At 34.2% G+C, this 41,392-nt stretch carries 45 protein-coding genes, 1 tRNA gene and 1 pseudogene (1 of these 47 running past the window's edge); 29 read left to right on the top strand and 18 right to left on the bottom strand.

Annotated features, from left to right (window positions below; all coding sequences use genetic code 11):
- Positions 1-83: 83 nt before the first annotated feature.
- The 4 genes from E7Z77_RS01425 to E7Z77_RS01410 all read left to right on the top strand — a co-directional run bounded on the left by E7Z77_RS01425 (position 84) and on the right by E7Z77_RS01410 (position 2,767).
- A complete protein-coding gene (locus tag E7Z77_RS01425; protein ID WP_292749365.1) occupies positions 84-503 on the top strand; it encodes an RNA-binding protein in 420 nt (139 codons plus the stop codon).
- Complete coding sequence (locus tag E7Z77_RS01420) at positions 504-1,139, top strand: DNA alkylation repair protein (protein WP_292749363.1); 636 nt, start codon at positions 504-506, stop codon at positions 1,137-1,139. It abuts the gene before it with no gap.
- Positions 1,140-1,222: 83 nt separating this feature from the next.
- A complete protein-coding gene (locus E7Z77_RS01415) occupies positions 1,223-1,612 on the top strand; it encodes a hypothetical protein (RefSeq protein ID WP_292749362.1) in 390 nt (129 codons plus the stop codon).
- A gap of 213 nt (positions 1,613-1,825) precedes the next feature.
- On the top strand, positions 1,826-2,767 hold the full coding sequence (locus E7Z77_RS01410; protein ID WP_292749361.1) for a bile acid:sodium symporter family protein: 942 nt from the start codon (positions 1,826-1,828) through the stop codon (positions 2,765-2,767).
- A gap of 54 nt (positions 2,768-2,821) precedes the next feature.
- Here the strand turns inward: E7Z77_RS01410 and E7Z77_RS01405 are convergent, their stop codons facing one another.
- The gene (locus E7Z77_RS01405) at positions 2,822-3,178 is read right to left on the bottom strand and encodes a zinc-ribbon domain-containing protein (protein WP_292749360.1); all 357 of its coding nucleotides are present in this window, start codon (positions 3,176-3,178) and stop codon (positions 2,822-2,824) included.
- 355 nt (positions 3,179-3,533) lie between these two features.
- A pseudogene (locus E7Z77_RS01400) lies at positions 3,534-3,725 on the bottom strand (histone family protein); the annotation flags it as partial.
- Positions 3,726-4,259: 534 nt separating this feature from the next.
- On the opposite strand from E7Z77_RS01400, the gene E7Z77_RS01395 reads away from it, so the two are divergent.
- Entirely contained in the window at positions 4,260-4,649 is a 390-nt protein-coding gene (locus E7Z77_RS01395) for a hypothetical protein (protein WP_292749358.1), read from the top strand.
- Between the two features lie 60 nt (positions 4,650-4,709).
- Here the strand turns inward: E7Z77_RS01395 and E7Z77_RS01390 are convergent, their stop codons facing one another.
- On the bottom strand, positions 4,710-4,982 hold the full coding sequence (locus E7Z77_RS01390) for a hypothetical protein (RefSeq protein WP_292749356.1): 273 nt from the start codon (positions 4,980-4,982) through the stop codon (positions 4,710-4,712).
- A gap of 2 nt (positions 4,983-4,984) precedes the next feature.
- On the bottom strand, positions 4,985-5,269 hold the full coding sequence (locus tag E7Z77_RS01385; protein WP_292749355.1) for a hypothetical protein: 285 nt from the start codon (positions 5,267-5,269) through the stop codon (positions 4,985-4,987).
- 243 nt (positions 5,270-5,512) lie between these two features.
- Here E7Z77_RS01385 and E7Z77_RS01380 point away from each other — a divergent pair.
- Positions 5,513-5,584 (top strand) — tRNA-Gln (locus tag E7Z77_RS01380).
- 211 nt (positions 5,585-5,795) lie between these two features.
- Positions 5,796-6,887, top strand: coding sequence for an acyltransferase family protein (locus E7Z77_RS01375; RefSeq protein ID WP_366510227.1), 1,092 nt, complete (start codon positions 5,796-5,798; stop codon positions 6,885-6,887).
- Between the two features lie 93 nt (positions 6,888-6,980).
- On the opposite strand, the gene E7Z77_RS01370 is transcribed toward E7Z77_RS01375, so the two are convergent.
- From E7Z77_RS01370 to E7Z77_RS01360, 3 genes are read right to left on the bottom strand one after another with little or no spacing between them, the layout of a single operon-like run.
- Positions 6,981-7,160: a 4Fe-4S binding protein gene (locus E7Z77_RS01370; RefSeq protein WP_292749354.1), complete on the bottom strand. Its 180-nt coding sequence runs from the start codon at positions 7,158-7,160 to the stop codon at positions 6,981-6,983.
- A 40-nt stretch (positions 7,161-7,200) separates the two neighbouring features.
- The gene (locus E7Z77_RS01365; protein WP_292749352.1) at positions 7,201-7,488 is read right to left on the bottom strand and encodes a DNA-binding protein; all 288 of its coding nucleotides are present in this window, start codon (positions 7,486-7,488) and stop codon (positions 7,201-7,203) included.
- Between the two features lie 16 nt (positions 7,489-7,504).
- Positions 7,505-8,032 carry a DUF134 domain-containing protein gene (locus tag E7Z77_RS01360; RefSeq protein ID WP_292749350.1) on the bottom strand — a complete coding sequence of 176 codons (528 nt, stop codon included), beginning with the start codon at positions 8,030-8,032 and terminating at the stop codon, positions 7,505-7,507.
- An 838-nt stretch (positions 8,033-8,870) separates the two neighbouring features.
- On the opposite strand from E7Z77_RS01360, the gene E7Z77_RS01355 reads away from it, so the two are divergent.
- The 5 genes from E7Z77_RS01355 (at position 8,871) to E7Z77_RS01335 (ending at position 12,902) form a co-directional block, all read left to right on the top strand.
- Positions 8,871-10,322: an AAA family ATPase gene (locus E7Z77_RS01355; protein ID WP_292749348.1), complete on the top strand. Its 1,452-nt coding sequence runs from the start codon at positions 8,871-8,873 to the stop codon at positions 10,320-10,322.
- Positions 10,323-10,735: 413 nt separating this feature from the next.
- Positions 10,736-11,062 (top strand): nucleotidyltransferase domain-containing protein, encoded by a 327-nt coding sequence (locus E7Z77_RS01350; protein WP_292749346.1) that lies wholly within the window; start codon positions 10,736-10,738, stop codon positions 11,060-11,062.
- Positions 11,052-11,399, top strand: coding sequence for a HepT-like ribonuclease domain-containing protein (locus E7Z77_RS01345; RefSeq protein ID WP_292749344.1), 348 nt, complete (start codon positions 11,052-11,054; stop codon positions 11,397-11,399). Before E7Z77_RS01350 ends, E7Z77_RS01345 begins: the two co-directional genes overlap by 11 nt.
- Positions 11,400-11,819: 420 nt before the next feature.
- Positions 11,820-12,380: a hypothetical protein gene (locus E7Z77_RS01340; RefSeq protein ID WP_292749342.1), complete on the top strand. Its 561-nt coding sequence runs from the start codon at positions 11,820-11,822 to the stop codon at positions 12,378-12,380.
- Between the two features lie 174 nt (positions 12,381-12,554).
- The gene (locus E7Z77_RS01335) at positions 12,555-12,902 is read left to right on the top strand and encodes a carboxymuconolactone decarboxylase family protein (protein WP_292749340.1); all 348 of its coding nucleotides are present in this window, start codon (positions 12,555-12,557) and stop codon (positions 12,900-12,902) included.
- 17 nt (positions 12,903-12,919) lie between these two features.
- On the opposite strand, the gene E7Z77_RS01330 is transcribed toward E7Z77_RS01335, so the two are convergent.
- On the bottom strand, positions 12,920-13,849 hold the full coding sequence (locus tag E7Z77_RS01330; RefSeq protein WP_292749338.1) for a type II CAAX endopeptidase family protein: 930 nt from the start codon (positions 13,847-13,849) through the stop codon (positions 12,920-12,922).
- Between the two features lie 329 nt (positions 13,850-14,178).
- Between E7Z77_RS01330 and E7Z77_RS01325 the strand changes: the two genes are divergently transcribed.
- The 4 genes from E7Z77_RS01325 to E7Z77_RS01310 all read left to right on the top strand — a co-directional run bounded on the left by E7Z77_RS01325 (position 14,179) and on the right by E7Z77_RS01310 (position 18,213).
- Entirely contained in the window at positions 14,179-14,445 is a 267-nt protein-coding gene (locus E7Z77_RS01325) for a DUF6110 family protein (protein WP_292749336.1), read from the top strand.
- Positions 14,446-14,465: 20 nt separating this feature from the next.
- On the top strand, positions 14,466-16,613 hold the full coding sequence (locus E7Z77_RS01320; RefSeq protein ID WP_292749334.1) for a heavy metal translocating P-type ATPase: 2,148 nt from the start codon (positions 14,466-14,468) through the stop codon (positions 16,611-16,613).
- A gap of 88 nt (positions 16,614-16,701) precedes the next feature.
- Positions 16,702-17,451 (top strand): ABC transporter permease, encoded by a 750-nt coding sequence (locus E7Z77_RS01315; protein ID WP_292749332.1) that lies wholly within the window; start codon positions 16,702-16,704, stop codon positions 17,449-17,451.
- Between the two features lie 9 nt (positions 17,452-17,460).
- Positions 17,461-18,213 carry an ABC transporter ATP-binding protein gene (locus E7Z77_RS01310; protein WP_292749330.1) on the top strand — a complete coding sequence of 251 codons (753 nt, stop codon included), beginning with the start codon at positions 17,461-17,463 and terminating at the stop codon, positions 18,211-18,213.
- Between the two features lie 3 nt (positions 18,214-18,216).
- Here E7Z77_RS01310 and thiD read toward each other — a convergent pair whose 3' ends face one another.
- The 3 genes from thiD to proS are packed head-to-tail and all read right to left on the bottom strand — an operon-like array spanning position 18,217 to position 21,039.
- Positions 18,217-18,951: a bifunctional hydroxymethylpyrimidine kinase/phosphomethylpyrimidine kinase gene (gene thiD / locus E7Z77_RS01305; RefSeq protein ID WP_292749328.1), complete on the bottom strand. Its 735-nt coding sequence runs from the start codon at positions 18,949-18,951 to the stop codon at positions 18,217-18,219.
- Positions 18,952-19,626 (bottom strand): 2-phospho-L-lactate guanylyltransferase, encoded by a 675-nt coding sequence (cofC, locus tag E7Z77_RS01300; protein ID WP_292749326.1) that lies wholly within the window; start codon positions 19,624-19,626, stop codon positions 18,952-18,954.
- Positions 19,627-19,635: 9 nt separating this feature from the next.
- Positions 19,636-21,039 carry a proline--tRNA ligase gene (proS, locus tag E7Z77_RS01295; protein WP_292749324.1) on the bottom strand — a complete coding sequence of 468 codons (1,404 nt, stop codon included), beginning with the start codon at positions 21,037-21,039 and terminating at the stop codon, positions 19,636-19,638.
- A gap of 293 nt (positions 21,040-21,332) precedes the next feature.
- On the opposite strand from proS, the gene E7Z77_RS01290 reads away from it, so the two are divergent.
- From E7Z77_RS01290 to E7Z77_RS01260, 7 genes are all read left to right on the top strand, one after another.
- Positions 21,333-21,710, top strand: a complete 378-nt coding sequence (locus tag E7Z77_RS01290) for a hypothetical protein (RefSeq protein ID WP_292749322.1) — start codon at positions 21,333-21,335, stop codon at positions 21,708-21,710.
- Positions 21,710-22,474, top strand: coding sequence for a hypothetical protein (locus tag E7Z77_RS01285; protein ID WP_292749320.1), 765 nt, complete (start codon positions 21,710-21,712; stop codon positions 22,472-22,474). Before E7Z77_RS01290 ends, E7Z77_RS01285 begins: the two co-directional genes overlap by 1 nt.
- 225 nt (positions 22,475-22,699) lie before the next feature.
- Positions 22,700-23,215, top strand: a complete 516-nt coding sequence (locus E7Z77_RS01280; protein WP_292749318.1) for a hypothetical protein — start codon at positions 22,700-22,702, stop codon at positions 23,213-23,215.
- 218 nt (positions 23,216-23,433) lie between these two features.
- Positions 23,434-24,477: an NAD(P)-dependent glycerol-1-phosphate dehydrogenase gene (locus tag E7Z77_RS01275; RefSeq protein WP_292749316.1), complete on the top strand. Its 1,044-nt coding sequence runs from the start codon at positions 23,434-23,436 to the stop codon at positions 24,475-24,477.
- Entirely contained in the window at positions 24,477-24,914 is a 438-nt protein-coding gene (locus E7Z77_RS01270; protein ID WP_292749314.1) for a UPF0179 family protein, read from the top strand. The genes E7Z77_RS01275 and E7Z77_RS01270 overlap by 1 nt, the downstream gene beginning before the upstream one ends.
- Positions 24,914-25,600 (top strand): ribose-5-phosphate isomerase RpiA, encoded by a 687-nt coding sequence (gene rpiA, locus E7Z77_RS01265; RefSeq protein ID WP_292749312.1) that lies wholly within the window; start codon positions 24,914-24,916, stop codon positions 25,598-25,600. The genes E7Z77_RS01270 and rpiA overlap by 1 nt, the downstream gene beginning before the upstream one ends.
- A gap of 8 nt (positions 25,601-25,608) precedes the next feature.
- Positions 25,609-25,833, top strand: a complete 225-nt coding sequence (locus E7Z77_RS01260) for a hypothetical protein (protein ID WP_292749309.1) — start codon at positions 25,609-25,611, stop codon at positions 25,831-25,833.
- 43 nt (positions 25,834-25,876) lie between these two features.
- On the opposite strand, the gene E7Z77_RS01255 is transcribed toward E7Z77_RS01260, so the two are convergent.
- Complete coding sequence (locus E7Z77_RS01255; RefSeq protein ID WP_292749307.1) at positions 25,877-28,591, bottom strand: right-handed parallel beta-helix repeat-containing protein; 2,715 nt, start codon at positions 28,589-28,591, stop codon at positions 25,877-25,879.
- A gap of 376 nt (positions 28,592-28,967) precedes the next feature.
- On the opposite strand from E7Z77_RS01255, the gene E7Z77_RS01250 reads away from it, so the two are divergent.
- Genes E7Z77_RS01250 through E7Z77_RS01240 form a run of 3 tightly spaced genes read left to right on the top strand, consistent with a single transcriptional unit; the run spans position 28,968 to position 31,289 of the window.
- Positions 28,968-30,683, top strand: coding sequence for a right-handed parallel beta-helix repeat-containing protein (locus tag E7Z77_RS01250; protein WP_292749305.1), 1,716 nt, complete (start codon positions 28,968-28,970; stop codon positions 30,681-30,683).
- A gap of 60 nt (positions 30,684-30,743) precedes the next feature.
- Positions 30,744-31,148, top strand: a complete 405-nt coding sequence (locus E7Z77_RS01245; protein WP_292749303.1) for a secondary thiamine-phosphate synthase enzyme YjbQ — start codon at positions 30,744-30,746, stop codon at positions 31,146-31,148.
- The gene (locus tag E7Z77_RS01240) at positions 31,149-31,289 is read left to right on the top strand and encodes a hypothetical protein (RefSeq protein ID WP_292749301.1); all 141 of its coding nucleotides are present in this window, start codon (positions 31,149-31,151) and stop codon (positions 31,287-31,289) included. It begins immediately after the preceding gene.
- Positions 31,290-31,305: 16 nt separating this feature from the next.
- Here the strand turns inward: E7Z77_RS01240 and pheT are convergent, their stop codons facing one another.
- A complete protein-coding gene (gene pheT / locus E7Z77_RS01235) occupies positions 31,306-32,964 on the bottom strand; it encodes a phenylalanine--tRNA ligase subunit beta (RefSeq protein WP_292749299.1) in 1,659 nt (552 codons plus the stop codon).
- A 21-nt stretch (positions 32,965-32,985) separates the two neighbouring features.
- Positions 32,986-33,342 carry a hypothetical protein gene (locus tag E7Z77_RS01230; protein ID WP_292749297.1) on the bottom strand — a complete coding sequence of 119 codons (357 nt, stop codon included), beginning with the start codon at positions 33,340-33,342 and terminating at the stop codon, positions 32,986-32,988.
- A 143-nt stretch (positions 33,343-33,485) separates the two neighbouring features.
- Here E7Z77_RS01230 and E7Z77_RS01225 point away from each other — a divergent pair, with 143 nt between their 5' ends.
- Entirely contained in the window at positions 33,486-36,200 is a 2,715-nt protein-coding gene (locus tag E7Z77_RS01225; protein ID WP_292749295.1) for a valine--tRNA ligase, read from the top strand.
- A 59-nt stretch (positions 36,201-36,259) separates the two neighbouring features.
- Here the strand turns inward: E7Z77_RS01225 and E7Z77_RS01220 are convergent, their stop codons facing one another.
- The gene (locus tag E7Z77_RS01220) at positions 36,260-37,444 is read right to left on the bottom strand and encodes a hypothetical protein (RefSeq protein WP_292749293.1); all 1,185 of its coding nucleotides are present in this window, start codon (positions 37,442-37,444) and stop codon (positions 36,260-36,262) included.
- Between the two features lie 42 nt (positions 37,445-37,486).
- On the bottom strand, positions 37,487-38,050 hold the full coding sequence (locus E7Z77_RS01215) for a sugar O-acetyltransferase (RefSeq protein ID WP_292749291.1): 564 nt from the start codon (positions 38,048-38,050) through the stop codon (positions 37,487-37,489).
- Between the two features lie 323 nt (positions 38,051-38,373).
- Here E7Z77_RS01215 and E7Z77_RS01210 point away from each other — a divergent pair, with 323 nt between their 5' ends.
- Together E7Z77_RS01210 and E7Z77_RS01205 are read left to right on the top strand one after the other, a co-directional pair.
- Positions 38,374-38,778: a hypothetical protein gene (locus E7Z77_RS01210; RefSeq protein WP_292749289.1), complete on the top strand. Its 405-nt coding sequence runs from the start codon at positions 38,374-38,376 to the stop codon at positions 38,776-38,778.
- 159 nt (positions 38,779-38,937) lie between these two features.
- On the top strand, positions 38,938-39,801 hold the full coding sequence (locus E7Z77_RS01205) for an alpha/beta hydrolase (RefSeq protein WP_292749287.1): 864 nt from the start codon (positions 38,938-38,940) through the stop codon (positions 39,799-39,801).
- Between the two features lie 37 nt (positions 39,802-39,838).
- Here E7Z77_RS01205 and E7Z77_RS01200 read toward each other — a convergent pair whose 3' ends face one another.
- Both E7Z77_RS01200 and E7Z77_RS01195 read right to left on the bottom strand, forming a co-directional pair.
- On the bottom strand, positions 39,839-40,720 hold the full coding sequence (locus E7Z77_RS01200) for an acyltransferase (RefSeq protein WP_292749285.1): 882 nt from the start codon (positions 40,718-40,720) through the stop codon (positions 39,839-39,841).
- Positions 40,721-41,005: 285 nt separating this feature from the next.
- A protein-coding gene (locus E7Z77_RS01195) for a C1 family peptidase (RefSeq protein WP_292749283.1) crosses the window boundary here: on the bottom strand, positions 41,006-41,392 show its final stretch. 3,588 nt of this gene lie beyond the right edge of the window; only the last 387 of its 3,975 coding nucleotides appear in the window; its start codon lies off the right edge, out of view; the stop codon is at positions 41,006-41,008.

Below are 41,392 nucleotides of genomic sequence, written 5' to 3'. Positions count from 1 at the left end.
CGTGGAATCAAATCTAAAGGAAAAGGCTCAGAACAAGCTAGAAGAAGAAAAATCTAATTTTTCTTCATTCCTTTTTGATAAAAATGATTCATAATATTAAATTCAGGGCTTTCGTTTATGAAAATGAAAGCGTCGATGAGATTTCTCAAGCTATTTTAAATTTACTTCCCGAAGCCGAAATCGAAGCCGAAGAGGCGGAAGGACTACTGGAAGACAGGATAATTATTTTATCAGGTGTCGTTTCCAAAAAAAGATATACAAAGACTTTTTTTAACAAACTTTTAGAATCTGTTGATTTGGATAAATTAAACAGTGATTTAGAGCGTAAAATCGATGAAAAGGGGAACTGGTTTTTAAGATTCGATAAGGAAGATGCTCTTGATGAAAAAATGACCATTCTTGATAAGGGCGATGCGATTCATTTCAAAATTAAGATTGCAGCGTTCCCTGCTAAAAAGCAAATTGCTGTTGATAAAGTCCGTGAAGCTATTTTAAGTGATTGAATGGATTTTGATGACATTATTCATGAATTGGAAGAAAATTCAAATGAGGATTTTGCCGAAAACATGAAAAGATTCGGCATCCGCTACGTTAAAAGTTATGGATTGAGACTTCCTCAGATTAGGAAAATCGCAAAGGCCTGCGGTAAAAACCATGAACTTGCATTGCAGCTTTGGAATCATGGATATCATGAGACCTACCTTTTGGCAACCCTTGTCGAAGATCCGGAAAAGGTAACGTCAAGCCAATTGGACGAGTGGGTCAATTCATTCTATTCATGGGACCTGGTGGACCAGGCATGCATCAACCTTCTGAGATTCATTCCGCAAGCCAGGGACAATATATTCATCTGGTGCAATTCAGATGAGGAATTCATAAAAAGGACTGCATTCAGCCTAATAGCCGTTCTGGCAGTTCATGAAAAGGATGCTGATTTTGACAAGTATTTTGAAATTCTCAAGGAAGGTTCCAGGGATAACCGCAACTTTGTCAAGAAATCCGTCAACTGGGCAATAAGACAAATAGGCAAGTCAAGCTTGGAAAACAACAGGAAAGCTATTGGGCTTGCAAATGAAATTCTTGAAATGGATGACAAATCAAGCAAATGGGTTGCCCGCAATGCTTTAAAGGAATTGTAAAGCGACAGGGTTCAATGCAAATTCGCTTCATCATAAGTTAAGTTTATTTTAGAAAAGGTTCAATATATTGTCAAGGGATCAATATGGAAAAACAAAGTTACTATCTAATTATTTTGCTGATTGCTCTTGTCATATGCGTGGGAGTCTTTTGGTTCCAGTTCAACAACAATGTGGCTACATTCATACTTATCAATGAAACTGAAGTTGCCGAAAACGAAACCTTTTCGGGAGTTTTGATGGATGCATACAGCTATGGTGTGGCAAATAAGACAATCACATATCACAAGCCGGGTAATGATATGGGCACTCTTGTTGATGTCGTCACTGATGAAAATGGTGAATTCACGATAGAGCATGCAGAATATGTGCCTGACGCAAAGAACGGAAATTATTATGGAAACTTTACCTTTGCCGGTGATGGAAAATATCAGGGTTGCACCTATGAGGGCAATGTAGCCGTAATTGCAGGATAATCCGTTTCTTAAGCAGGAATTTGATTAAAGATAATATTTCTGATTTAATGTTTTTAAAGCATGCAGGTTAGCTTCATGCATGAAAAGTTCATATGCTGTTCTATTTATTCTATAAGAAACCTATTAAACGATTAAACCGGGATGTGGAACCATGCATGATTTTTTTAGTTCAATGCATAATTTTTTTAATATGTTAAATCTAATACTTTTATCATGAAGAGGATTTTTAAATTTATCGAAAAATATTTTTTCATAATAATTTTTCTGGCAGTTGTTATTTCACTGGTTTATCCAAATGCATTTCAATGGGTTTTAAGTGACTATAACGGCATAAACATATTGAATCTGCTTTTAAGCATTGTTCTTTTCACAATGGGAACCACTTTGAAGGCGGATGACTTTATCAGAGTATTTAAAAATCCAAAGGAAATTTCTGTGGGACTTATAGCGCAATATGCGGTAATGCCTCTTTTGGCATTGGCGCTTGCAAAATTCTTTTCTTTAAATACTGCGTTGACTGTTGGACTTATATTGGTTGGAACTGTGCCTGGAGGAACAGCTTCCGATGTCATTACATTCCTTTCCAAGGGAGATGTGGCATTGTCCGTTTCATTAACTGCATTTTCCACTGTGATTTCACCGATATTAACTCCATTAATCACATTACTGTTAATTGGCAATCAGATTCAGTTTAATCCGGTTGACATGTTCATTTCAATAATTGAAATCGTGATTATTCCAATCGTTTTAGGTTTAATATTAAATTACAAATTCCCTGATTTCTGTGAAAGACTAAAGGATTATCTGCCTGCAATATCATCGATTGTAATTTGTTTAATTGTTGCAGGTGTAATTGGTGTCAACAAACAAGCAATATTGACATCTTCAGCAATAATAATTGTTGTCATTATTCTACAGTATTTCCTTGCCATGCTGCTTGGATTTGCAGTGGGCCATCTTGCTGGAATGGATAGAAAGCAAATTGTCACAGTAGCCATTGAGCTGGCTTTTCAAAATTCAGGTTTGTCCACAGGCCTTGCAAAGACTCATTTTCCGAGTCTGTCTCAAGCAACCGTTCCAGGTGCACTTTATTCCGTTTGGCAGAATTTTGCCGGTTCAATCCTTGCATACGTATTTAGGAGATATCTGTCCTGAAAATCTTCTGTTTGTAGGCGTTGGGAGATTATTGCACAATTGATGCCATATTTATCATTCATAATCTTCACAAAAACTTCCGTAAACTACAGGATGGCCTAAATTGCAGTAATACTCAACCATCCCGCCACTGCTAAAATCACCCTCTATTGCGCCTTCACTATCTAAAAATTCTTCGTAGCAATGTATGCAATTCAAATTGCAATAGTTTCCGCGAGTCATTTTATTCTCTTCCATTTCTGTACTGATCATTTCTTTTTCTATATTATCAGCCAGGGATTTTGATGGATGTTTATTCTGTTTTATGTCAGATTTGTCTATTTTAGTTCCGCAATTACCGCAATAATTATCTGATTCATCTATTTTAGCTCCACAGTTAGTACAAAAATTGGCCATATCATACATTCCCATAATAGTCTTATTAAGCAGATTTCTGTCAAAAAACTTATTTATATTTGGTGTATTTTTTTTCTGATTTCCACCAGAAAATTAATTTAAAGATAAAAAATAGCTATTGATCTTAAAAAATAAAAAATTTGCAAGAAAAACTTGCAAATAATTAAAACTATATGATTTAAATCAAATCAATAATTTTAATCCGGAATTAATATTCATCTTTGTCAGTTCATTCTTTTTTTTCCATTTTCTGGAATGATTTAATGATGTCTTCAATGCCTTGTCCTTCTGATGCGGCTTCAAATACATTTTTGATTAAATCCATAATGTTAATTTTTTTATCTTCAGGAGCTTCAGAAGTGGAACTGTCAATAGCTAAAGCAATATCTTCTGCTTTTACAGTTTTTCTTTTTGCATATTTTGCATAGGTAACTGCTTTTTTAGATATGTCTTCTGCGTAATCTTCTAAGAATTCAGTTAATGCGTCTACTGCATCAGCACTTACTCTCTCAGCACCAGCTTCTTGGATAATCCTTTTTACAGGAGCCTTAGGAATTGCCATATTTTTCACCTCCATTTACATTATTTGTTTAATTATATAACTAATGTAAGATTAAAGCTTTTCCATAGTTCTGCCTATAAAATTAATTAATTTTCATTAAATTAACAAATTTTAGTCTAAATGTTAAAGTGAATCCTATCAATATTGTGTCTTTTTCAAATTGGTCCTGTTAAACTAATTTCAATCAAAACTCGTTGGTGATTGAATATTTTTCTAATTTCTCATAGGTTGGTCATACATGAAGATCTCCTATTTGCCATAGTGTTATATTGAATGATGGATTGTTTTAATGTATATTTTTATTAGTTATCATCATTTTTATCAATTGGTTTTTTACATATTATTAAATATAATAATAATTAATTTTAGATTAATTTATTTTGTAGTTTATATCATTAAGTAGTTAAATAAATTATCATTATTTTAATTTAAACGATACATTTATATATGAGTTAAACACAATATATTATTAGACGCACATGTTGCTGCGATTTTTAAGAATGTGTGTTGGCCATCACCAATTGAGGTTAAATTATGTCTGAAGAAAAAAGGATTAATGAAAAAGAAAAATTGCCATTCGCTAAAAATGAAATATACCGTCTGATGAGAGAAAATCTTGACAGCGATAAAATGATTAAAGAGCAAGTAAAAGTCGAGATGAACAAATTTCTATACGGTATTTTAAAAAATGTATGTAAGCAGTTAAATGAATATCCTTACACTACCGTGGATTATGGAATGTTTAAGGAATGCATTTATCCATATCAAAATATAAAAAAAATTAACCAGGAAAAAGAAAGAATTCTAATGCATTTGGATGCCATTAAAGCTGACTGTGATGCATTAGCAATCGATGTTGAAAAAAGTTTAAGATTGAAAGATGCAGTTGAAAATGACTCAATAGCTGATTTTTCAATCCAATGAAGAAAAGGACGAATAGTCTTTTTCTCATTTTAACTTAATATGTAAAATTTTAAAGGATAATTAAATCATTCCAACACCTTCAAGCATTGCTTCAATACCTAAAATGATAATGGCAACGCCGCCGATGATTTCAATGTAGTCTGCATATTTAATGGCCATTTGAGTTCCATATGTTCCAATTAAAAGCCATATTATGACGGCAATTATGCTTAAGATGCTAAGAATGATGGGATTTACATGAGCTGTAGCGCCTTGTGATGCCAAAATCAGGTTTTCAATGTTTCCAAAAATAAGCAAAGTTGAAAATTGTGCATATTCCTTTAATTCAACCATGATTATTCACCACCTTTTGATTTGATATTTTTCACCGCTCCATAAACCGCCTGAATACCTAATAGGAATATTGCAAGTCCTCCGATAAAGTTTATGATGTTTGAATATTGCATTGCAGCATCAGTCAAAACTGTACCCAGCACCAGCCAGATTATAACAACGATTATGCTCAAACCACCTAATACTTTAGGATCCACTCCCTTAACAACGCCCTGTGATGCCAAAATCAGGTTTTCAATGTTTCCAAAAATTATTAGCCCCATAAAGGGCAAATATTCCTCTAACATACTTTTGTCACCTATTATTATTATTTCATTATTATTGTCAAATTGATTAGTTGACAAACATAATAGAAGATATGTTAACTGTACCTATGTATATTTTCCGAAAATGTTTATTAAAGGAGTATTCATTGAAAAAATTCGAAACACCGTATTTGATGTTCGGATAGGGGTTCTGCATTGAATTGCATTGTTTTTAGTATTAACAATATGTTTTATATATGATGATTTCTAAAAAAATAATTGTATAGTCCCGTAGGGTAGCGGCAATCCTTTTGGGCCCTGGACCCAAAGACAGCGGTTCGACTCCGCTCGGGACTATTTGATTATCTAATTTTTTTTAATCTTTTCATTTTTTTCAGTCCCAATCTGACATGAAGCAAATGCTCAATCTTCTATGGATTAACAATAAATTTAATGATTATGAAAATAATATTATTATTAAGGATTGTTATTCTGTACATATTTTTTTTAAAATCTATGAGGGATGAACTATGAGTGTTAATATAAGTGTTACTAAAGGGATTATGGAATAGACCTGCTTAGGGTTGTATCCATGTTGATGGTGCCTATGGTTCATATATTGGGTCAGGGAGGCGTAATTGGTGCTACTGTACCGCTTTCACTACAATATGAATCAGCATGGTTATTAGAGTCAATACTGTTGGTTGCTGTTAATTGTTTTGTTTTGATAACAGGTTATGTCTATTATGGTAAAGAGACCAGATATTATCGTTTATTAACGCTATGGGCGGAGGTTTTATTTTATTCCATAATTATTATAATCGCGCTGAAATTTATATTTCCTAATGAAATTGGTTTGGAACAATATTGGAAAGCAATTATTCCTACATTTTTTACTAAAGCTCAATTTAGTAGATATTGGTTCTTCACAGCATATGTTGGAATGTTTTTGCTTTCACCGTTTATAAACTTAGGATTGAAACATTTTACTAAAAAACAGGATTTGTCAGTATTTTTAAGTTTATTCATTATATTTTCACTGTTGCCTGTAATTTTAAATCAGGATATGGCATTTACTCTTAATCAGGGATACAGTGTTTTATGGTTTTTAGTGTTATATTACACTGGCGGCCTTATACATAAATATGAAATATTTAAAATGTTTAAAAATTACAAATGGCTTTTGATTTATGTTGCATGTTTTTTAATATCCTGGATATTGAGGTATGTGCTTGATGTATCCGGTTTAATAGAACCTGGATTTAACATATATTCATTTAATTGTTATTTATCTCCATTATATTTCATTGGAGGTATTGCATTATTCTGTTTCTTTAAAAAAATGAATATTACTAAATCAGCCGTCATATCTGTTATAGAATTCTTTACTCCGGTCTGTTTTGCAGTCTATCTTATACACAATAACATGTCACTTGCACATTTCTTCTTTGATAAAAAATTTGAATTTATAGCTCACATGGATCCAATTTCATTGTTTATAAGTGTCATTCTTATTGGAGCAGGAATATTTGTTGTTTGTGGTTTAGTTGATTGGATAAGAGAGTTATTATTCAGAAAATTAAAAGTTAAAAAGAGATTTGCACAATTTGAAGAGAATATATACTTGAAATTTGATAAGTATTTAAATTCAAATAGTTAAATGATGCAAATCATCATTTTTTTTATTTTTTTTCGGATTTATCATTATCATATGATTAAAAAAATATGATGATAAAAGGAATGATTTGAATTTTCATTTGATTGTGATGCATTCGTTGGGACATATGTCTACACAGGTTTCACAGTAGCTGCATTCCTCAGGTTCATTGATGGTTAGTTTACCGTCTTTAAGAATCAGAACTTCCATAGGGCAGATGTCTGAGCAGTCTCCGCAATCATCACATTTGTCGGTGTTTATTATAATATCAGCCATTTTTTTTAACCTCCAAAATAATAAAATGAGAGTATGTTTTTTAGCATACTCTGTGTCCACAGCATTTTTCAGGGTCATGTGGGATATTAGGGTCATGGTGATCAGGATACGGTTTTCCACATGTCAGCGGACCTCTTCCACGGGCGGATCCGCAGCATCCTCCCATCCTTTTGTTGTGATTCAATATTGAATCGATATCCAAGCCTTCCACTTCCCCGATATAGTCTATTGTTTTGCTGTGGCATTTCGGACACATTTCATGTTCGCCGTTTAATGTTATCCAATTGAATCCGCATTCTTTGCAGATATATTCCAGATTGTCAGCCATTATAATCATCTCTTATTTAAATATTGCATAATCCTCTTCCCTGTAGTGGTGAACCGCATTCAGGGCAGATTTTTGTTCTGCATGGGACGCCTCTAATTTTTGGTTCACTGTAACCGCAATTAGGGCAGCTGCATGTGTCATTTGACATTTGATTTCTTCTATTGTTTGTGTTTAATTTGCGAATGTTTGTTGATTTGCAATCAGGACATTCTTCGTATTCCTTTTCTGGATTTGACCATTGAAAACCACAGTCTTCGCATAAGTATTTGTTCGGATCAATCATTGTATCACCTTTTACAACAACTATTGGTCGGCCTTCAATTAAAGATGTGGCCAGTTTATGTCTTGCGGAATTTAGGATTCTGTGGAAAGTTGACTGTGAAATTCCCATGAATTCAGCAGCCTCAGTTTGCTTTATATCATGATAGTCTTTAAATCGGATGGCTTCAAACTCATCTACTGATAATTCAACAGGGTCCTGATTCCTGTTCAACTCATGTTTGTGACATGTAACTACTCTTCTTCTTCTTTTAGGCCTTACCATATTATTCTCCCCAAATTTATCTTCAGGTATTATGAATATATATTCATAACTACTATATAAATGTTGTTGCCATATGATTGCAGAATCATGGGGTATGGTGATGCATCTATCTCCTCCTATGATTATTGGTGTTGGTTGTGATTTAAATCAAAAGTAAGTTCAAAGGTACAGTTTAATGAAACCTTTCTAGTATTAAAAGCATTGATATTATAAATCAATTGTTTTTTCAGTTGTACATACACATTTCTTAAGCTGGAAAAGAAAAATGGGTAGTAATTATATATAACTTGAAATTTAAATCATTAATTAATTAGAATTATTTTGGAAAGAGTTGTATGAAAACTCATGTGATAGTTGTATAACTTTTGTTCTCTCTACACTACTTTTTTTAGAATTCATGATAATTGAATATTTTCATCTATGCTGGATAAAATGTATCGGCTGGAACGCCAAATCATGTACCATAACTTGAGCCAAAGATATTAATGCAACTATTGTTCTGTTATTGGAAAAGTTGCAGTGTAAGATACTAAAATTATTACAAACAATCGATGAAAAGCAATTATTGTCACGCCAATGTCGATATGAAATTACTTTAAAAGTTGTCTGATATTCGAATATTCTTCTAGTTTAATAATATTGATTTTATTTCAAACAAAAACTATATAAATTGATTAATTTAATATATATCTGAAGAATTAGTATTTAATTAAGAATTAAGTTAAAATACATTTATTCAAATATTTGAATAATTTTTTATAAATAACTATTTAAATATTTGAATAATTATTTATATATGTTAATTCAAATATTTGAATATAATAATGAGGATGTTGCTATGATTGAAAAGGAAGAATTAATCGCAAATTTCATTAAAGATGAATTGACTGATGTTCCCAATATCTTAAATAAAGAGTTATCTAACAATAATATGAAATTCAACTCCCGAGAAGAATTGGATGAGATAAAAGGATACTTGGATACTTTTTTAAAAGAAGATACTTCAAATAAGATTATAGTTTTGCCAGGTCTTAGGGGTGTTGGCAAAACAACATTGATTCTACAGGTATATGAATATCTCTTAAAAGAAAAGAATATTCCTCCCAATAATGTGTTATACATTTCCTTTGATGATTTAAATGATTTGGTTGAATGCAATATAAGACAGATGGTTGAAGTATACCTGAAAAACATATTTCATGCAAACTTGAGAAATTTAGATGAAAAGGTTTTCATATTCGTTGATGAATCACAAATCGATAAAAAATGGGCTTCCTCTGGAAAAGTAATATACGATAAATCATATAATATTTTCATGATATTTACAGGTTCTTCGGCTCTTCATTTGGAACGCAGTGATGATCTTGCAAGAAGAATGCGTAAAAAATCCATAACTCCTCTAAACTACACACAGCATTTAAAATTAAAATATGGTATTGACGTAAGTTGTTTGTCTGCTGATTTAAGAGATTTGATATTCGTTGGAGATATTAATAATGTTTTATCATCAGAATTTAAAGCAAATAACTTATTGACCAATTGCTTGGATTACTCTTCTACAGATTGGGAGGAATATTTTAAATTCGGTGGTTTTCCAATATTGTTTGACAAAAAGTCTCATAGGGAAATATGTGAGGATTTGGTTGAAATTACACAAAGGGTCATTACAAAAGACATGCCGCAAATAAAAGAGCTTTCATCTGAAAACCAATCCAATGCAAAGCGTATTTTAAGATATTTTGCTCTCCAACAGCCTGGAGAATTAACACAAGCGAATTTGGCAAATTACTTGAAAACATCAACTGCAAATGTAAATAAGATATTGGATTTGCTTGAAAAGACCCATCTGATTTTCCATTGTGAGCCGTATGGTGGTTCAGCCAAAAGGGTTAAAAAATCATGGAAATATTATTTTGCAACACCCAGCATCAGACATGCCCTGTCAACCAAAGTGGGAAACCCATTGCTTGGAAGTGATGATTATGAAGGGTTCCTTCTTGAAAACCTAGTTGCATCAAATTTGTTTAACTTATCCAATAATCAATTCACAAATTTCACTATCTATTATGATGCCGACAAAAAAAGAAATGTTGATTTTCTGATTCAAAAAGATTGCGAAAACATCATTCCAATCGAGGTAGGTCGTGGAAAGAAAAAGAAACTACAGATTAAACATGCCATCAACAAATATAATTGTCAATATGGTATAGTGGTTGCAAATAACTACTCTTCTGTAAAAAAGGAGGATGACGTAATTTATATACCTCCAAAAACATTTTCATTTTTATGAAATAGCTATTAATTATATATAACTTAAAAATTAAATCATTAATTAGTTAAAATTATTTTGGAGAGGAGTTATATGAAAACTCATGTGATAGTTGTATAACTTTTGTTCTCTCTACACTACTTTTTGAAATTTAAAATAATTAAATATTTCATTCACTTGTTAATTGTGCGTTTGAATTAAAAAGAGTATTATGTTTCCAAAGAGTTTTTGGATTATAGTATATATTTGGATTTCTAATGTTTTTCATAATCTTTTGTGGAAGTAATTATATATTATTAAAAGATAAATATACATAACAAGTTTAGCTGGGATATTTTTAGAGTTTCTTTAATTTAAATCAAATATTTGTTTCAAATATGTTCAATGAATTATAGTTTACTCATGTTTATTATTATAGAACTTTAAATGATTTCATGTTTATAAAAGTTATAATCGGTGGTTTTATTATGATTTACACTCTCGATGAAATAAAGGAAAAAACTATACCTATTGCAGAAAAATATGGTGTTTCTAGAATGAGTCTGTTTGGATCTTATGCACGGGGTGAAGCAACTGATGAATCAGATGTTGATTTATTAATAAACAAAGGTGAAATCAAAGGTTTAATAGATTTCGTTGATTTTATTCATGATTTGGAACAATCTTTAAAATGTAATGTTGATGTTGTAACAACAAGTTCACATAACAAAAAATTTTTAGAAAAAATATGCAAAGATGAGGTTTTAATTTATGGGAAATAGGGATTTAGAATATCTTGATAACATTATTGATTATTGTGATAAAGTTGAAAAAATTCTTAATGAATTTGATTCCAATTATGATGAATTCATTGTAAATGATATCTTTCAATTATCTTGCAGTATGTGCATTATCCAGATTGGGGAAAATGTTGATAGGTTATCTGATGATTTTAAAGAAAATTATAATCATATTCCTTGGCGTAGTATTAAGGATATGCGTAATATCATGACTCATAAATATGAATCCGCAGAATTTGATGTTATGTGGTATGCATTGACAGTTGAAGTTCCTGAATTAAAAGAAGAGTTAGTTAAGTTGAAAAATATCAATTTGTAACAATCCATTTACTTTTTTCAGGTTTTTTTGGATTTGTATTATATGTTTCCGATTATAATCGAATTATGGATTACTTTTGTTTATTAATCTTTTATAATTTCGTTTCCTTTTTTTAGTAATAATTATATGTGCTGAAATAAATATTATTCATTTTATCGAAATTCAAATTAATAAATGTGATGTGCTTGCTTGAAGAATTAATTAAAAATATTAGTAATGTTTGGTCCACTTTAGATAAAAATGAATTGAAATCTTATATGATTTCAGGATCTATTTTTTTAGAACTAATTGGACTTGTTATATCATTAGTGTTATTCTTAATCGTAGATTTGCCTGCCTCATTTGTATTTAATATTATCATCGGTTTTACAATACTTACATTATTATCAGCAATAATAGTTTATAATCGTGATTATCTTGATGGAAAATATGGATTATTTTATGAAGAATATAAAGGCCTATCTTATCAGGGGGGGGGTAGTTTTATTTTTCATTCCTGCAAGTATTGCATTTGCTTTTATTATTTATCCAATTGCTTCACGTCAAGGAGGGATATATTCTGCCATTGGATTTTGTTTAGCAGCATTATACCCTGCATTTTTCATGTTTTTAAGAATTAATGTTTATAAAAATGAGAACAGTCGCAAATTAGTAACTAAAGATAAAAATGGGAATATGATTATAGAATATGTTATAGGATATCATCCTGCTATTTATTATATTTTTGGAAGTCTTATAAGTTGCCATCTAATTGGATTTTCATTAATGAAAGTTATATCAAGCATTGCAGAAAGTAACTTAGACATATGTTACTTAATCTACTTCATTTGCTCATTACTAATCGTTTCATTTATATTGTCTCCAGACATAGCAAATAAAATTCTACCATTCGAATTAAAAGAAAAGAATGGTTTAACAAAATTTTTAATAATTGGAATAATACTCATGGCAATAATGGGTTCATTATTTGTAAGTTGGTAAACTAAAATTTTAGATTAATTATTGGTTGTGTATATGATATTTCAATCAAATTGTTTCCAACAATGACTTGTGTTATTGCATTGCTTAAGTATTGTAGATGGGGGTATAGCTATTAATTATATATAACTTAAAAATTAAATCATTATTTAATTAAAATTATTTGAGGAGAGTTATATGAAAGGCGATGTATATTACGGAAAAGGTATCCGAGAATTGGAAGATGAATATCCTGATTTATATGATTTGGTTTCTAACATCAACGAAACTGTGTGGGATGGCAAAGTCTTGGATTATAAAACTCAAAAATTAATTGCAATTGGAATTACCGCTTCCCGTGCAGACCCTAGGGCTACAAAAAAACAAATCCGAAGTGCAATTGAAGTATTGGGGATTACTAAAGAGGAAATTGTGGATGTTTTAAGGGTTGTTCTATTGACTTCAGGCATGCCCGCATTTTCCAAATCACTTCAAATACTGAACAGTGTTACTGCAGCTATTGAAGAAGGAAGAGGAGACGACTAATCTTCTTTCACTTTTTTTTAACCCATAAATGTAACCGAGATTATTATGAGTAGGGTGAATCCGATATAGCAGACCATTCCATAGTTAAGGAATACTGTTTTCATTGGATTTTCCAGTTCCACTTCTGTTTTTACATTATTTAATTCTGCTTTTTTATAGTTGAGCAGTCCAAGCAATCCGAAAAACAATGATATGAGGATAATTGACATATAAATGGCCAGGATGCTTAGGTTGAATGGGGTAAATGAGCCCTGCATGAGGGCGTCTGCGCTTTCAGCCACAATCAAACTCAATACGGATCCAATCAGATTCAGGAAGATATGTATCATGATTGTATAGATAACCTTTCCGGTTTTCATATAGACGTAGGCGAAAAATCCGCCAAGCAGAAATGCGTAGAAGAACTGATTCAGATTTCCATGCATCAGCCCGAACAATGTCGCGGAAAGTATTATTGATATTCTGGCTCCATATTTAACGGTTCTGTCAATTAAAAGCTTTCTGAAAATCAGTTCCTCAAAAATAGGTCCCATAATGCTTATTATTAGGAGATTCAGCATTATGTCAGAGGAATTTATTAAATTCTGTATTGGATTTGAAATATCGCTTTGAGTTGCAGTTCCTATGATGGAGGTAATTGCAAGCCCCATGATGTTTCCGATTATCATCAGGGTAAAGCTTATGCAGAAGTACAGCAAGAATTTTTTGATGCTTAAGGACTCCTTTTCTATACTTTTGCTGTCCAGTTTCCTCATTAAAAATAAAAGGATTGGAAACGGCAGTATATAATTGCAGATTGCTGTCAGTATAACATGCACATTGAAATTGTTGCCCCGTCCTATATTTCCAATCAGGTTAAGTATGACCAGTGCAAATATTAAGCTGCATATGAGATATATCAGGTAGTTAAATCCTATTTTTGAAAAGAATTTTTTATTCAGGTTCAATATTTCACCGCTTTTTTTGTATGTCTTTATTTTTAGAGTTAATATATTTAAGTGTTTGTGAATAATTTTTCACTATAACTTCATGTTAATGAATTATCGTCTTGGCAGGAGTTTTTTCTGTTTGTGTTTTGAACTGTAGAATTTCATCGTTTTGTTTGCATTTACGCCATCTTCTGGTTCAGATTTCATTTTTTTCATTCAGGTGTAAATTAGTTTTGGCATGCCTAAAATTTATATATTGCTTTTCATAAATAGTATAATTGTAATTGAAATTTTTTAGGTTTTCCTAAAATTTTTTAATTGATAGGATATTTAAGGATTGTATTAAAATGAGACGTGAAGAATTTTTTGATAAATGTATTGAACACAAACACGCGTTACTTTTTGCAGCAGGAATAGCTACTGCAATTGTAGGTAAAAAAGTATTGGAATCAAAAACTGCAAAAGATGCAGCAACAAAAGGCATGGCAAGTGTTATGTCTATTAGAAGAGATGCAGAAGAATGCTTTGAAGACATGAAACAAAATGCTGAAGATATTGTTGTGGATGCTAATGCAGAAACCAAAAAGGAAATATACGTAGAGTCTAAAGAATAGTTATTTTTTAAGGTTAAAAAATGAAATATCAAGTGATGTATGACAGGGGGTCTCGCTTAAGGCTTCGTTCCGGTCAGTGTGCTTTCACTAAAAGGGAAGGCTACGGCATCGCTTCATTACTTTTAAATCAAGGCTTCATACATGAGGTATATACCTCACATAGGAATGGAAGCATTCTAATATACTATGATGAGGGCATTGAAAATAAACAGAAAATATTGGATATTGTCGATGGAATTACAATCGATGATCTCTTTGAAGCCGAACCAACACAGGTTCAGGATTCAAATGAGATAACCGGTAATTTCTATTTAAAATTAGCTAAAATGCTTTTGCACAGGGGAGTTTATAAAATATTCCTGCCAATCCCTCTTAGAAATGCTTTAACCATTTATCATTCTGCAAAATATATCTGGGATGCTATTGACAGTTTGACCAGATTCGACATTGATGTTGCTTTGCTGGATGGTGCTGCAGTTGCAGGAGCGTTGCTGCATCACCAATACAAACCGGCCAGTTCAATGATGTTCTTATTGTCAATCTCCGATGCATTGGAAGACTACACAGTACAAAAAGCCAAAAGCACTTTAAAAGATAGTTTGGCTTTAAATATTGATACTGTATGGGTAGTAGGAGATGACGGTGAAGAAAAACAGTGTCCTGCTGTCGATATTGATAAAGGGGATAAGATTAAAATCCATATGGGTGATGTCATTCCTGTTGATGGTAAAGTAATCGATGGTGAAGCTATGGTTAATGAAGCTTCAATGACTGGAGAGCCATTAGCCGTTCATAAAAGACCTGGAAAAACAGTGCATGCTGGAACTGTAATTGAAGAGGGCAACCTGATTGTTGAAGTTTATTCGATGAATAAGGAAACAAGATTGAACAAAATCATTGACCTGATTGAAAATTCAGAAGAGCTTAAGGCCGATACCCAAAGCAAGGCCGAAAAGCTAGCCGATTCAATTGTTCCATACAGTTTCATCGCCACAGCCCTAACTTATCTGATTACAAGAAATCCGACAAAGGCATTGTCTGTGCTGATGGTTGACTTTTCATGTGCAATCAAATTAACTACACCGCTGTCCATTATCTCAGCAATGAGGGAAGCGTCCGATAATAGGATGATGGTCAAGGGCGGTAAATTCTTGGAAAATTATGCAAATGCCGATACTATAGTATTTGATAAGACAGGAACATTAACCAATGCTACTCCAAAGGTTGTTGATGTAATTCCAATGTCTAGAAGATACAAAAGGGATGATATTTTAAGAATGGCCGCATGCATTGAAGAGCACTTTGCACACAGCATTGCTACAGCTATAGTAAAACAAGCTAAAGAAGAAGGTCTTAAACATGAAGAGGACCACAGTGAAGTTGAATATATTGTAGCTCATGGTATTGTAACGGAATATGAAGGCAAACGCGCAGTAATAGGCTCAAAACACTTCCTTTTCGATGATGAAAACGTTAAGGTCACAAAGACACAGGAGAAAAAGATTGCAAAAAATGCAGCCGAACACTCTGTAGTCTATTTGGCTATCGACGGAAAACTCGAAGGCATAATCTGCATTGACGATCCGGTACGTGAGGAAGCTAAATACGTTATTGAAGAGCTTAAGCAGTTGGGCATTGAAAATATTATAATGCTTACTGGAGACAGCGAAAGTGGAGCTCGTGCTGGTGCTAATGCATTGGGCATTACCGAATACCGTTCTCAGGTTCTTCCGGAAGATAAATCAAGAATAATTGAAGAACTTAAAGCGGAAGGAAAAACAGTCATTATGGTAGGGGACGGTATCAATGATTCACCTGCTTTGGCAGCTGCAGATGTATCCGTTTCAATGAAAAATTCATCCGATATTGCCCGTGAAGTTGCAGACATATCACTGCTTTCCGATGATTTGCATGACCTTGTAACACTTAGAAGATTAAGTGTCGGAATGCTTGATAAAATCAATAAGAATTACCAAAATATTGTCGCGGTAAATGGAACTCTTCTTGCTTTAGGAGTATTCGGTGCTATTTCCCCATCCACTTCTTCGATGGTGCATAATCTTTCTACAATGCTCTTTGGAGCTTTGAGTACCCGTTCTGTCTTAGGTAATGACGATTTCAAGAAAGAAATAGAAGTTGAAGCTATTGAAGTAGCTGATGCTTCTTAATTTTATTTTTTTTTCAATTTTTTTTTAAAAGTTTTTATAGTATAATTGGCATAATTAATAGTGTATAAAAATTTAAGCTAGTGATTAAATGTTTGAAAATTATAAGAATAAATTCATTCCGTTGATTTTACCGATTGTTTTAATATTGATTTGGTATGGTATAACTGATGGTTTAGAATTGTTTTCTTCATATATACTGCCAAGCCCTATTGATGTGGTTAATTCTGCATTGAATGTAATAAATAACGGCAGACTATTGACAAATACTATTGACACATTATATAAAGTATTTTTAGGTTTGATTTTAGCATCTGTTGTCGCTATTCCTGCAGGAATAATACTTGGATGGTATAAGACTTTAGAAGATTTATGTACCTTTGTTATCAGTGTTTTAAGGCCGATTCCACCGGTTGCATGGATTCCATTTTCAATTCTATGGTTTGGAATAGGAACATTCCCCGCAGTATTCATCATTTTCATGGGTTGTGTATTCCCTATTCTGGTCTATACAATCGACGGTGTTAAAAGGACAGACAAGGTTCTTGTCGAATCAGCTCAAACACTTGGAGCCAATGATTGGAATGTATTGAAACGTGTGGTAGTGCCGTCAACTGTTCCGTATATTGTTTCCGGATTGAAAGTGGGTATTGGAATTGCTCTAATGTGTACCATTTCAGCAGAAATGATTGGATCAAGCAGTGGTTTAGGATATATGATTTTAACTGCAACAAACCTTTTCGATACAGGTACAACTGTTGTTGGTATGATTGTAATTGGATTAATCGGACTTGTATTTGACTTTGTATTCAGCAAAGCTCAAGATAGGATATTCTGGTAGGTGTTTCACATGTCTATTGAAGTTAAAAATATTTACAAAACTTTTAAAAGCAAAAAAACTGACAAGTTGTCCGTTTTAGAAAATATTAATTTAACTATTAATGATGGTGAACTGGTCTGTCTTTTAGGTCCGTCCGGCTGCGGCAAAACAACTCTTTTAAGATTGATTGCAGGCCTTGAACAACCGACTTCAGGCGAAATTGTTGCAAATGGCGAAGTTGTCAAGAAGCCGTCCGGAGACAGGGCAGTTATTTTCCAACAGTATTCCCTATTCCCATGGCTGACAGTACTTCAGAATGTGACTTTCGGTTTGGAAATGACAAAAGGTACTTCAAAGGAAGAAAATATTGCTGCCGCTGAAAGATACCTTACAAGTGTAGGATTAATTGACTTTAAGGATAGCTATCCTCATGAACTTTCAGGTGGTATGAAACAGAGGGTTGCAATTATCAGATCATTGCTTAATCATTCACCTATTCTGCTCATGGATGAACCGTTTTCTGCAGTGGATATGCAAAATAGGCACAGTCTTCAGGAACAGCTGATTGGGGTTTGGAAAAGATTTAAAAATACAATAGTTTTTGTAACTCACGATGTTGATGAAGCAGTCTATTTGGCAGATAAAATTGTCATCCTAGATAAAAAACCAGGCAGAATTGCCAAAATTATTGAAGTGGATATTGAAAGGCCAAGAAAAAGAGAATCACCTGAATTTATGGCTCTTCAAGAATCTATTGTTGAACAGTTGAATATGGAAGAATAATAGTTAAATTTTTGCTATTAATGTTCCATAATTTCCATTTTTTATTCCTTCATACACATAATCCAGAGCCTTTAGGATTGATGTGTGAAGGTCATTGTTTTTTGCAAGATAAGCAACGATTGCAGCTGAGAGATTGCATCCGGTGCCATGAAGATTGTCTGTTTTTATCAGTTCCTGTTTTTTGATTGTTATTTCACCGTCAATGTTTATGGTGTTAATTCCATCCAGATGTCCTCCGGTGATGAGATTATTGCATATTATCTTTTCAGAAGCTTTTATGGCATCCTCTTTAGTTTTAATTTCAATGCCTGTCAGTTTTTCAGCTTCAGATATGTTCGGTGTAGTCAATATTGATTTTGGAAGCAGATATTTGTTTAAAGCTTCAGCAAGATCTTCTTTAGTCAAATCACCGCCTGATGTAGCAACCATTACCGGGTCAACAACTGCCTTTAAATTGTACTCTTTAACTTTTTTTGAAACCAGTTTGATAATTTCTGGGGAGTATAACATTCCTGTCTTGATGAATTCGACTTCATATGAATCTAAAACGGCATCAATCTGCTCAGAAATGTAATTTTCATTAACAGGCAATGTTGAGAAGAATTTATAAGGGTTTTGTGCTGTTAGTGCAGTGACAATCCCTGTTCCGTAAACTCCAATTGCCTGAAATGTTTTCAAATCGGCAAAGACTCCGGCGCCTCCTGACGGGTCGACACCTGCAATGGACATTACAATCATTCAATCATCCCGGGTAACTTTTAATCTTTCAGACCCACGGAAGGACTCGACATTCACTTTAAGTTCTTTTAAGTATTGTCGGGTATGTGTTTTTTCACCATGAATCATTATTTCACCTAAATCTTCAGTAGTATTGACATCCAATGCCATGAAAAATGAATCATGTACCTGAGGGTTTAGTTTTTTCCTTTCAGCGGTCTGCACATGCTTCTTGTAGCTGAATCCTTCAAATTTTGTGTGGATGGCCATAGGTTTCATTATAATCATATTTGTCCCGCCACCTTTGGATGGAACAATAATGAAGTCCAGGCTTTTTCCAGCATCAATCAGCATTTTAATATTTGTTTTTCCAATCAGGGGAATGTCTGATGGGACAATAATGATTTTTTTAGTTTTTCCTTTGCATAATTTCATTGCCTGTGTCAATGCTTTGTTTAAATTGGAATTGTCATTTTCCAAAATGGGATTCACATTTAAACTTTCCGCATAATCTAACACATCCTGGTCACGGCTGATAATGAAAATTTTATCCACATGCTTCTTTAAGGTATCAGTCACATCTCGAAGCATTACTTTTAAGAGCTTTTCCCTCTCTTCCTCTGATAAGAATGGGGAGAGTCTGGTTTTTGCGTTTTTGAATTTAGTAACGGGAATTATTGCGTATATGTCATCCATTCAAATCACTTAATAAGTTTTAGCTATTAAAGCAAGGTATTTTGCATCGTCACCGGTTGCTATGCATTTTCCTTCATTGACTTCTTCCTGAATTCCTAAAATGTCATAGCCTGTTTTTTCCTCAATGTCCTTGCCTGTTTGCTCATCTCCGTTCCAGTAGAATTTGACCACATTGCCTGATTCGACAAGTTCTGCAATTTCTTCTATGTCCTCTGCAAATTTGACATGGCTTTCCTGGAAGTCCAAGGCTATTTTTGACATGTTTTCGCTTGTTTTTTCAAGCAGTTCAATTACCCTGTCAGCCAAAGTGTCATCTAATGGGAGTTCGATTTTTTCTCCTTCGTCCCTTCTCATGGCTACTGTAATGTTGTTTTCCAAATCCCGTGGTCCCAATTCAAGTTTCAATGGAGTTCCTTTCAGTTCCCAGTCATTGAATTTCTTGCCGGGCCTGATGTCCCTGTCATCAATGTTGACTCTCAATCCGGCATTTTCCAGTTGGGTTCTGATTTCACTGCATTTTGCCAAAACTTCCTCTTTTCCTTTTTTGAACAGAATCGGAATTATTGTGATTTGGTTAGGTGATACTTTTGGAGGAAGGCGAAGTCCCTTTTCATCCCCATGAATTCCGATGACTGAAGCAATTACCCTGTCGGATACTCCTGCACAGGTCTGATAAACGTATTTATGTTCTCCGTCTTTGTCTTCAAATGTGATTTCAAAGGTTTTTGCGAAAGTTTGGCCAAGATTGTGGATTGTACCGATTTGCAGGGTTTTTCCATTTGGCATAATCACATCGAAAGCCATTGTGTAGTCTGCCCCTGGGAACTTGTCCCATTCAGGCCTTTTGGATATTAGGTATGGGATATTCAGGTCATCAAAAAATTCCTTATACATTCCGATAAAGTCCTCGACCTGTTCATCGGATTCCTCTTTTGTTGCATGGGCGGTATGGGCTTCTTTAAATGTTGTAATTTCCCTTACGCGTATCAGAGGTCTGGTGTGTTTAGTCTCATATCTGAAGGTATTTACAATCTGATACATTTTGATTGGAAGGTCAATGTGTGTTCTGATCCATAATGAATACATTGGATAGATTGCGGTTTCACTGGTTGGTCTTAAGGCCAGCTGTTCGTTCAATTCCCTTTGGCCGCCTTTTGTTACCCAGTACACTTCATCCTCAAAACCTTTTACATGGATTCCCTCTTTTGCAAGTTCGCTTTCAGGCACAAGCATTGGGAACAGGACTTCATCATGGTCTTTGTCTAATAAGTTCTTTATTATGTTCATTGAATGTTTTCTTATTTGAAAACCGTATGGCCTCCAAACTGCCATTCCTTTAATAGGATATCTTGAATCAGTAATATCTGCATTTTCTAAAATATCATGAAACCATTCGTCAAAATTTTCCACCAATATCACCTAAAATAATTTTTATAATATTAAATAATCTGTTTTTAATTAATATTAAAGTTATTTAATTTTTCTTAAAGATTGTGTTGTCTGTGAAAAAGTAGAAGATGTTAATTAAAATAAGTCTCTGCACATCTAATTCGCAATTTAATATTTTTGGTGTTTATATTTGAAGTAATTGTAAAATTAATTTCATGACAGTGATTTAGAAAATTATTTTAATATTAATTTAGATATTATTAATTATAGTTTACTTTGTGTTGCTAGGGGTTTTTTTCAATGAAACTGTATAAGTTTTGTATTTTCTAGCTGATGCTGATGGGATTTTTGATAATCCTAATCATGTTGATTGGGCATTTTATTTTTTAGATGCAGGTTTAGCTATTGCAACACCCTTTTTGGGTGGTGGTTTAAAAATAGGTACTCAAACTTTAAAAGTTTTTGTTGAAAAAAGTGTTGTTTACTTTAAGTGTTATTTTGTTGAAAAAATTGGTGTTAAAGTCAGTCTTGAAACAACTGAATGGGGTCTGGGAAAAATAATCATTAATAATCTGCATGAAAAGCCTATTAAAGAACAATTAAAAGATTTTATTAAAGAAGATTTTGTTTTATCTATTTTACAATTGTTTTTTTCAGGGGGATATGATTATCTTTTTAGGGAGGAGGTAAATTAATGAGTTGGGATATTGATACTAAAGAAAGACGTAGGAAATCAGCTTTAAGAACTTTGCTTTCAGCTATTTTGTGTACACCAATTGTCCTTATAACTCTTTATATTTGTGTTAGAGACATTAATAAATGTCTTTTTCTTTTATTGGGAATTATTGCAGCAACAATTTATTATGCTATTATGATATATAAAGGAGATTGGATTGATAGAAAGATAGGTGTTTATGATGATGATTTTTATGGTGTATCATATCAAAGTGTAAGTGTTGTAATGTTTTCATTATGGATAGGTTTATCAATTTGTTATTTTGGGTTTGGTTTGATTGAAAGCGGCATTACTTCTGCTATCAGTTTTTGTTTTGCTAGCCTTTTTGTAGGTTTTTTGACATTATTGAGAACAGATGTATTTAATAATAACAGTCGTCTTTTATTAGTGGAGGATGAATTTGGAAATAGGTATTATAAGGAGGTGTTAGGTTATCATCCTGGTTTCTTTTGGGTTCCTCTTATGGCAACTGCTACTTTGTTGGGTATGTGTTTACATAATCTTTTGGATAGTATTTTTTTCAGTAGTGGATCATTGTTGATAAATATGTTTTGTGTTTTTTTATCACTTTTTGTTTGTTATTTGGCTGTTTCACCACATATTGTGAATAAATTTCTGCCTTTTGAAAATAGAACCCCTGAAGGGCTTTTTAAGTTTTTCATGATAATTCTATTCATTACATTTATTTCGGGGTTATTTGTCATCGATGTAAAAGGCTTTTAAAAGGTTAGTTTAAATTATGTTCACTTGGTAGTGTTATTCATCAAGTTTAAAATGCAAAATTAAATTTCAGGACATATTAATTATCATTTGATAAGATGAGAATATAAAAAAACTAAAAATATTATGATTGATAGACAATGTGAAAAGGTTTTTATCTTTGTGAATAATATCTTGGATATGAGTTATCCGGATTTTTAGAAAAAAATATCTGGTGGTGTTTTAAAAATGAAACCAAAAACTAAAGTAATTTTAGGATTTGCAATATTTTTTATTGCAGCTGCTTCAGTAATAGGATACGGTTATTATGCTGAGCTTAGAGAACCGCATGATTTCGGTGAATTTACTGTTGAAGTACCTTTGGGGAGTGAATTTGAAGATATAAGCTCAAAATATGATACTGGAGGTTATAATTTCGTCAAATCATATAGATGTAAGGATAAGGATTTGACTATCAGTATTTTTGACAAAAACTACATTGAAAATACCTTTGAAACTAATACCGGTGATGAAATAGATTTTGGAAAAACAGTGTTGGAACATTTTCTTGGCATGAAAAACGCTGATATCAACAAAACTTCAGAAAACATAAGCATCTGTACCGTAAATCAGAGGATTGGAGGATCAATAGATACTGATGTTGCTGGAATATATAATGATGATAAACATTTCATCATTGTCGAAGGAGGAGACTCAGACTTCATTCAAAACATTACAAACTCAATTAAAATCAAAAATTCCTAACATATTCCAAAATTTTAACTTGATTATGGGAAACTAATTAAAATTAGATAATGTCATGGCAGGTCATTTGAATTAATGAAAATATGGTGCTCCATGACATTTATTAATCAAGAGTAATTTTCATTTCTTTTAAAAATTTTCCATTGCATCTCTAAAAGAAAGTTTTTTAAATTATTTTTTTAATATATATTAATGTATAATTTGTAATGGGAGATATTATGACCAATAGAAAAATACAGATGCCCCGTGAAGTTTACATTGATCCGGGCATTATTCACAATACTGCCGAAATATGTAAATCTTTACATTTCGATAAGAAGTTTTTAATTGTCACAGGTACCCATACATATGATGTAGGTGCAAAGCCTGTTATTGAAAGCTTGGAAAAGAATAATTTGGATTATGATGTGATTAAAGTAGATAATGCTTCTGAAGAGTCAATTTCTGAAGTTGAAGAATTAATCACTACTGATACCACTGTCTTGGGTATCGGCGGAGGAAAAGTTATTGATGTGGCCAAATTATCATCATTCAATCAGAATGTTTACTTCATTTCCATGCCGACAACAGCTTCACATGACGGCATTGTATCTCCTATGGCATCAATAAAGAATCCCAATACATCAATATCAGTTACCGCTCACTCACCGATAGCTGTTATTGCAGATTCAGAAATCCTTGCACAATCTCCATTCAGATTGCTTGCAGCAGGATGTGCCGATTTAATGGCCAATTTTACAGCAATTAAAGATTGGGAATTGGCGCATCGTTTAAAAAATGAATCTTTCAGCGAATCGGCAGCGGCATTGTCAATAATGTCTGCCCATCTGATTACTGATAATATTGCCAATATCAAACCTAATCTCGAACCGAGTGCTCGCATTGTCATGAAGTCACTGTTCAGCGGAGGAATGGCAATCAGCATTGCAGGCTCATCACGTCCGGCAAGCGGTTCGGAACATCTGTTCTCACATGCTTTGGACAAAATTCTTGATAAACCTGCCTTGCATGGTGAACAGTGTGGTATAGGTACAATAATGATGATGTATCTTCATGGCGGAGATTGGAGGGCAATTCAAGGAGCTTTGAAGGCAGTACAGGCTCCAACAAGTGCTGCTGAAGTTGGCATTAGTGATGATGATATTATTGAAGCGCTTATGATGGCTCATGAAATAAGGCCTGAAAGATACACTATTTTAGGCGACAACGGAATATCCAAGGAAGCCGCTTATGAATTGGCTTATAAAACAGAGGTGATTTAATGATAACATTGATTGGTAAAGATTTGGCTGTTGAAGGCAAGGAATTCGTTTTTCTAGGACCTGCTGAAGACTGTGAAAACTGCAGATTTAAATCATCATGCATAGGCAATTTGGAAGAGAACAGAAAGTATGTTGTCGTTAACGTAAAGGATAATGAACAGAAATGTCCGATTCACTCCGAAGGAGCTGTTGTTCCTGTTGAAGTTGACAGGGCTGAAATAACATTATTGACAGATTCAAAAAACATTTTTGAAGGATCAACATTCACATATAATGCTCCTGACTGTGATGAAAATTGTGATTTCCATGATGAATGTTTCCCTGAAGGTTTGCAGGAAAATGACAAGTGCATTGTCCTTAAAAATGAAGGAAAACATAAGGAAAAATGTAAAAAAGATTTAAAGCTAAATAAACTTACTTTAGGGTTTGTGGTATAATGAAAAATGCAAGCAGTAATGATTCTAGTAAAAAGAATGCAGGCTATAAGGCTGCTGAATATGTAAAGGATGGAATGGTTTTAGGACTTGGAACAGGTTCTACAACACATTATTTCATTGAAAAGGTAGGTATGAGAATTAAAGAGGAAGGAATCAATGTCAAAGGCATTCCGACTTCATTCCAGTCATTATTGATTGCTAAAGAGTGGAATATCCCAATCACTACTTTAGAAGAGCATGACATCGACCTGTCTGTCGACGGTGCTGACGAAGTGGATGGGGAATTCAACCTGATTAAAGGTGGAGGAGCCGCCCACACCAAAGAAAAAATTGTCGATTATGCCGCAAAAGAGTTCATTGTCATTGTGGATGAATCAAAATGCGTGGAAGAACTGGGCAATTTCCCGGTTCCTGTTGAAGTCCTACCTGATGCGTCCCGTATGGTTATAAAGGAACTGGAAGACATGGGAGCCACATGTGAAATAAGGATGGCCCAAAGAAAGGACGGTCCTGTAATAACAGACAACGGAAACTTCGTAATCGATGCCAAATTCGACAAGATTGAATCACCGCAACACCTGGAGATTGATTTGAACACCATTCCTGGAGTTGTCGAAAACGGAATATTCTCACAGATGGTTGATAAGGTCATTGTCGGAACCCCTGAAGGAACCAAAGAGCTGTAGGTGATAATTTGCCGATTCCGAATGGCATGCCTTTCTATGATTTAAAGGATTTAGGCTACAAGATAGCCATTATTTTTGGAGTTATCATTGTTATTTACGGTGTTTTATGGTTGCTTGCAGAATTGGGTCTGATTCCGGTTATTGCATTTGCAATATTTCCACAGATAGTGTTGATTCTAATTGGATTATTCATCATTTATGTGGCCTATGACCGTAAAAAGAAATATTACTGATTTTTTTAAAAAAAAGAAATTAAAAGAGATTTTTGAAATCTCTTTATTTTGTTATTTTTATTGTGGCAGTTGCATTTGTTGCCGCAAAGTATTTGCTTCCAGCATATGTTAAAGTTGCTGTGTAGGTTCCAGCCTGTGTTAATGAATTCAGTTCAAAAGTAGCAACACCTTTGGTGTCAGCTACAGCACTGTAAGTTTTACCATTGACAGTCATTTTAATGGTTGTTTTACCAAGAGCTTTTCCTGAACTGGATTTTAAAGTAACACTGTATGTTTTAGGTGTTTCTGCAACAGCATAGGTTTTTTCAGGAGCGGTAAGTACAGATGCCTCTTGGGTGATTGTAATATTGGTGACTTTGGTAACTGTCTTATATTCATCATCACCGGCATAGGTAATTGTCACCTGTTTTGTTCCAGTTGTTTTTGAAGTTAATTTAACTGTTGCAGCTCCGGTTGCACTTGTGGTAACAGTATAATCTACACCATCGAAGTTAACTGTAACTTCCTTATTGGCTAAAGGATTATTTTTGATGTCCCTTAGGATTAAATTGTAGTTTAAGCCGCCAGCAATTTTTTGCAAGTACACTGTTTTGTCGACAGAAACAATTTTGGTTTCGGTTTTGTCGGAGTAGATTCTTTTGACATTGTCTGCGGACTGATATTTCTGTTCAGCTTTTGCAAGATATGTTACGAATGTTGGTGGGAATGGTAAGAAGTCTAAACTATAGCTGTTTGGACCTATGGTTACATTATAGTAGTTTCCTCCAAGCAAAATACCTATTCTGCTTCCTGCAATTGTGTTGTTGAAGATAGCTTCGTTTCCAGAACCGTATGCTGTTATTCCGCTGATTTTACAATCAAGAATTGTGTTGTTGTATGCAAGGTGTCCTTTGGAGTGCATTAGGTAGATTCCTTCTTTTGCTCCGGAAATTGTGTTGTTGAAGATAACTGCATTTGGTCCGGTTCCGTGCCTTACATCAATACCATGGTTTAAAGCATTGGTAATTGTGTTTTCGGTAATAAGTGCATTAGCAGAACCGAAGTTCATAATTCCGCTGGTGTAAATGTCATGAATATTGTTTCTGCTGAGGATGCTGTCCTTTGAGGATTGCTGGAAAATACCCCATGATGCACCTGAGATGTCACAGCCTGTTATTATTAGATTGCTGTTTGATCCGGCATATATTCCGGTAGTCTTGTATTCATTAGTCATTGCACCTACAGTGTTAGGATTGTAGGATGGATACTGTGCCTTAATATTGAATCCGCTGATTACGGCTGAATTGGTATTCATTACATATAAAACGGAGTTATAAGCTACTGCATATCCTCCATCAGCTGTTGAATTTTTAATTTTTTCAGGAACATTTGCCAAATAAGCGGAATTGTTTGAAAAATCAATGTTTTTGCATCCGATTATGGTTGCATTGTTTCCGAAAACCTTGATGTTTTTGTCAATGTAAAGACAGATGTCGGTAAATACTGCATTTTTGGAGAATGTGATTGAGTCACCGTCTTCCATTGAATTAATTAAGTTTTGGATTTGTTCGTTGGTCCATCCTTTGTAGACTGCATATTTGTTTCCTGTTTTCTTTAGGATTTGGTTGTAGTTTATATTTATTTCTTCAGGGGTTTCAATTCCTTGATATTCAACATAATTCGGGGAATTGGAAGAGCTGTCGCTGTGAGTACCCATGATGTCTTCTGCACTTTGATAATCGCTTTTTGCTTCTGCAACATAGTATACAAATGTTGGTGGGAATGGTAAGTTATCTAAATCGTAAGTATTTTCTTTAACGTTGATGTTTGAGTATCCTCCGCCAAGGAAAACACCAATTCTGGATTTTTTCATGTAATTTTTGTATAATCTTATGTCGGAAGATCCGTAACAGCTGATTGCGCTTATGCTACAGTTGACTATGGTGTTATAGGATGCGGTGTGTCCTTTTGAATGCATTAAATAGATTCCTTCTTTGGAACCGATTACAGTATTTTTAATGATTCTTACATTTGGTCCGGTTCCGTGTCTTACGTCAATACCGTGATTTTTAGCGTTCATTACTTTATTTTCTTTTATGTAGGTATTTGCAGAACCGAAGTTTAAAAGACCTGTCACTGCTTGGTCTCTAATTGTATTTTTTGTTATGCTCCCATTTGCACAGCCTTGCAGGTATAATCCCCAGGAAGATCCTCTGATTACACAGTTGGTTATGTTTAAGTTATTGGCATTCATTGCGTAAACTACAGCATTGGAATAAGCCGGTCCTGCAGTTTCGCTGCCGCTGTGTGCACCGCCAACAATATTCAGTCCGTTGATTGTAACCCCATCAGCCTTTACAATATAAAGTGTAGCGAGGTTACCTATTGCATATCCACCTTCGCTTGTTGGCTTGTAGATAATTTCAGGAGTTGTATCTCTGGATGGAGTATCATAACCGACTATTGTTGCTCCATTTCCGTTTATTGTAATGCTTTTGTTAACATAAATACATACATTTCTATATTTTCCGTTTTCGAAGTTTAATGTATCGCCATCTGATAAACCGTCAATTACCGCTTGGATTTCATCGCTTGTTGATCCAACGGTAATGGTCTGTTGTGATAATAATTCATCATCGTTAGTTTGACTTATTTCTGCTATGTTATCATCTTGCTGTAGTTGGTCATCAAATGCAGTATCTTCAGCAAAAACTGCACTTGAGCTTACTATTACAACAAAAACTAATAAAATAGCTATTATTAAGCTTTTTTTATTCATTTTGTCACTCTCTTTTTAAATTTAAAATAACCTATTTTTAAGTATATTCCTATGAAATTATCGATAGGCAATATAGTTTATATTGTATTTTTCATCATATTTAAATTAAAATGTCTTGTTTTTTCCATATAACACTGTTATTAATAGTATTGGGCTAATTTAAAAAAGGAAATTGTTTTATTCATGATATATATTAATAAACTTTATATATTGATTCAAATCAAATATTATTGTATAATCAATATTACTGTTAGGTCATTTCGATATGAAAAAAGTGGAATTTTTTGTGAAATAATCAATAAAATTTCATCAATGTTTGCTTAATTTCACATTGCGATTTCAGGATATTGATTATAATGCATTTCGGAGAGATGATATGGATAAAAAAATCATTAACATTTTGTTCATATGTTTAATTGGTTTGCTTCTAGTTTCCACAGTTAGTGCAGCAGATGATTCTACCACTTATCAAATAACCTCTGATTTGACAAATGATAATGTTCAGTTCATGTTTGATAATGCAGTTGATGGGGATACCTTCGAGTTTACTGACAAAAAATATGAAGAAATCTCCTTAGTTGTAGATAAAAGGTTAAATATTGTCTCTAAACAGAATCCTGCAGTGTATACATCTGGTCAATTAACTGACAGGGCTAAAAGTCTAGGAATAACCGATACCTTCGGATTTTACTTCACTTCAAATAGTGGAGGAAGCACACTATCAGGTTTTAAAATCATTGCTTCAAATAGCGATTATGGAATCATTGTCGATTCATCAGACAATACCACCATAAAAAACAACATCATTAATGGTGGAGGCAACTGTATTTTGGTTAAAAACGCTGATGGAATTGTACTTTCCAGAAATAATGTATCCGGTGCGGATGTTAATGGAATACAATTGCATGATGTAAGAAATACATTAATATCAGAAAATGAGGTTTTCAATACTGGCAGGTCAGGAATTGAAACTTCCAACATCTATTGCTGTAATATAACAAACAATACGGTTCATCACAATAAGTTTAATGGAATTTCATTGTTTAATGTATCACAGGGAAATATTATAAAGTTCAATCAGGCCTTTGAAAATCCTAATGGAATTTACATCAACTCAATATCAACAGATGATGTAATAAATGCAAATACATTTAATTATAATCGCCGTTACACAGATTATGAACTGGGAGCATTTGAATCAGGCAATGGATTGTTATTTGGTGAGAACTTTAAAACGGCTAAGGAAGGAAACCCTTCAAGGCTAGAAGTTAAATATAATGTATTGGCACATAATGAAGGTTATCAGGCTAAAAATAATCCTGAATTGCCTGTATTTAAACTTGGTGACAATTGGTTCGATTCAACCGATGATGAGAATACATTTGTCTGCCCTATGCTTCTTGCAGGAATCATGAAAATGGGAACATTTTCCGTCAAGAACGGTATTGGCCTTCAGATGTATGATACAAATGGAAAACCTGTAAAAGAATTCGGAACCTTCGACACTACAGTCAATGTCAATGGAAATAGCTATGCTGCAAAATTTGTAAACGGAAAAGCCACTATCGATGCTAATCTTGATGATGATACTGAATATGACATTGAAGTGATGGTTGGTGGACAACCGGTCAAATACGCATATAAAACAGCATCAGGTGAAAAAGGTACAAATCAGGACTCACAAACTTCTGTTGTGCCTCAAGGTGAAGAGGGCAATTCCGGATCTGATGAAGTCGAAACATCAGATTCCAACAATAATGCAACATCAAAGGGTGATGTAATTTCACAAAATGGAACTTCCACCAGCGCCCATTTTGCAAACTCAAATAGTTCTAGGGTTTATGGTAAAAATGCTTCTGGAGTCTTTCAGGACTCATCAGACAATGGTGAAAGTGCATTGACTAATGGAAATGTTAACGCTGGCGATTCAAGTGCAGGTGAAGTGTCCGAGGAAGGAAAATCATATGAAGTCGTTCCCAAAAGCAAAATTTCAAAAGAAATTAATGATACCTCTGGTCTTGTAGTGCTGAGTATTGCCGCAATCATGGCAATGTTGATTTATGGATACTGGAACAGAAGGGACAAATACTGAATTTTAATTTCTTTTTTTTTCTTTTATTTTATTAAGAAGTTTTTACAAATCTACTATTTGATGACAATTAAAACTCATTCTTTAAAAATCAATACCAATAAGAATTTTGAAATAATGGACATCACATCCCAAATCAATGAACTAATCGATATTGAAGAGGGCATCATATCTATTTTCTCAAAGCATTCCACTTCAGCTATTGTTGTCAATGAAAATGAAAGCGGACTGTTATCAGATTTGGAATTCATGTTGGATAATTTGGTTTCAGATAAATTCAGCTATAGTCATGACAGGATTGATGACAATGCAAGGTCACACTTGAAATCATTCCTGCTTTCATCAAGCGAATGTCTGCCTGTTAAAAATGGAAAATTGGATTTGGGCACATGGCAATCAGTTTTTTTCATAGAATTAGATGGACCAAGACGTGCAAGAACAGTAACTTTGACAATGGTTGGTGAATAATTGAGAAGATGGACAATAATTCTGATAGCTATCATAATCTTTTTATTAATTCTGATACTGATTTTCTATAATTATGATGCTCCACCCCAATTGAGCAATCAGGCCCAAATGGAAATACAAATGAGAAAATTATGGTATTAAAAAAATAGTTATGAGTTTAATTATTATTAAACTCGATTTCAAATGCAATTACAGGATATTCCAAAGTAAAGTTTGTAATCACTTCAGGTGACACTTCACCGAAGAATCCATTAACTGTACCGTTTTGAGCTTCACCGACAACATCGGCGCAGCGGCCTTCAATGAAAGTCTTGTTTTTGCTGTCGGATATTTCCATTGAATAGCCTAAGTTTGATAAGACGCTGCTTACGACAGACTTGATTTCAGTGAAGTTTGCAGTTGAATGGCAGATTAAAGCCGCCAATTTTTTGGAAGCAACGGTTTTGTTTTCTTTGGTTTCATCCAAGTATAAAACGTCTCCGATTTCAAATATCTTTTGAGGCAGGTCTTCGTGCTTGTTGTCTTCTAAAAATTCCATTAAAGAATTAATAAGACTGGTTCTGATCATGGTCCTGTCGATTGTAATTGGTCTTGCGACCTGAACATGAGGCTCTTCAGGCTGATTCATTTTGGTGTAATGTGCCTCTTCGTTTGTAAGCATCAGGCTCATTACTTCCTGAAAACCAAGTGCAACCATTACTTCGCGGATGGTGCTTTCGGCTTTAAACCAGTTGTTTTCATATGCCACGGTATTGATGTCCGGCAATTCGGCAACAACATCATTGATGTGGTACTGAACAGCAATATTTTCAACGATGTCTACTTCGTGCAGTATGTCTACTCTGTAAGCCGGAATGATGGCTTTAACTTCATTGTCATCAATTATTTCAGCATCAAAACGTGCCTTTAACAGTAATCCTTTAATGTCTTCTGCAGTAAGTGATGTTCCTCCAATCAGTTCATTTGCGGTATCTACATGAACATTCATTTCCTGCGGAGTTAAATCAGGAGTCTTGATAGTTTTGTCCTCGTATCTGACTTCCATGGATTTGATTTGACCTCCAACTTCTGCAAATGATGAGCAAATAATATTTAATGCCTGGTTGACTGCCCTTTCATCGGTACCGGTCACGTCAACGATTATGTTTTTGGTATCTTCCTTAAGTTTGGTCAGCTCTCCGTTAATGATTGGAGGCATGGATAATATGTTGTCGTCACAATCCAAAATTAACGGGTACTTGTCGAAGTCCTCGATTAAGTGGGCGTAATCCTTACCCTTTTCATGTTCTTTAAGGATTTCATCTGGAGTCATTTCCACGTCTTTTTCCAAAGGAACAAAAGCATTTGCATCTTTTGGTGTTGCAATGTATTTGAACGGCCCGTTAACAACATCTGCATTGTGTATACCGATAGCCACTTTTTTCCTGTCCCTTCCGATTACCCAGTGGAGGTTTTCTTGGAAATCCATAACATATTTTAGTTTATCGCCAGTAAAATCAACATTATCAATCTTTGCAAAGCCAATATATGGTCTGATGTTGGCCACATCCTTGTCAACAGTAACATATTCTCCGGATTCTTCAACTTTATAGTCTGGAAAACCGATTTCCTGACCGATGAACCCTTTAAAAGATCTGGCTACCCCTTCAACAGATAGGTTGTCAGGTCTGTTGGGGAAGAATTCTACTTTGATTTCCTCATCGTCAAAGTCCTCGATATCGCTGGACATCATTGGAAGTGTGTCTATAAGTTCATCTTTTTCCATATCTATTCCTAAATCTTTTAAATCTTGATATTTGAATGTTATAACTGGCATTTAATAACTCCATTAATTATTTTAGAATCCAAAAAGTATAATGAAAAATAGAGATTCAACAACAAAATGAAGAGCTCTATGTTCTAATACGCCCATATCACGTATGAAAACTGTATGGGTTACATCTATTACAAAATGAATTAGGGCTGCTAGAATTCCCACGGTAGGGGATAGGAACACTATTGATAATATTACAAAATGAAATGCGGCTTCCATTATCTCATGTATTACCCATGTCTGCCAGGTTGAATGTGTAGTCTGGTCAATTAAACCTCCAAGCAATATGTAAAAGTTGTTGAAGACTTTCCACATTAAGGTGGTGTGCAATACATCACTTATAGCCAATAGAATAGCAACATAAAACCATAGTAAGTGCATATTTAACAGTCCTTTTTTATTTGATAATATTAATAATATAATTTTTTTATATAATATAGTTAACTATCTACTTAATATTTTTAAATAATAAGATACATATCTAATAATATTATTTTTATCTATACTATATTAGGAGAAAATATATGTCAAACGAAGAGATTCCTAAAGACTATGACTTTAAAAAAGAGAAGGAATGGGAGAAAAAATGGGAAGATGAAAACATCTACAAATACATTGGAGATGGATCCCGTCCAAGATATGTAATCGACACTCCCCCACCATACCCGACAGGAGCAATTCATTTAGGCCATGTTCTTAATTGGGTTTACATTGATATGAACGCAAGATACAGGAGACAGAAAGGATTTGATGTCCTCTTCCCACAGGGATGGGACTGCCATGGTCTTCCAACTGAAGTAAAAGTTGAAGAAACTCATGGAATCAAGAAAAATGATGTTTCAAGAGCACAATTCAGACAATACTGTATTGATTTGACCACCAAAAACATTGCAAGCATGAAAGCGGACATGAGGGCAATGGGTTATTCACAGGATTGGACTCGCGAATTTGTAACAATGAATCCGGAGTACATGAGAAGAACCCAATATTCATTTTTGAAAATGTATGAAGACGGACTAATCTATCAGGGAAAACACCCTGTAAACTGGTGTCCTCGTTGTCAGACAGCTATTGCCTTTGCAGAAGTGGAATATTCAGACAATACAACCTTTTTAAATTATGTCAACTTCCCTCCTGCTGTTGAAGACTCATACGGCGATATCGCATCTTCACAGGAATCCGGCAAGCAGGCCGACCCGAAAACCGAAGGAATCCTCATTGCAACAACCCGTCCTGAACTGATGTCTGCATGTGTCGCAGTTGTTATTCACCCTGAAGATGAAAGATACACTCACCTTTTAGGAAAATATGTTGAAGTACCTTTATCACATCAAAAAGTAAAAATAATTGCAGATGAAGAGGTAGACCCTGAATTCGGTACAGGTGCGGTAATGATTTGTACTTTCGGGGATAAGACTGACGTAAGCTGGGTTCAAAAATATGGTTTGGAAGTCATTGATGTTATGGATGATGCAGGTACATTAACAGCTGCAGCTGGAAGATATGAGGGCATGGACCTGCAAAGCTGTAAAAAACAGACCATTGAAGACCTGGACAGTGAAGGTTACCTTTTAAAACAGGAAGAGGTTGACCAGAATGTCGGTCAGTGCTGGAGATGCAAGACCCCTGTTGAAATTCTTCTTAAGGAACAGTGGTTTGTAGCGGTAAGCGACTTAATCGAAAAGACCAAAACCGCAGCAGATGAGATGAAATGGGTACCTGAACACATGAAATCCCGTATGGTTAACTGGGCTGATTCCATGGAATGGGACTGGTGTATATCAAGACAAAGAATATTTGCGACCCCAATTCCGGTATGGTACTGTAAAGACTGCGGAAAAGTTATCCTGCCTGATGTGGAAGACTTGCCGATTGATCCAACTGTAGATAAACCGAAACATGCATGTGAATGCGGATGTGAAGAGTTCATTCCTGAAGTGGATGTCCTGGACACCTGGATGGATTCATCTATTTCACCTTTATCCATTGCAGGATGGCCTGATGAAGATTATGTTAATCATTTCCCATCAAACATCCGTCCTCAAGGACACGACATTATCCGTACATGGGCATTCTACACAACCCTCAGATGTTTGGCATTAACAGGTCAAAAGCCATTTGACGACATTGTAATCAACGGTATGGTATTCGGTGAAGACGGAAACAAGATGAGCAAATCAAGGCCGGAATTCGTTGTGGGACCTGAAGAGGTCATCGAACAGTATGGTGCAGATTCCCTAAGGACTTGGGCAGCTAACAGTGTGCCTGGATCTGATGTAATATTTGACTGGAAAGACATCAAGCATGGATACAGGTTCCTGAGGAAATTCTGGAACGCATTCAGATTCATAAGCATGCAGATTTTTGATGAAGAGGTATCCTATGAAGAAGTCAAGGACAATCTCGGACCTATTGACTTATGGATCTTATCCAAACTCAACAACCTGAATATCACTGTAGATAAAGCCTTTGAGGATTACAACTTTGCAGAAACAATCACATCTATTGAAAGGTTCTTCTGGCATGATTTCTGTGATGAATATATTGAAGCAGTAAAATACAGATTATACACAGACGTATCAGACGAATCAAGAAAGGCTGCAAAATACACCTTAAGGACAGTCGTTGAAACTTCACTTAAATTATTGGCTCCGATTGCACCGTTCTTCACAGAAGAGGTCTATCAGTATTTCTCAGACGAATCAATCCATACAACATTATGGCCTGAAGTTCATGAGGAACTTATCAGTGAAGACATGGAAGCTAAAGGAGAAACCACAGTTGAGTTAATCGATGAAGTAAGAAGATTCAAATCAGCTTCAAAAATCCCATTGAATGCGGAACTTGCTGAAGTGAATGTATACACTTCCGATGATTCATTGGTTGAAGTCTTCAATGAATTTGGCGATGATATCAAAGGCACATTAAAGATTAAAGATTTAACAATTAGCCAAGGAAAACCTGAAGTTCATGAAAAGATTATTGAAGTTGAACCGGACATGTCCCAGATAGGACCGACATTCAAAAAGGATGCCGGTAAAATTATCGGTTACTTGAAATCAACCGATATTGAAGAAATAGGTTCTGTTTTAGAAGAAAGCCATGAACTTTCAATTGGCGAAATAGTTGTGCCTGAAGATATGTTGAATATCAAAAAGGAGATTGTCGGAGCATCCGGTAAAAAAGTGGACATTCTGCAATCTGAAAACTTAGATATGATTGTTGAAGTAATCAGATGATTACTTCCCAAATTTTCTTTTTTTTTAAATTTAAAAGCTATTAATCTGGATTTTCACATTCAGTTTATGGTGTTAATGTTTACTGCATTCATTTTTATTTCATCTTTAGACTTGTCGTATCCCTCTTCAAGATAAAAGCTGACGCTTGTCCTTTCATGGAATTCATCTTCAGATCCTTTGAATTCATATTTTTTAAAGTAATAGGATTTCCCATCTTCAGTTTGGATAAAACCTGCTTTTCCATGAGGCAATATCCTGCTTATTATCCCATATTGAACTTCCTGATTTTTGTATTTCAGTTCATTCCAAAAGCCCTTCAGTTCCTTTTCGATTTTCCAGTATTGGGTATTTTCTGTGTCAAGGCTTGCCTTTTCTATTTCTTCTTCTAGCCGGTCATCAATTTTCCATTCCTTGTTGAGTCTGATGCTGTATTCCAGATATCTGTGTTTAAGCGCCTCTTCAGGATATTCCTCTTCAATCAAATCAGCAATCAGGGAATAAACATTTACTTTGCTTTCACTTGGAGCTGGAGTTAAAACGGCGTCGATGGCATAGTTAAGTGAATTTTCAAAGTCCCCTTTGAAATAGTAGCTGTTGGCTATTTCAGCTTTCATATACCAGTCCGGCTTTTTTGCAATCATTTTTTCAAGGCATTCAATAGCTTCATCGTATTCCCCTAGTTCATTGGCACATTTGGATAATCTCCAATTAAACCAGGTATCATCAGTCAACTCTTCCAATCCAAGAGCCTCTTTTGATAATTCATAACAGTTGTCAATGTCATCAAGTTTCAAAAGGGCTTTTGTCAGCTGGCTGTAGTACTTTTCTTTGTTTGAAGGATATTTCCTTCCATTGAAGTCACTTGCCTTTGCGCTTAGATAATCGGGATTGATTTTTTCAGCCCACATCACGACCTCTTCAAAGTCATTATTTTTATTTAAGTTTTCGAGAACCTTTAAGATGGTCAATGTATAAGGGCATGGGTATTTACTGTCCTGTGATTGGTTTTGCTGTTTTTTAACTTCAGTAATCAGTTCTGCATTTTCAAGAATCTCATCAAGGTCTTCATTATTTTTAATGTATTTGTTGTAGAGAATCCAGCTGAAGGTGGTCTTGTCAAATTCAGAAAATCCCTCTGGAGATTTTTCCCAAAATTCCCTGTAGATTTCCTCTGCTTCATCAATTTTGTTTTCTTTTTTGAATTTTTGTGCTAGTTTTAATTTTTCTTTGGTAACGGCATCCATAGTAACACAACCTAATTAATATATAATTTGTTGTTATGTTATTTATACGTCATTTTCAATTTCTTTTACTACACGTGCTGGAACGCCGACTGCAAGTGAATTATCTGGAATGTCCTTTGTAACAACGGCCCCGGCACCGATAACGACATTATCACCAATTGTAACTCCCGGCAAAATAGTAACGTTGGCCCCTATCCACACATCATTTCCGATTCTGATTTCACTTCCCTGCCCTAAATGTTCGCGTCTTTTTTTAGGGGATAAAGGGTGACCGACTGCCGTTATGGTAGTGTTCGGACCGATCATAACATTATCTCCAATATATACCTCTTTAATGTCGAGGATTGTCAGATTGAAGTTTCCTGTAAAATTGTTTCCGATATGGATGTTTTTTCCATTATCAAAGCAGAATCGTTTTGCAATCCAGACCTTTTCACCTACTGAACCTAAAATCTCGGATAGCACTTCATGCTGTTTGTCCAAATCATCTTCTGCAAGCGAATTAAATATGTTTGCATTTTCAATGGCGTGCAGTTTCATCATTGATATATCTTCATCATCGTAGCAATATTCAAGTCCTGCCTGCATTTTTTCAATTTCTTTCATGGGTAATTATTTATTTGGATTTATTAAAAAACATTACCTGCAGATTATTATTGCATAATTCTGATTTTAATTGAATTTTTCATTTAGTTCCTGTTAGTGAATCAGAACATTAAATCGTTTAGGGGCAATATAAAAAGTTTATTTGCATTATTTTTATAAATAAATAATTATTCATTCTTTTTTCATCATTTTAAGATGCAAGTGAGTGCTTGCATTCGAAAAACTTTATATATGGTCTTTTTCATATAATTATTTGTGTAAATGGAGTTGGTTTCTTTAAAACCGGCTTGTTTAAATTGATTATTATTACGGTGATTATAGTTATGGATTTAATTAAAAAATTTTTCGTACTAATAGCAATATTCTGTGTTATTGGTTCAGCATCTGCAGTTTGCGCTACAAATGTGAGTGATGATTTTGCTGCTCTGGGTGAAAGCCAATACCAGGATGATGGCGCTTTAGCAAGCAGCAAATACCAAGATGAAGATGGTTGGGCAGGCAGTCAATACAATGAAACAGGAAATAATGTAGATAATGCTGTTGATACTGCTAATACAACTGTTAATGTGACCAATGATACTGCAAATGAAAGTGTTCCAGAAATTGCAGAAAATGCTGGAAATACAACTGTTCCTCACGCAATGTTTGCAACTGGTCATCCAATCTTAGCATTACTCGGTGTATCTGCTCTTTTAGGAGGATACACTATTTTAAGAAAAAAAGATTAAATTGATCATTAACCTTAATATTAAGCAGGATTTCAAATCCTGCTTAAACTCCCTTTTCACATTCATCATACATTATCTCAAGGATTTCTGAAGATTTAATTTGTAAAATGAACAAAAGAATAACATGGCTTTATGAAAAGTTGAATTTCAGTGATATCTATGGCGGACAAATCATTTATTGCACGTATTGAAGAAAAAATATTGAAATATACCAAACCGAAGTATATGGATTCAAAAGATGAAATAGATGATTTTATAAAGGAAAAATCAAAATCCCCAGTTAAAATCCCAAAAGCTATTTTTAAAAGCACCAGTTTAAATGGTATGCAGGTGTTCACATTTGGAGATGAAAATGCCAAAAACACAATTTTATACATACATGGCGGAGCATACATTAATGAAATAAACTATCAACATTTGTTATATTGCTTTTTGCTTTCACGAAAATTAAATGCATTCGTACTAGCGCCTGTTTACCCGCTCGCTCCTTTGCATAATGCGAGTGAAACTTTTGAGATGATAATGCCTATCTATGAAGGTTTAATTAACAGAACTAATTTGACTGTAATGGGCGATTCGGCAGGAGGAGGATTTGCATTATCATTCTGCCAATATTTAAAAGAAATTAATTTGCCGCAGCCGGATAGGATAATAGCCTTTTCTCCATGGGTTGACATTTCAATGTCTGATACTCCCTATGACAGTGAAAATGATCCTATTCTGGGAGAGATTGGTTTAAAAGAGATAGGAAAATTATGGTCCGGAGATTTTGATACAAAGGATTATAGGGTAAGTCCGCTATATGGAGACAATAAGGGACTTCCGAAAACCATAATCTTTGCAGGCACCAATGAGATTTTTTACAAGGACATTAAAAGATATGCTGATAATCTCAACGATGACGGCGTTGATGTTAAGTTTATAACCGGAGAAGGTTTATTCCATATTTACCCGTTATTCCCTTCACCTGAAGCAGGACAGGCATTAAAAGAAGTAAAAAAAGAGATAATGAACTACATATAAAGTATATATCTTCCGATTTTTGGGATTCTATAGATAATTACTCAGCGATGTAGCTTAATATAATTAGTAAAATCCAAAGAATTATTGCTTTTACAGGTTCTGAGTATGGTAGGTCAACAACAACAGGCAGTAACGCTAATCTAAATAGGTTATGAACTAAAAATACTGCAAATGAGTATTTTGATAAAAAGCTTACTAATGAAAATGCCCTGACTTTTTCTATTCTGGAGCATAACTCAAACAATGTAAAAGATCCTATTAAAACAAATGGGAATTCATACCATAGGACAAAATTGTATCCTTTGATGAATGCATAGTATTGGAATAATACGCATATTATAAATGATACTACTGCAAGCAATCCGAGGTTTCTTGATTTATATTTTTTAAACCTGCCCTTCTTGACCAGATATCCGAGAATTATGTAAATTCCATAAACCCCACCACTAAATCCGAGGCAGTACTGAATATTAACGTTTTGAATGCCGTGCATTTCCAATACAATTGTTATGAATGGCAGTAGGAATGCCAGCAATGAAAATACGATTGTTGCCTGGTTGATGGTTTCTGTATCAAAGTGTTTCAATGCGCTTGCTACAAATGGAATTGAAATGTACATTCCGATAATCATAGGCATATACCACATATGGCTAAAGAAAAGATTTCCTGCCTCAGCAAAATTAACTTGGCTGTTTTCAAGGGTTATTACCTGCAAACTAAGCGCATAAATTATTGACCAAAGCACTGTAACGATGATTAATCCTTTACAATTTTTAGTCCAGAACTTGCAGACACGCTCATCATCATAGGATCTGTCCAATAACAAGTAACCTGTAATCATTAAAAAGAATGGAACACCGATACGTCCTATAAAAAGAGAAGCAAAATTAAATATTCTTGAATAAATTGTATAATTCATTATTGCATCTGAGATATTATAAAAATGCCGTCAGTTGCATGAATGTATAAAACTGTCAAGATTGCAATTGCACGTACAAAATCAATCCATTCAACTCTATTGTTACTCATTGATTTTTTTCTCCGTTTTTGGTTGTTACTATTATATATTTTTTAAGACAATATATAATTTTTCAAGAACTGGAGATTATGGGAATATTTTTTTAAAACATTTTGGGGCGATGCATGGTTAAAAATAAAGAAAATAATGAAAGTTAATTTTTTTTAACTTTCAATTGTTTAGGTTTTAAATTGCCACCAAATCCCTGACAACCTCAATCGTTGTTGCGCTTTCTTGTGAGTTTACCGGATTTTCCACAACAAAAGTATGGTTTCCAACGGTTAAATCAGTCATGTTAATAGATATTGTTCCGTTTTCAATAGGTTCAGTGTATTTTTCACCATCCAGATAGAAGGTAACGTTTGTGTCTGATAGCTTGAAACTGTCCTCATCTACAAATTCAATTTCAAGGGTGGTCTGAGCATCTTCTCCTGTTATTATTGCATCACCAAGGTCAATAGCACTTATTATTTCAAAGCTTTCTATGATTTTTTCACTGTCTTCAGATTGGACAATGATGCTGTAGGTTCCAGGTTCCAAGTCCAAATCAAATATTGCTTCACCGTTTATTAC

Origin of the sequence: Methanobrevibacter sp. (assembly GCF_015062985.1) — an archaeon.
In the GTDB taxonomy this organism is placed as follows: domain Archaea; phylum Methanobacteriota; class Methanobacteria; order Methanobacteriales; family Methanobacteriaceae; genus Methanocatella.
Note: the sequence above shows the minus strand (reverse complement) of the source record. Positions and strands in the feature narration are given on the sequence as shown.

Excerpts from the sequence above, each read along its gene's own strand:
- E7Z77_RS01425 (WP_292749365.1), top strand. The coding sequence starts at position 84 with ATGATTCATAATATTAAATTCAGGGCTTTCGTTTATGAAAATGAAAGC.
- E7Z77_RS01420 (WP_292749363.1), top strand. The coding sequence starts at position 504 with ATGGATTTTGATGACATTATTCATGAATTGGAAGAAAATTCAAATGAG.
- E7Z77_RS01415 (WP_292749362.1), top strand. The coding sequence starts at position 1,223 with ATGGAAAAACAAAGTTACTATCTAATTATTTTGCTGATTGCTCTTGTC.
- E7Z77_RS01410 (WP_292749361.1), top strand. The coding sequence starts at position 1,826 with ATGAAGAGGATTTTTAAATTTATCGAAAAATATTTTTTCATAATAATT.
- E7Z77_RS01405 (WP_292749360.1), bottom strand. The coding sequence starts at position 3,178 with ATGGGAATGTATGATATGGCCAATTTTTGTACTAACTGTGGAGCTAAA.
- E7Z77_RS01395 (WP_292749358.1), top strand. The coding sequence starts at position 4,260 with ATGTCTGAAGAAAAAAGGATTAATGAAAAAGAAAAATTGCCATTCGCT.
- E7Z77_RS01390 (WP_292749356.1), bottom strand. The coding sequence starts at position 4,982 with ATGGTTGAATTAAAGGAATATGCACAATTTTCAACTTTGCTTATTTTT.
- E7Z77_RS01385 (WP_292749355.1), bottom strand. The coding sequence starts at position 5,269 with ATGTTAGAGGAATATTTGCCCTTTATGGGGCTAATAATTTTTGGAAAC.
- E7Z77_RS01370 (WP_292749354.1), bottom strand. The coding sequence starts at position 7,160 with ATGGCTGATATTATAATAAACACCGACAAATGTGATGATTGCGGAGAC.
- E7Z77_RS01365 (WP_292749352.1), bottom strand. The coding sequence starts at position 7,488 with ATGGCTGACAATCTGGAATATATCTGCAAAGAATGCGGATTCAATTGG.
- E7Z77_RS01360 (WP_292749350.1), bottom strand. The coding sequence starts at position 8,032 with ATGGTAAGGCCTAAAAGAAGAAGAAGAGTAGTTACATGTCACAAACAT.
- E7Z77_RS01355 (WP_292749348.1), top strand. The coding sequence starts at position 8,871 with ATGATTGAAAAGGAAGAATTAATCGCAAATTTCATTAAAGATGAATTG.
- E7Z77_RS01350 (WP_292749346.1), top strand. The coding sequence starts at position 10,736 with ATGTTTATAAAAGTTATAATCGGTGGTTTTATTATGATTTACACTCTC.
- E7Z77_RS01345 (WP_292749344.1), top strand. The coding sequence starts at position 11,052 with ATGGGAAATAGGGATTTAGAATATCTTGATAACATTATTGATTATTGT.
- E7Z77_RS01340 (WP_292749342.1), top strand. The coding sequence starts at position 11,820 with ATGGAAAATATGGATTATTTTATGAAGAATATAAAGGCCTATCTTATC.
- E7Z77_RS01335 (WP_292749340.1), top strand. The coding sequence starts at position 12,555 with ATGAAAGGCGATGTATATTACGGAAAAGGTATCCGAGAATTGGAAGAT.
- E7Z77_RS01325 (WP_292749336.1), top strand. The coding sequence starts at position 14,179 with ATGAGACGTGAAGAATTTTTTGATAAATGTATTGAACACAAACACGCG.
- E7Z77_RS01320 (WP_292749334.1), top strand. The coding sequence starts at position 14,466 with ATGAAATATCAAGTGATGTATGACAGGGGGTCTCGCTTAAGGCTTCGT.
- E7Z77_RS01315 (WP_292749332.1), top strand. The coding sequence starts at position 16,702 with ATGTTTGAAAATTATAAGAATAAATTCATTCCGTTGATTTTACCGATT.
- E7Z77_RS01310 (WP_292749330.1), top strand. The coding sequence starts at position 17,461 with ATGTCTATTGAAGTTAAAAATATTTACAAAACTTTTAAAAGCAAAAAA.
- thiD (WP_292749328.1), bottom strand. The coding sequence starts at position 18,951 with ATGATTGTAATGTCCATTGCAGGTGTCGACCCGTCAGGAGGCGCCGGA.
- cofC (WP_292749326.1), bottom strand. The coding sequence starts at position 19,626 with ATGGATGACATATACGCAATAATTCCCGTTACTAAATTCAAAAACGCA.
- E7Z77_RS01285 (WP_292749320.1), top strand. The coding sequence starts at position 21,710 with ATGAGTTGGGATATTGATACTAAAGAAAGACGTAGGAAATCAGCTTTA.
- E7Z77_RS01280 (WP_292749318.1), top strand. The coding sequence starts at position 22,700 with ATGAAACCAAAAACTAAAGTAATTTTAGGATTTGCAATATTTTTTATT.
- E7Z77_RS01275 (WP_292749316.1), top strand. The coding sequence starts at position 23,434 with ATGACCAATAGAAAAATACAGATGCCCCGTGAAGTTTACATTGATCCG.
- E7Z77_RS01270 (WP_292749314.1), top strand. The coding sequence starts at position 24,477 with ATGATAACATTGATTGGTAAAGATTTGGCTGTTGAAGGCAAGGAATTC.
- rpiA (WP_292749312.1), top strand. The coding sequence starts at position 24,914 with ATGAAAAATGCAAGCAGTAATGATTCTAGTAAAAAGAATGCAGGCTAT.
- E7Z77_RS01255 (WP_292749307.1), bottom strand. The coding sequence starts at position 28,591 with ATGAATAAAAAAAGCTTAATAATAGCTATTTTATTAGTTTTTGTTGTA.
- E7Z77_RS01250 (WP_292749305.1), top strand. The coding sequence starts at position 28,968 with ATGGATAAAAAAATCATTAACATTTTGTTCATATGTTTAATTGGTTTG.
- E7Z77_RS01245 (WP_292749303.1), top strand. The coding sequence starts at position 30,744 with ATGACAATTAAAACTCATTCTTTAAAAATCAATACCAATAAGAATTTT.
- pheT (WP_292749299.1), bottom strand. The coding sequence starts at position 32,964 with ATGCCAGTTATAACATTCAAATATCAAGATTTAAAAGATTTAGGAATA.
- E7Z77_RS01230 (WP_292749297.1), bottom strand. The coding sequence starts at position 33,342 with ATGCACTTACTATGGTTTTATGTTGCTATTCTATTGGCTATAAGTGAT.
- E7Z77_RS01225 (WP_292749295.1), top strand. The coding sequence starts at position 33,486 with ATGTCAAACGAAGAGATTCCTAAAGACTATGACTTTAAAAAAGAGAAG.
- E7Z77_RS01220 (WP_292749293.1), bottom strand. The coding sequence starts at position 37,444 with ATGGATGCCGTTACCAAAGAAAAATTAAAACTAGCACAAAAATTCAAA.
- E7Z77_RS01215 (WP_292749291.1), bottom strand. The coding sequence starts at position 38,050 with ATGAAAGAAATTGAAAAAATGCAGGCAGGACTTGAATATTGCTACGAT.
- E7Z77_RS01210 (WP_292749289.1), top strand. The coding sequence starts at position 38,374 with ATGGATTTAATTAAAAAATTTTTCGTACTAATAGCAATATTCTGTGTT.
- E7Z77_RS01205 (WP_292749287.1), top strand. The coding sequence starts at position 38,938 with ATGGCGGACAAATCATTTATTGCACGTATTGAAGAAAAAATATTGAAA.
- E7Z77_RS01200 (WP_292749285.1), bottom strand. The coding sequence starts at position 40,720 with ATGAATTATACAATTTATTCAAGAATATTTAATTTTGCTTCTCTTTTT.